The sequence below is a fragment of the Halomonas sp. MCCC 1A13316 genome, assembly GCF_014931605.1.
Lineage (GTDB): Bacteria > Pseudomonadota > Gammaproteobacteria > Pseudomonadales > Halomonadaceae > Halomonas.
In genome coordinates this window covers 4,195,221-4,252,120 of record NZ_CP053382.1, presented here as the reverse complement: position 1 = coordinate 4,252,120, position 56,900 = coordinate 4,195,221, and the positions used below count along the sequence as shown (strand labels likewise).

General features: G+C 64.7%; 51 protein-coding genes, 2 tRNA genes and 1 other RNA gene (2 of these 54 cut by a window edge). 31 read left to right on the top strand and 23 right to left on the bottom strand.

The window, feature by feature from the left end; all coding sequences use genetic code 11:
* The 3 genes in view from pgi to pyk are tightly spaced (at most 50 nt apart) and all read right to left on the bottom strand, a layout consistent with a single transcriptional unit that may run on beyond the window.
* Positions 1-712: the 5' portion of a glucose-6-phosphate isomerase gene (pgi, locus tag HNO52_RS19795; protein WP_197566869.1), read on the bottom strand. It extends 941 nt beyond the left edge of the window; 712 of the gene's 1,653 nt are visible here — the first part of the coding sequence; its start codon is at positions 710-712; the stop codon falls past the left edge of the window.
* Between the two features lie 50 nt (positions 713-762).
* Positions 763-1,251, bottom strand: a complete 489-nt coding sequence (locus tag HNO52_RS19790; RefSeq protein WP_197566868.1) for a methylglyoxal synthase — start codon at positions 1,249-1,251, stop codon at positions 763-765.
* The gene (gene pyk, locus HNO52_RS19785) at positions 1,248-2,714 is read right to left on the bottom strand and encodes a pyruvate kinase (RefSeq protein ID WP_197566867.1); all 1,467 of its coding nucleotides are present in this window, start codon (positions 2,712-2,714) and stop codon (positions 1,248-1,250) included. Before pyk ends, HNO52_RS19790 begins: the two co-directional genes overlap by 4 nt.
* A gap of 361 nt (positions 2,715-3,075) precedes the next feature.
* Here pyk and gap point away from each other — a divergent pair, with 361 nt between their 5' ends.
* Both gap and HNO52_RS19775 read left to right on the top strand, forming a co-directional pair.
* Entirely contained in the window at positions 3,076-4,098 is a 1,023-nt protein-coding gene (gene gap, locus HNO52_RS19780; RefSeq protein ID WP_197566866.1) for a type I glyceraldehyde-3-phosphate dehydrogenase, read from the top strand.
* A gap of 97 nt (positions 4,099-4,195) precedes the next feature.
* Positions 4,196-4,441 carry a YMGG-like glycine zipper-containing protein gene (locus HNO52_RS19775; RefSeq protein WP_197566865.1) on the top strand — a complete coding sequence of 82 codons (246 nt, stop codon included), beginning with the start codon at positions 4,196-4,198 and terminating at the stop codon, positions 4,439-4,441.
* A 117-nt stretch (positions 4,442-4,558) separates the two neighbouring features.
* On the opposite strand, the gene HNO52_RS19770 is transcribed toward HNO52_RS19775, so the two are convergent.
* The 3 genes from HNO52_RS19770 to HNO52_RS19760 form a co-directional block, all read right to left on the bottom strand.
* A complete protein-coding gene (locus HNO52_RS19770; protein ID WP_197566864.1) occupies positions 4,559-5,857 on the bottom strand; it encodes an aspartate kinase in 1,299 nt (432 codons plus the stop codon).
* A 291-nt stretch (positions 5,858-6,148) separates the two neighbouring features.
* Positions 6,149-7,300, bottom strand: a complete 1,152-nt coding sequence (gene nspC / locus HNO52_RS19765) for a carboxynorspermidine decarboxylase (protein ID WP_197566863.1) — start codon at positions 7,298-7,300, stop codon at positions 6,149-6,151.
* Complete coding sequence (locus HNO52_RS19760; protein ID WP_197566862.1) at positions 7,297-8,496, bottom strand: saccharopine dehydrogenase family protein; 1,200 nt, start codon at positions 8,494-8,496, stop codon at positions 7,297-7,299. Before HNO52_RS19760 ends, nspC begins: the two co-directional genes overlap by 4 nt.
* Before the next feature lie 355 nt (positions 8,497-8,851).
* Here HNO52_RS19760 and HNO52_RS19755 point away from each other — a divergent pair, with 355 nt between their 5' ends.
* Entirely contained in the window at positions 8,852-9,595 is a 744-nt protein-coding gene (locus tag HNO52_RS19755) for a Crp/Fnr family transcriptional regulator (protein WP_232090407.1), read from the top strand.
* Positions 9,596-9,691: 96 nt separating this feature from the next.
* Here the strand turns inward: HNO52_RS19755 and ssrA are convergent.
* Positions 9,692-10,071: a transfer-messenger RNA gene (ssrA, locus tag HNO52_RS19750) on the bottom strand.
* Between the two features lie 123 nt (positions 10,072-10,194).
* Positions 10,195-10,686 carry an SsrA-binding protein SmpB gene (gene smpB, locus HNO52_RS19745; protein ID WP_197566861.1) on the bottom strand — a complete coding sequence of 164 codons (492 nt, stop codon included), beginning with the start codon at positions 10,684-10,686 and terminating at the stop codon, positions 10,195-10,197.
* Positions 10,687-10,814: 128 nt separating this feature from the next.
* Here smpB and HNO52_RS19740 point away from each other — a divergent pair, with 128 nt between their 5' ends.
* Positions 10,815-11,249 (top strand): type II toxin-antitoxin system RatA family toxin, encoded by a 435-nt coding sequence (locus HNO52_RS19740; protein ID WP_197566860.1) that lies wholly within the window; start codon positions 10,815-10,817, stop codon positions 11,247-11,249.
* Position 11,250: 1 nt separating this feature from the next.
* Positions 11,251-11,547, top strand: coding sequence for an RnfH family protein (locus HNO52_RS19735; protein ID WP_232090406.1), 297 nt, complete (start codon positions 11,251-11,253; stop codon positions 11,545-11,547).
* Positions 11,548-11,563: 16 nt separating this feature from the next.
* Here the strand turns inward: HNO52_RS19735 and HNO52_RS19730 are convergent, their stop codons facing one another.
* The gene (locus HNO52_RS19730) at positions 11,564-12,088 is read right to left on the bottom strand and encodes an outer membrane protein assembly factor BamE (RefSeq protein ID WP_332107652.1); all 525 of its coding nucleotides are present in this window, start codon (positions 12,086-12,088) and stop codon (positions 11,564-11,566) included.
* 33 nt (positions 12,089-12,121) lie between these two features.
* On the opposite strand from HNO52_RS19730, the gene fur reads away from it, so the two are divergent.
* Positions 12,122-12,568, top strand: coding sequence for a ferric iron uptake transcriptional regulator (gene fur, locus HNO52_RS19725; protein WP_197566858.1), 447 nt, complete (start codon positions 12,122-12,124; stop codon positions 12,566-12,568).
* Positions 12,569-12,656: 88 nt separating this feature from the next.
* Here the strand turns inward: fur and recN are convergent, their stop codons facing one another.
* On the bottom strand, positions 12,657-14,333 hold the full coding sequence (gene recN / locus HNO52_RS19720; protein WP_197566857.1) for a DNA repair protein RecN: 1,677 nt from the start codon (positions 14,331-14,333) through the stop codon (positions 12,657-12,659).
* Positions 14,334-14,552: 219 nt separating this feature from the next.
* On the opposite strand from recN, the gene grpE reads away from it, so the two are divergent.
* From grpE to HNO52_RS19695, 5 genes are all read left to right on the top strand, one after another.
* A complete protein-coding gene (grpE, locus tag HNO52_RS19715; RefSeq protein ID WP_197566856.1) occupies positions 14,553-15,182 on the top strand; it encodes a nucleotide exchange factor GrpE in 630 nt (209 codons plus the stop codon).
* Positions 15,183-15,316: 134 nt separating this feature from the next.
* The gene (dnaK, locus tag HNO52_RS19710) at positions 15,317-17,248 is read left to right on the top strand and encodes a molecular chaperone DnaK (protein WP_197566855.1); all 1,932 of its coding nucleotides are present in this window, start codon (positions 15,317-15,319) and stop codon (positions 17,246-17,248) included.
* A gap of 105 nt (positions 17,249-17,353) precedes the next feature.
* Positions 17,354-18,505 carry a molecular chaperone DnaJ gene (gene dnaJ, locus HNO52_RS19705; RefSeq protein ID WP_197566854.1) on the top strand — a complete coding sequence of 384 codons (1,152 nt, stop codon included), beginning with the start codon at positions 17,354-17,356 and terminating at the stop codon, positions 18,503-18,505.
* A gap of 182 nt (positions 18,506-18,687) precedes the next feature.
* Positions 18,688-18,969, top strand: a complete 282-nt coding sequence (locus HNO52_RS19700) for a DUF2218 domain-containing protein (RefSeq protein WP_197566853.1) — start codon at positions 18,688-18,690, stop codon at positions 18,967-18,969.
* Positions 18,966-19,880 carry a DMT family transporter gene (locus tag HNO52_RS19695; protein WP_232090405.1) on the top strand — a complete coding sequence of 305 codons (915 nt, stop codon included), beginning with the start codon at positions 18,966-18,968 and terminating at the stop codon, positions 19,878-19,880. The genes HNO52_RS19700 and HNO52_RS19695 overlap by 4 nt, the downstream gene beginning before the upstream one ends.
* Here HNO52_RS19695 and HNO52_RS19690 read toward each other — a convergent pair.
* Positions 19,877-21,841: an MBL fold metallo-hydrolase gene (locus HNO52_RS19690; RefSeq protein WP_197566852.1), complete on the bottom strand. Its 1,965-nt coding sequence runs from the start codon at positions 21,839-21,841 to the stop codon at positions 19,877-19,879. The genes HNO52_RS19695 and HNO52_RS19690 overlap by 4 nt on opposite strands.
* 134 nt (positions 21,842-21,975) lie before the next feature.
* Between HNO52_RS19690 and dapB the strand changes: the two genes are divergently transcribed.
* From dapB to greA, 4 genes are all read left to right on the top strand, one after another.
* Positions 21,976-22,779, top strand: coding sequence for a 4-hydroxy-tetrahydrodipicolinate reductase (dapB, locus tag HNO52_RS19685; RefSeq protein ID WP_197566851.1), 804 nt, complete (start codon positions 21,976-21,978; stop codon positions 22,777-22,779).
* A 491-nt stretch (positions 22,780-23,270) separates the two neighbouring features.
* The gene (carA, locus tag HNO52_RS19680) at positions 23,271-24,416 is read left to right on the top strand and encodes a glutamine-hydrolyzing carbamoyl-phosphate synthase small subunit (protein ID WP_197569314.1); all 1,146 of its coding nucleotides are present in this window, start codon (positions 23,271-23,273) and stop codon (positions 24,414-24,416) included.
* Between the two features lie 58 nt (positions 24,417-24,474).
* Entirely contained in the window at positions 24,475-27,720 is a 3,246-nt protein-coding gene (gene carB, locus HNO52_RS19675; RefSeq protein WP_197566850.1) for a carbamoyl-phosphate synthase large subunit, read from the top strand.
* Positions 27,717-28,193, top strand: a complete 477-nt coding sequence (gene greA, locus HNO52_RS19670) for a transcription elongation factor GreA (protein WP_197566849.1) — start codon at positions 27,717-27,719, stop codon at positions 28,191-28,193. The genes carB and greA overlap by 4 nt, the downstream gene beginning before the upstream one ends.
* 98 nt (positions 28,194-28,291) lie before the next feature.
* Here the strand turns inward: greA and yhbY are convergent, their stop codons facing one another.
* Complete coding sequence (gene yhbY, locus HNO52_RS19665) at positions 28,292-28,618, bottom strand: ribosome assembly RNA-binding protein YhbY (RefSeq protein ID WP_197566848.1); 327 nt, start codon at positions 28,616-28,618, stop codon at positions 28,292-28,294.
* Positions 28,619-28,781: 163 nt separating this feature from the next.
* Between yhbY and rlmE the strand changes: the two genes are divergently transcribed.
* The 15 genes from rlmE to pnp all read left to right on the top strand — a co-directional run bounded on the left by rlmE (position 28,782) and on the right by pnp (position 44,301).
* Positions 28,782-29,438, top strand: a complete 657-nt coding sequence (rlmE, locus tag HNO52_RS19660; RefSeq protein ID WP_197566847.1) for a 23S rRNA (uridine(2552)-2'-O)-methyltransferase RlmE — start codon at positions 28,782-28,784, stop codon at positions 29,436-29,438.
* 227 nt (positions 29,439-29,665) lie between these two features.
* Positions 29,666-31,675: an ATP-dependent zinc metalloprotease FtsH gene (ftsH, locus tag HNO52_RS19655; protein ID WP_197566846.1), complete on the top strand. Its 2,010-nt coding sequence runs from the start codon at positions 29,666-29,668 to the stop codon at positions 31,673-31,675.
* Positions 31,676-31,762: 87 nt separating this feature from the next.
* On the top strand, positions 31,763-32,629 hold the full coding sequence (gene folP / locus HNO52_RS19650; protein ID WP_442907079.1) for a dihydropteroate synthase: 867 nt from the start codon (positions 31,763-31,765) through the stop codon (positions 32,627-32,629).
* The gene (glmM, locus tag HNO52_RS19645; RefSeq protein WP_197566845.1) at positions 32,622-33,971 is read left to right on the top strand and encodes a phosphoglucosamine mutase; all 1,350 of its coding nucleotides are present in this window, start codon (positions 32,622-32,624) and stop codon (positions 33,969-33,971) included. Before folP ends, glmM begins: the two co-directional genes overlap by 8 nt.
* 71 nt (positions 33,972-34,042) lie before the next feature.
* Positions 34,043-34,792: a triose-phosphate isomerase gene (gene tpiA / locus HNO52_RS19640; protein WP_197566844.1), complete on the top strand. Its 750-nt coding sequence runs from the start codon at positions 34,043-34,045 to the stop codon at positions 34,790-34,792.
* Positions 34,793-34,796: 4 nt separating this feature from the next.
* Positions 34,797-35,156, top strand: a complete 360-nt coding sequence (gene secG / locus HNO52_RS19635; protein ID WP_197566843.1) for a preprotein translocase subunit SecG — start codon at positions 34,797-34,799, stop codon at positions 35,154-35,156.
* A gap of 24 nt (positions 35,157-35,180) precedes the next feature.
* Positions 35,181-35,267, top strand: a tRNA-Leu gene (locus HNO52_RS19630).
* Positions 35,268-35,388: 121 nt separating this feature from the next.
* Positions 35,389-35,465 (top strand) — tRNA-Met (locus HNO52_RS19625).
* A gap of 212 nt (positions 35,466-35,677) precedes the next feature.
* Complete coding sequence (gene rimP / locus HNO52_RS19620) at positions 35,678-36,139, top strand: ribosome maturation factor RimP (RefSeq protein WP_197566842.1); 462 nt, start codon at positions 35,678-35,680, stop codon at positions 36,137-36,139.
* Between the two features lie 53 nt (positions 36,140-36,192).
* Entirely contained in the window at positions 36,193-37,686 is a 1,494-nt protein-coding gene (gene nusA / locus HNO52_RS19615; protein ID WP_197566841.1) for a transcription termination factor NusA, read from the top strand.
* Positions 37,687-37,713: 27 nt separating this feature from the next.
* Positions 37,714-40,248, top strand: coding sequence for a translation initiation factor IF-2 (gene infB / locus HNO52_RS19610; protein ID WP_197566840.1), 2,535 nt, complete (start codon positions 37,714-37,716; stop codon positions 40,246-40,248).
* 18 nt (positions 40,249-40,266) lie between these two features.
* Complete coding sequence (gene rbfA / locus HNO52_RS19605; RefSeq protein WP_197566839.1) at positions 40,267-40,683, top strand: 30S ribosome-binding factor RbfA; 417 nt, start codon at positions 40,267-40,269, stop codon at positions 40,681-40,683.
* Positions 40,683-41,600, top strand: coding sequence for a tRNA pseudouridine(55) synthase TruB (gene truB, locus HNO52_RS19600; protein WP_197566838.1), 918 nt, complete (start codon positions 40,683-40,685; stop codon positions 41,598-41,600). The genes rbfA and truB overlap by 1 nt, the downstream gene beginning before the upstream one ends.
* Before the next feature lie 106 nt (positions 41,601-41,706).
* The gene (gene rpsO / locus HNO52_RS19595) at positions 41,707-41,976 is read left to right on the top strand and encodes a 30S ribosomal protein S15 (RefSeq protein WP_167119336.1); all 270 of its coding nucleotides are present in this window, start codon (positions 41,707-41,709) and stop codon (positions 41,974-41,976) included.
* 192 nt (positions 41,977-42,168) lie between these two features.
* The gene (pnp, locus tag HNO52_RS19590; RefSeq protein WP_197569312.1) at positions 42,169-44,301 is read left to right on the top strand and encodes a polyribonucleotide nucleotidyltransferase; all 2,133 of its coding nucleotides are present in this window, start codon (positions 42,169-42,171) and stop codon (positions 44,299-44,301) included.
* A 197-nt stretch (positions 44,302-44,498) separates the two neighbouring features.
* Here pnp and HNO52_RS19585 read toward each other — a convergent pair whose 3' ends face one another.
* The 11 genes from HNO52_RS19585 to dksA form a co-directional block, all read right to left on the bottom strand.
* Positions 44,499-45,674, bottom strand: coding sequence for an acetyl-CoA C-acetyltransferase (locus HNO52_RS19585; protein WP_197566837.1), 1,176 nt, complete (start codon positions 45,672-45,674; stop codon positions 44,499-44,501).
* 120 nt (positions 45,675-45,794) lie between these two features.
* A complete protein-coding gene (gene panD, locus HNO52_RS19580; protein WP_197566836.1) occupies positions 45,795-46,175 on the bottom strand; it encodes an aspartate 1-decarboxylase in 381 nt (126 codons plus the stop codon).
* Between the two features lie 33 nt (positions 46,176-46,208).
* Positions 46,209-47,057 (bottom strand): pantoate--beta-alanine ligase, encoded by an 849-nt coding sequence (panC, locus tag HNO52_RS19575; RefSeq protein WP_197566835.1) that lies wholly within the window; start codon positions 47,055-47,057, stop codon positions 46,209-46,211.
* 30 nt (positions 47,058-47,087) lie between these two features.
* Positions 47,088-47,879 (bottom strand): 3-methyl-2-oxobutanoate hydroxymethyltransferase, encoded by a 792-nt coding sequence (gene panB / locus HNO52_RS19570; RefSeq protein ID WP_197566834.1) that lies wholly within the window; start codon positions 47,877-47,879, stop codon positions 47,088-47,090.
* A 111-nt stretch (positions 47,880-47,990) separates the two neighbouring features.
* Complete coding sequence (gene folK / locus HNO52_RS19565) at positions 47,991-48,494, bottom strand: 2-amino-4-hydroxy-6-hydroxymethyldihydropteridine diphosphokinase (protein WP_197566833.1); 504 nt, start codon at positions 48,492-48,494, stop codon at positions 47,991-47,993.
* Positions 48,491-49,891, bottom strand: coding sequence for a polynucleotide adenylyltransferase PcnB (gene pcnB, locus HNO52_RS19560; RefSeq protein ID WP_197566832.1), 1,401 nt, complete (start codon positions 49,889-49,891; stop codon positions 48,491-48,493). Before pcnB ends, folK begins: the two co-directional genes overlap by 4 nt.
* Positions 49,892-50,749: 858 nt before the next feature.
* The gene (locus tag HNO52_RS19555; protein ID WP_197566831.1) at positions 50,750-52,144 is read right to left on the bottom strand and encodes a sigma-54-dependent transcriptional regulator; all 1,395 of its coding nucleotides are present in this window, start codon (positions 52,142-52,144) and stop codon (positions 50,750-50,752) included.
* Positions 52,122-55,079 carry an ATP-binding protein gene (locus tag HNO52_RS19550; protein ID WP_197566830.1) on the bottom strand — a complete coding sequence of 986 codons (2,958 nt, stop codon included), beginning with the start codon at positions 55,077-55,079 and terminating at the stop codon, positions 52,122-52,124. Before HNO52_RS19550 ends, HNO52_RS19555 begins: the two co-directional genes overlap by 23 nt.
* Entirely contained in the window at positions 55,069-55,245 is a 177-nt protein-coding gene (locus HNO52_RS19545; protein WP_167119311.1) for a hypothetical protein, read from the bottom strand. Before HNO52_RS19545 ends, HNO52_RS19550 begins: the two co-directional genes overlap by 11 nt.
* A gap of 9 nt (positions 55,246-55,254) precedes the next feature.
* On the bottom strand, positions 55,255-56,133 hold the full coding sequence (gluQRS, locus tag HNO52_RS19540; protein ID WP_197566829.1) for a tRNA glutamyl-Q(34) synthetase GluQRS: 879 nt from the start codon (positions 56,131-56,133) through the stop codon (positions 55,255-55,257).
* Between the two features lie 87 nt (positions 56,134-56,220).
* Positions 56,221-56,658, bottom strand: a complete 438-nt coding sequence (gene dksA, locus HNO52_RS19535) for an RNA polymerase-binding protein DksA (RefSeq protein ID WP_167119305.1) — start codon at positions 56,656-56,658, stop codon at positions 56,221-56,223.
* Between the two features lie 228 nt (positions 56,659-56,886).
* Here dksA and HNO52_RS19530 point away from each other — a divergent pair, with 228 nt between their 5' ends.
* Positions 56,887-56,900 carry the start of a pyridoxal phosphate-dependent aminotransferase gene (locus HNO52_RS19530; protein WP_197566828.1) on the top strand. 1,147 nt of this gene lie beyond the right edge of the window, so 14 of the gene's 1,161 nt are visible here — the first part of the coding sequence; its start codon is at positions 56,887-56,889; its stop codon lies beyond the right edge, outside the window.

The window sequence follows — 56,900 nt, the reverse complement described above, 5'->3', positions numbered from 1 at the left end:
AATGGGCGCCGATGTCGGCATCCTCGCCGGCATTGTCGAGGAACCAGCGACGCGCGGTCTTGGCGTTGAGCAGCGTCTCCTGGGTGGAGAAGGTCTTGGTCGAGACGATGAACAGAGTGGTGGCCGGGTCGAGTCGCTTGAGCACCTTCTGGATATGGGCGCCATCGACGTTGGAGACGAAGTGGAAGTTGAGCTCGGGGTGGCGATACTTGAGCAGCGCCCGGCTGGCCATGTTGGGGCCGAGGTCCGAGCCGCCGATACCGATATTGACCACGTCCTTGATGCGCTCGCCGCTGTAACCCTTCCACTCACCGCTGCGCACGGCCTCGGAAAACGCCCTGATCTGCTCGCGGGTGCGCTGGATCTCGGGCATCACGTCCTGGCCGTCGACCATCAGCGGCCCCTCGCCCTGGTTGCGCAGAGCGGTATGCAGCACCGGACGGTCCTCGGTGACGTTGATGATATCGCCGGAGAACATCTGGGCGCGGCGCTGCACCAGCGCCGAGTGGTCGGCCAGCTCGATCAGCTTGTCGAGCACGGCGCCCGAGATGGCGTGCTTGGAGTAGTCGAGGAACAAGCCGCCGACGCGCAGGCTCATCTTCTCGAAGCGCTGCGGGTCGGCGGTGAAATAGCTGCGGATCTGGTCGTCGGCGGTCTGCTCGTGCAGGCGCTTCAGGGCCTGCCAGGTAACGCTGCGGGTAAGCTGGAACATGGTTTCCTCACAAGTTCGCGGGCCTGGCCCGCCGGTCTCTTTGTTCTGGTTTACGGGGCTTGTTCGGAGCTGCGAGAGGCCATCCAGGCATCGACGTCGGGAATCGACATCTCGTAAGGCTGGTCGAGCCACGGCGAGCTGACCAGGAAGTCGGCGCTGGCGGCATTGCACGCCACCGGGACGTTCCACAGCGCGGCCAGGCGCAGCAACGCCTTGACGTCGGGGTCGTGGGGCTGGGGGGCGAAGGGGTCCCAGAAGAAGATCAGCAGGTCGAGGCGCTGTTCGGTGAGCCGCGCGCCGATCTGCTGGTCGCCGCCCAGCGGCCCGCTCATCAATCCCTCCACTTCGAGCCCGAGACTGGCCGAGAGACGCCCGGCGGTGGTGCCGGTACCCACCAGTTCGTGCTCGACCAATGTGTCACGCCAGCGTTCGGCCCACTCGAGCAATTCGTTCTTCTTGCCATCGTGGGCGATCAACGCGATGCGCTTGCGTGCCGGCAAGGTGCGGCGCACGCTGCGCCGGGGGCGACTATCGGTCATGGCTGGCCTACCTCGAGTATCTTCAGGGTATTGGTTCCGCCGTGGGCGTTCATGTGATCGCCCCGGGTCAGGATGACATGATCCCCGGGCTCGGCAATCCCCTTTTCCACCAGCAGGGCCAGGGCGCGGTCGTTGAGCTCGCCGGCGGCCATCGTGGTGGTATCGAACGGCAGCGAGACCACGCCGCGGTAGAGCGCCATGCGGCGCTGGGCGATGGGGCTGTGGGCGAGCCCGACGATGGGCAGGCCCGAGCGGATGCGCGAGGCGATCAGCGGGGTGTAGCCGGTCGAGGTCATGCAGGCGATGGCGGCCACCCCGGTGAGGTGGTTGGCGGCGTACATGGCCGACAGCGCGATGGTCTCGTCGACCCGCGAGAAGCCCTCGTGGATGCGGTGGCCCGACTCCTGGGCGATTCGCTCGCGCTCGGCGCCGAGGCACACCCGGCGCATGGCCTCGAGGGTCTCCACCGGGTAGTCGCCGGCGGCGGTCTCGGCCGAGAGCATCACCGCGTCGGTGCCGTCGAGCACGGCGTTGGCGACGTCGAACACCTCGGCGCGGGTGGGCAGCGGCGAGTCGATCATCGACTCCATCATCTGGGTGGCGGTGATCACCGCGCGGTTGAGCGTGCGGGCGCGCTTGATGATGCGCTTCTGCATGCCGATCAGCTTCTCGTCGCCGATCTCCACGCCGAGATCGCCGCGCGCCACCATCACCGCCTCGCTGGCCTCGATGATGCCGTCCAGCGTGGCCTCGTCGGCCACCGCCTCGGCGCGCTCGAGCTTGGCGACCAGGCCGATCTCGCGGCCGGCGTCGCCGAGCAGGCGCCGCGCCTCGTGCATGTCCTCGGCATGACGCGGGAAGGAGACGGCCAGGTAGTCGACGCCGATCTCGATGGCGGTCTCGAGGTCGGCCTTGTCCTTGTCGGTGAGCGCCGGGGCCGAGAGCCCGCCGCCCTGCTTGTTGATGCCCTTGTTGTTGGAGAGCTTGCCGCCGGTGACCACGGTGGTGTGCACCTGGGCGCCCTCGACCCGCTCCACCGTCAGCACCAGGCGGCCGTCGTCGAGCAGCAGCCTATCGCCGGCGGTGACGTCGTCGGCCAACTGGGTGTACTCGCAGCCGACGCGGGTGGCGTCGCCGGCCTCGGTGTCCATGTCCATGTCGAGGACGAAGGGCTGGCCCTCGTCGAGCACCACCGCGCCGTCGCGAAAGCGCGCGATGCGGATCTTGGGCCCCTGCAGGTCGCCCAGCGCGGCCACGCTGCGGCCCAGGCGCTCGGCGATCTGGCGCACGGCGATGAGCCGGCGGCGATGGTCGGCGGCGCTGCCGTGGGAGAAGTTGAGCCGCACCACGTCGACGCCGGTACGCAGCATGGCCTCCAGCACGCCCTCGCGGTCGCTGGCCGGGCCCAGGGTGGCGACGATCTTGGTGCGGCGGATGGGGATGTGCGGTGGTGGCTTCGGCATGTCGGGCGCCTCCAGAAGAATAGGGGATGTCGTCAAACTACAACGATATCGGTTTTGCGGTAAGTTTACTACATCATGTCATGCCTGAGGTATACCCTCTTCCGCTCGCCTGGCTTGGTGGTTTCTTAAAGTTGCGAAGAGCTGCGGGGCGCAAGGGTAACATTAGGTGTATCGAGTCACTCGACTCCTTATGTCGTAAAGTTACTAAAAAAATCTTGAGTCCCTGATCAGTTTGCGTCACATTGAGGGCGTTACTGACAGGAGCCGCAGGCTATCCAGCCGGCATCGTCGATGCCCGATCTCTGCCACCGGCTCTATTCCTTACCTGAAAGCTACAGAGACGCTCTGGAGGAGAGAGGACATGACACTCAAGATCGCCATCAACGGTTTCGGCCGCATCGGTCGTAACGTGCTGCGTGCTCTGTACGAGAACGGCTACCGCAACCGGGTGGAAGTGGTGGCCATCAACGACCTGGGTGACCCTGCCCTCAACGCCCACCTGTTGCGCCACGACACCGTGCATGGCCACTTTCCGTTCAAGGTGGAGCATGACGAGGAGAGCCTCAGCGTGGATGGCGATCGCATCGCTATCCTTTCGCAGCGCGATCCTGCTGTGCTGCCGTGGCAAACGCTGGGTGTCGACCTGGTGATGGAGTGCACGGGGCTTTTCACCAAGCGTGATGCCGCCGCCAAGCACCTCGAGGCGGGAGCGAAGCGTGTGCTGATATCCGCGCCGAGCCCGGATGCCGACGCCACCGTGGTTTATGGTGTCAATGAGGACGTGCTCAAGCCCGAGCACAAGGTGGTCTCCAATGCCTCCTGTACCACCAACTGCCTGGCCCCCGTAGCCAAGGCGCTCAACGACACGGTGGGCATCGAGAACGGCCTGATGACTACTGTGCACGCCTATACCAACGATCAGAACCTGTCGGACGTCTACCACTCGGACCCCTACCGGGCGCGTAGCGCCACGCACTCCATGATCCCGACCAAGACCGGCGCTGCCGCCGCGGTGGGCCTGGTGCTGCCGGAACTGGCCGGCAAGGTCGACGGCCTGGCGGTGCGCGTGCCGGTCATCAACGTCTCGCTGGTGGATCTGGTCTTCACCGCCGGCCGCGACACCAGCAAGGAAGAGATCAACGCCATCCTGGCCAAGGCCGCCGACGCCTCACCGGTACTGGCGGTGAACGCACAGCCACTGGTATCGATCGATTTCAATCACGACGCCAACTCCTCGACCTTCGACGCCAACCATACCCGCGTGAACGGTCGCCTGGTGAAGGTGATGGCCTGGTACGACAACGAGTGGGGCTTCTCCAACCGCATGCTCGATACCGCCCTGGCCATGCAGGCCGCCTGCGACGCCAAGCGCGAAGCGGCCTGATGGTCTGGCTCGAGACGGCTAGAGGGGCGGCCTTTTGCCTCTCGCCGCTTACCTTGGCTACGCTGTAAACGCACATCCATGGATCGGGAGGTAGGTCATGAAACGTTATGGATTGCGTGGCGTATCGATGGTCTTTGCCACCTCGATGATGCTGGCGCTAGCCGGCTGTGGTACCAGCACCGGTGAGCGTGCCGCCAGTGGCGCCGGCGTCGGGGCGGCCGTAGGGGGCGCTGCGGGGGCCGTCACCGGGGCAGGCGTGGTAGAAGGTGCGGCGGTCGGCGCCGGGGTGGGCGCTGTGACCGGAGCAGCTACCGACGAGGATGATATCGACCTCGACGATTGAAGCGTCTCACGATAGTCGTTCCGCGATATTCGGCCATGGTCCCATACGAAGCCGCCCGAGCCATCGCATGGCCCGGGCGGCTTTCTTCGAGTAGCGCGATTGTGGAAAAGCTGTCGCTCAGTCGGGTATATGCCAGGTCTCAGGGCAGTCCCGGCTGTGGAACAGGCGCTGAGCGGTGGTGTCGTTGCGCCGTTCTACCAGCGTTTCGCGGTCCGCAACGAGAGCGTCCATCATTCCTTGGTGGGGGTGACGCACCGTGAGCAGCGTCAGGGCGTCTTCGCGTCTGACGCTGTAATCCCGCTCGAGCGCCTCGATCATCGGTGCCAGCCGCTCGGGCTTGTCGTCGAGGCAGAACGCCAGACGCATGGCGCCGCTGTCGACCAGGTTGGCGTGCAGGCCGGCCTCGACCAGATGCCCCAGAATATCGTGCTGGCGCGGTTCGTCCATGAACGAGAAGTCGCGCGGTCGCACCTCGAGCCAGACCTGGTTCTCACGCAAGATGCAGCTGGCCACGTCGGCGTCATAGCGCCGCTCGGCGTCGATTACGCTGGGCGCAGCCTCGGGTGTCTCGAAGGAGCGCACCATAAGCGGAATCGACTTCTCCTGAAGCGGCCCCAGCGTCTTGGGATGGATGACCTTGGCGCCGTGCCAGGCCAGCTCGGTGGCTTCACCGTAGGAGATTCGCTCGAGCTGCACGGCGTTGTCGAAGCGCCGGGGGTCGGCGTTGAACAGCCCCGGGACGTCCTTCCAGATCACCACCTGCTGCGCGTCGAGGCAATGGGCGAAGATCGCCGCGCTGAAGTCCGAGCCCTCACGCCCGAGTGTCGTCGAAGCACCTTCCGCCGTGCCGCCGATGAACCCCTGGGTCAGGATCACTCGCTCACTGTCTGCCAGGCGTTCGCGGACGGTCTCGGCGGTGGCCGCCCAGTCGAGGTTGGCGGCCTGATGGCAGGCGTCGGTGCGTACCAGCTCGCGGGCATCGTGCCAGTTGGTGGCGATACCGCTGTGGTTGAGCCAGGCCGCGACGATGGTGGTAGAGATCAGCTCGCCGTAGCAGACGGTCTGATCGTAGTGCTTGGCGTAGGCGTCGCGACGGTGCTTGCTATGCTGGGCATCGAGTTCGTCGAACAAGGCGTCGACGCGCTCGACCGGGGAATCCTGCGAATCGTCGAACAGGGACTCGATCGCCTGGTGATGCTCGGCCTGCAGCGCCTCGAGGCATTCACGGTAATCGTCTCTGCGGCCCTCGTCGCGGGCGGCGGCGAGCAGCGCCTCAAGTTTGTTGGTGGTCTTGCCCATCGCCGAGACCACCACGACCAGCGGTCGCTCCTCGTGGGCTTCGATCAGCGGGGTCAGGTGGCGAATGGCATCGGCATCCTTGATCGAGGCGCCGCCGAACTTGAACACGGTCGTCATTCCGACTCTCCCTGTCTGGTGTCATCTTGCCTTAACCATGGTGCATATCGGCGGATAGCGAAAGGGGCACCCGGCATGCCATGCAAGTAACGGTGCACAAACGAAAAAAGCCCCCGCAGGGGCTTTTTTCGCTTTAATTGCCTATATTGGGAAACGCTGTACTAATCGACGAGCGAGATGAAGCGCAAGGCGCACGGAGCGAAGGAGCCGGAGCATATGGGTTATATGTGAGGATTCCGAGCACCGCGCAACGCAGCGATTCGTTCGCGCAGTCATTAGGTCAGTGATTTCCTAGCTCAGGCGCTCCTTGTAGGCCTCATAGCCGAACCGTTTCACCGTGCGCACTTCGCGGCTGATCTCGTCCACGCGACAGATCGACGGCAGGCGAATGCCGTTGAAGGTGGTGGTCTTGACCATGGTGTAGTGAGCCATGTCGGTGAACACCAGGCGGTCGCCGATGGCGAGCGGCCTGTCGAACGAGTAGCTGCCGATCACGTCGCCGGCGAGACACGTGGTGCCTCCCAGGCGATAGGTGTGGGCCTTCTCATCCGGTTCGCCAGCGCCGATGATGTGCGGCCGGTAGGGCATCTCCAGTACGTCGGGCATGTGCGCGGTGGCGGAAGTGTCGAGGATGGCGTTGGGGCCGTCGTTCTCGACGATATCCAGCACCGTGCACACCAGGTAGCCGGTATTCAGAGCGATCGCCTCTCCCGGCTCCAGGTAGACGGTGAGATGCGGATGACGCTCGCGAAAACCGCGAATCACCCGCACCAGCCGTTGGATGTCATAGTCGGGGCGGGTGATGTGATGTCCGCCGCCGAAGTTGACCCACTGCTTGTCGGCGAGGTATTGCCCGAACTTGGCCTCGAACGCCTCCAGCGTATGCTCCAGGGCGTCGCTGTTCTGCTCGCACAGGGTGTGGAAGTGCAGCCCCTCGAGCCCGGCGAGGTCGGCCTCCTCGAAATCCACCGCGCGCGTGCCCAGCCGTGAGCCGGGCGCACAGGGATCGTAGATCGCCACCTTGCCTTCGGAGTACTCCGGGTTGACCCGCAGCCCGCAGGAGACCTCGCGCGGCGCTGCCGCGACGGTGTCGCGGAAGCGCTGCCACTGCCCCGGGGAATTGAAGCTGACGTGGTCGGCGTACTGCAGCACCACGCCCATCTCCTCCTCGGTGAAGGCCGGCGAGTAGACGTGCACCTCGCCGCCGAAGGTCTCCGCGCCCAGCCGTGCCTCGTCCTGGCCGCTGGCGGTGGTGCCGACCAGATACTGGCTTACCAGCGGGAAGGTGTCCCACATGGCGAAGCCCTTCAGCGCCAGCAGGATCCGTGCGCCACTCTGCTCCTGGACCTGCCGCAGCAGCTCGAGGTTGCGTCGCAGCAGCGCGTCGTCGACCACGTAGGCCGGCGACGGGCAGGCGTGGAAGTCGAAGTCGAGTGGTGTCATGCCAGCGGGTCGTGCTCTGGCTCAAGCTCGACCACCTGCCACGGCAGGCCCATGTCGCCGATGCGCTCCATGAAGGGGTCGGGATCGAGCTGCTCGACGTTGAACACGCCCGCGCCCTTCCAGATGCCTTCCAGCATCAGCATGGCCCCGGTCACCGCCGGCACGCCGGTGGTATAGGAGATCGCCTGGGACTGTACCTCGCGATAGCAGGCCTCGTGATCGCAGATGTTGTAGATGTACACCTTGCGCCGCTTGCCGTCCTTGATGCCGTCGGCAATGATGCCGATGTTGGTCTTGCCCTTGGTGCGCGGGCCGAGCGAGGCCGGGTCGGGCAGTACCGCCTTGAGGAACTGCAGCGGCGAGATCTCGCAGCCGTTCACCTCGATCGGGTCGATGCGGGTCATGCCGACGTTCTCGAGCACCTTCAGGTGGGTGATGTACTTCTCGGAGAAGGTCATCCAGAAGCGGATGCGCTCCAGGCCCTTGATGTTCCGGCTGAGGGATTCGAGCTCCTCGTGGTAGAGCAGGTAGATGTCCTTCTCGCCGATGCCGTCGAAGTCGAACTTGCGCTTCTCGGCCAGCGGCGGGGTTTCCACCCACTCGCCGTTTTCCCAGTAGCGACCATTCGCGGTGATCTCGCGAATGTTGATCTCCGGGTTGAAGTTAGTGGCGAAGGGGTAGCCGTGGTCGCCGCCGTTGGCATCGAGGATGTCGATGCGGTGGATCTCGTCGAACAGATTCTTCTGGGCGTAGGCGCAGTAGATGTTGGTCATGCCCGGGTCGAAGCCGCAGCCCAGGGTGGCCATGTTGCCTGCTTCGGCGTAGCGGTCGTGGAACGCCCACTGCTCCTTGTACTCGAACTTGGCCTCGTCCGGGTGCTCGTAGTTGGCAGTGTCGAGGTAGGGCACGCCGGTCCTCAGGCACGCCTCCATGATGGTCAGGTCTTGATAGGGCAGGGCCACGTGGATCAGCACGTCCGGCTTGAACGATTCGATCAGTTGAACGAGGTCGTCGACGTTGTCGGCGTCAACCTGGGTCGTCTGGATGGGACGTTCCAACTGGGCCGCGATGGCCTTGCACTTCTCTTCGTTGCGACTGGCCAGGCAGATCTCGCTGAAGACTTCGGGGTGCTGTGCACACTTGTGGGTGACTACGCCTCCGACGCCACCGGCGCCGATAATCAGGACTTTGCTCATGGGCCTCTCGAATCCAGATCGGGGAATGTCTATGAAAGGGTAGGGTCTTATCGGATTTTCGGCCATCTCGTCATGCCCGTGCCCGATGCCACCCCGGTCTTGCATCGCTTGCGCGCAGATGATGGCTTCCCATGAAGCCGGGGGCAAGAGATTTTGTCATGACCAGCTAGACCAAAGCAGGGGGCGGCGACATTGCGGCGGTGCCCCATGGCCAAGCGGCGCCAATGCCGGCACGGCGGGCCTCGTGAGGGAATCGTTCGGTCATTATTGAGCGTCGATAACCTGCGTTATGAATCTCTATATAAGCTTGTGTTTTAGTATGTCGCGATCTAACCACAAGCCGGAGAGGCAGAGTGTGACCCTACTCGACAGTGTAGTGATGCAGGGACTTGGCCGTCACGGGGCGTTGACGGCAGACGACAAGGCCCTGTTGCTGAGCCTAGAGCTCAATTCAAGGCGCGTGTCGGCCGGGGAAGTGCTATGGCAGGAGAGTGCGGATGTAGATATCTTCTGCGTGATCAAGGAGGGCTGGGCCTTCTCCTATCGCAATCTTGGCAACGGTTCGATGCAGATCCTCAAGGTCTACCTGCCGGGCGACATCATCGGCATTCGCGATTTCGGCTTCTCCCGTCGTCTGGCAGGGGTGGCGATGATCAACGAGGGCGCGGTCTGCCCGTTCACGTATCAGCAGCTCTTCGAACTCTTCGGGCGCTCGCCGGCCCTGGTCGCGGGTATCATCGCCGTGGCGGTGCGCCAGCAGGCGATTCTTACAGAACGGCTGGTCTACCTGGGACGCTACTCCGCACATGAGCGGCTGGCGCACTTCCTCTACGAACTCTACATGCGCCTCAAGCGGATCGGCGCCGTGGAGGACAACGGCTTCTTCATGCCGCTGTCTCAGGAGCAGATCGGCGATGCGCTAGGGCTGAGTGCCGTGCATGTGAGCCGAACCTTCTCCATGCTGCGCGACGAAGGCCTGATCGTGCGCGACCGTCAGCACGTGACGCTGCCCGACCCGCAAGCCCTGGCTCGGCTGGTCGAGTTCAACGATACCTATATCGACGAATCCTTGCCGCCTGCTTTCCATGGCTTCGCCTAGCGGTACGGCGCTCACTTCCGGTCGAGTCTATCCGCGAAGTCACAGCAGAGCCCGGAAACGAAAAAAGCACCCTCAGGGGTGCTTTTTTCGCTTGATTGGTGGAGGCGGCGGGGATCGAACCCGCGTCCGCCGGCACTCGCTCTTCGGCTCTACATGCTTAGGTCCGTTTTTTGGTTTAACGCATCTGGCTCCAACGGGCAGGATCCAGCTACGCGATTCCTCTAAGGTTTAGCGATTGGCGAGAGGACACCACCAACCGCGATCCCATCATTCTTGGCTCATATCCCCTCCGCGATGAATGGGCACATCGCTTTGGGGCCGGACTAGAAGCTAACAGCTATTAAGCTGCCAGCGCGCCCTGAGCGTAGTTGTCGTCGTTTGCGACTATTTAGTCGTGATGTTGGATTTACGAGATACATCACGCTCTCGGCATGCACCTAGGAGGTTGTCACCGGCGTCGAAGCCATGTCGCCCCCGTAGCAGACCCATCTTATCAGCTGGATAACGCTATGACACCTGTTGGATGGGTTGGTTCCATCGCTTCCCCGATTCTTGCCAATTTCGGGGAGCCACTTGCCGTGTCACCCCATTGTGACACCTCAAGCCTTGGTGTGTTCCCGCATGATGCGCCCTTTCTGCCGCTGCCAGTCGCGGTCCTTCTCGGTGGCGCGCTTGTCGTGCAGCTTCTTGCCCGTCACCAGCGCTAGTTCGCACTTCACCTTGTTGCCCTTCCAGTAGAGCTTGAGCGGCACGCAGGTATGCCCCTTCTCCTGGGAACGCGAGAAAATCTTGGCGATTTCCTTGCGATGCAACAACAACTTGCGCGTGCGCGAAGGATCGGCGATCTCGTGGGTGCTGGCGGTATTCAGCGGCGTGATATGGCTGCCCAGCAGCCAGGCCTCGCCGTCCTTGATCAGGATGTAGGTATCGGTGAGCTGGGCCTTGCCGGCGCGCAGGCTCTTCACCTCCCAGCCGGCCAGCACCAGGCCGGCCTCGAAGGTCTCGTCGATGTGGTACTCGAAGCGAGCCTTCTTGTTCTGGGCGATCATGCTGCTGCCGGGGCCCTTGCCCTTGCCTTTCTTATTGGCCATGGAACCTCGTGTCATGTTCTGCCGATGGTGACGTCCCCTTCGATGTGGGGGGAAGCGTGGTACCATTCAAGGCGTGAAATAACCGCTCATGATACGCCCTGGGCACTGTGAAGTCAGCGGAGAGCTCAATGCCAATGGTCAATCGGTCCGCCCTGGTGCGGCACACCCCTCGGGACATGTTCGAACTGGTCAATGACTTCGAGCGCTATCCGGAGTTCCTGCCGGGCTGTCGGCGGGCGCGGCTGCTCGAGCGCGACGAGTCGCACCTGATCGGTGAGATGACCCTGGGCCGGGCGGGTCTGGAGCAGAGCTTCACCACCCGCAACGACTTGATCGAGCCCGAGCGCATCGAGATGTCGCTGGTCAGCGGCCCTTTCAAACGCCTGCGCGGTCGCTGGTTGTTCCTGCCAATGGGCGAGGGCGCCTGCAAGGTATGTCTGGAGCTGGAATTCGAATTTGCCAACCGTCTGATGGGCATGGCTTTCGGCAAGCTGTTCCAGCAGGTGGCCGGGCAGTTGGTCGACTCCTTCACTCGGCGCGCCGACGAGCTGTATGGGCGCTGACATGGGGCTCGCAGTGGAAGTGGTCTTTGCCCTGCCCGACAGGCAGCGCATCGTCGCGCTCGAGGTGCCGGAGGGCACCACGGCGCGACAGGCCGTCGCCCTGGCCGGGCTGGACAGGCTCTTCCCCGAAGTGCCGGCCGCGACTTTTGCCGAGGCGGATCTTGGCATCTTCGGCAAATTGCTACGCGACCCCGACGTCCAGCGCCTGCGTGCTGGCGATCGGGTCGAGGTCTACCGCCCACTCGAGATCGACCCCAAGGCGGCACGCGCCCGGCGCGCGGAACGCGCCGGGAGGTAGCCGAAGAGCGGCAGAATTAGCGAACGAGCGGCTCGGTCGATGCCGGCTCGCCGCCTTGCGGCAACGTGCCACCGGCGCCAGGCGCGCGCTCCGGTACCGCTTCGGGCTGTGTGGAGGGCAACATGCCGGCAGGGTCGGACCCCTCGGCCGCCGGGCCGATGTCGTCCTGCGCGCGCAGTTCGATGTCCTCGGAAAAATCGCCTGCCTGCTGGACGTTGACCAGCCGCTCGCCGTCGAAGGTCAGCGTCACCCGGCGCTGCTGCACGTCGCCGTAGGCTTCGTCGAGGCGGAACACGTAATCCCACTGATTGGCATCGAAAGGCGCTTCCAGCAGGGGCCTGCCCAGCAGGTCGACGACCTGCGTGCGGCTCAGGCCGGGCTGAAGCTGCTGGACCATGCCCTCGGTAATGTAGTTGCCCTGGGGAAGGTCACGCTTGTAGACACAGCCGCTGACCACGGTCAGGGCGATGACGAGGGGGAGGGTTTTGATCAGCTTTTGCATTTGTGTCCGTTCTTCACTATCGTGGATTCGGTCGATCATACCCGACCCTACCTGATACTGCGAAGAGCGAACATGGCCGACCAGAACCATGAATTGCGCAAGGCGGGCCTCAAGGTCACCTTGCCCCGAGTGAAGATCCTGCAGATCCTCGAGAATGCCACGGGTCAGCACCACCTGAGCGCCGAGGATGTCTACAAGACCCTGCTGGAAGCCGGGGAGGACGTCGGCCTGGCCACCGTCTATCGCGTGCTGACCCAGTTCGAGTCGGCCGGCCTGGTGATCCGTCACAATTTCGATGGCGGGCATGCCGTGTTCGAGATTTCCCAGGAGGAACACCACGACCATATGGTGTGTCTCGACAGCGGCGAGATCATCGAATTCTTCGACGAAACCATCGAACGTCGCCAGCAGGAGCTCGCCGAGGAGCACGGCTTCGAACTCGTCGACCATGCCCTGGTGCTCTATGTACGCCCGCGCGGCTCCAGTACTACGCGACAGGACGGCACACCGCGCAAATGACACGCAAGTAAAAAGCCGAGTTAGCGCCATAGCGGCCCCGATCGATGATCGGGGCCGCTTGCGTTAGCGCTCGCGAACATGGAGCGGCTCAGTGGGCGGCGCCTTGCTGACTGGCATCCAGCATCTCCCGGGCATGGGCCAGGGTGCGGTCGGAAAGGTTGACGCCACCGAGCATGCGCGCCAGTTCACTGACGCGGCCGGCTTCGTCGAGCAGGGCCATGCGCGTCAGGGTGGTGTTGCGCTTGGCCTGCTTCTCGATATGCAGATGATGGTGGGCCTGGGCCGCTACCTGGGGCAGGTGTGTCACGGTCATTACCTGACCGTTCTCGCCGAGCCTGCGCAGCAATTGGCCGACGATCTCGGCGGTTGCACCAGAGATGCCCACGTCCACCTCGTCGAAGACCAGGCTGGGGATGGTCGAGTGGCGTGCAGCGACCACCTGAATCGCCAGGCTGATGCGCGAAAGCTCGCCACCGGAAGCGACCTTGGCCAACGGCCGCGGCGGTTGGCCGGGGTTGGCACTGATCAAGAAGCGCACCGCTTCCATGCCGTCCGGCTGCGGCGTCTGGCGTGTCGCCACCTCCACTTCGAAGTGCGCCTTGCCCATGGCCAGGAAGGCGAGCTGCTCCTGTACCGCCTTGCCGAACTTTCCGGCCGCCAGGCGGCGGGACTCACCCACGCGACGTGCCTGCTCGCGCCAGGTGTCGCGTAGCCCCTCGACCTCGCTGCGGAGCGCCTCGAGGTCGTGCTCGCCGCCTTCGAGGCTCTCCAGCTCGGTCTGCAGGCGGCGATGGAGGGAAGGCAGCTCCTCGGGCATCACATGATGCTTGCGTGCGATGCGGTGCACCTCGCTCAGGCGAGACTCGACCCATGCCAGCCGCTCCGGATCCAGTTCGGTGGTGTCGGCAAAGCGGTTGAGTTCGCGCACGGCCTCCTCGACCTGGATGCGCGCTTCGCCGAGCATGGCGAGCACTTCGGCCAGGGTGCCGCGGTCGCTGCCCGGCAAGGGGTCGAGCCGGTGGGCCGCCTGGTTGAGCAGCGCCAGCACGCCGCCCTCGTCGCCATCGCAGCATTCGGCGGCGACCTGTGCTTCGCGCAGCGTCTCCTCGGCGTGGGCGAGCTGCTCCTGTTCGAACTCCAGGGTGGCGAGCTCTTCGTCGCCCAGGGCCAGTGCGTCGAGCTCCTCGACCTGATAGCGCAGCAACTGGCGGCGCGCCTGAACCTCGTCACCGCTCTCGGTCAGCTGTTTCAGGCGTCGCCGGGCCGCTTGCCAGCGGCGAAAGGTCTCGCTCAGCTCGCCGACGGCGCTGCGGTTACCGGCAAAGTCGTCGAGCAGGCGCAGGTGGGTCTCTTCGCGCAGCAGCATCTGGTGGGCGTGCTGGCCGTGGATCTCGACCAGATGTTCGCCCAGCGCCTTGAGATCGGTCACGGTAGCCGGCTGCCCGTTGATCCATGCCTTGGAGCGGCCGTTGGCCGTTACCACGCGGCGTAACAGGCAGTCGTCGAGGGGCAGCTCGCGCTCCTCGAGCCAGTGCCGGGCGGCCGGCAGGCTTGCGATATCGAAGCGCGCCGAGAGATCGGCACGCTCGCAGCCGTGGCGCACGCTGCCGGCGTCGGCGCGCTCACCCAGGCATAGCCCCAGGGCACCGAGCAGGATCGACTTGCCGGCACCGGTCTCGCCGGTGATGGCGGTCATGCCGCCGGCAAGCTCCAGATCGAGCGTATCGACGATGGCGAAATCGCGAATGGCGAGCTGAGTCAGCATGGGGCCTCCCGGGAAGCGACGCACAAGGCTGGATATCCATACACTTTATTGAGTTTTTATACAGTAGTCGAGGCGGCCGCTCAACGCCCGCATTGCACATGAACGCCCAGCCTCTCTTGAGATTGCGGTCAGGACCCCCATATAGGCGGCAGACTCGCGGCTTTTGCCCAATCGAAACCGTTGCGGCCGCATGGCCGAACCACGCTTCAGGAGATGCGCATGGCTAAAGAACCCCAGACCCCGCTCGACGACGAGCTGGAGCGGCGCGAGGAAGAGGCTCGGCCGGAACCGGTGGCAGGCGAACTGGACGATGCGATTGGCATCGGGGACGACGAGTCCGTCGCGTCCGAGGAGCCGACGACGGTGAGCGACAACCCCGAAGCCGACATGCTGGCCGCCCAGGTCGAGGAGCTGGAGCAGAGCCTGGCCGAGGCCAAGGACCAGGCGCTGCGTGCCGCCGCCGAGGCGCAGAACGTGCGCCGCCGGGCCGAACAGGAAGCCGAGAAGGCGCGCAAGTTCGCCCTCGAGCGCTTCGTCAAGGAGCTGCTGCCGGTAGTCGACAGCCTGGAAAAGGCGCTCGAGGCCATGGGCGACGACGCCACCGAGGCCCATAAAGAGGGCGTGGCCATGACGCTGAAAATGCAGCATGACGTGCTGGCCAAGTTCGGCGTCGAATCGCTCGACCCGGCCGGCGAACCGTTCGACCCGCAGTACCACGAGGCCATGGCCATGGTGCCCAACCCCGAGCTCGAGCCCAACAGCATCATGGAAGTGATGCAGAAGGGCTACACGCTCAATGGTCGCCTGGTACGTCCGGCCATGGTAGTGGTCAGTCAGGCTACCGGCTGAGCCGATCGGCACGACCAATCCAGCGTAATGCAGGGGGAGGGCTTGAAAACGTACAAAGCACCCCCAGATAGACGTCAACCGCGGCAGATGCCGCTGAGATGGATTCAAGGCAAACGAATTTTCGAGGATTTCCTATGGGACGCATCATCGGTATTGACCTGGGGACCACCAACTCCTGTGTGGCCGTGCTCGACGGCGACAGCGCCAAGGTGATCGAGAACGCCGAAGGCGCCCGCACCACGCCCTCCATCATCGCCTACACCGATGATGGCGAGATCCTGGTGGGGCAGTCGGCCAAGCGGCAGGCGGTCACCAACCCGCAGAACACCCTGTACGCCATCAAGCGCCTGATCGGCCGTCGCTTCAAGGACGACGTGGTGCAGAAGGACATCAAAATGGTGCCCTACGGCATCGTCGAGGCCGACAACGGCGACGCCTGGGTGGAAGTGAAGGGCAAGAAGCTGGCACCGCCGCAGGTCAGCGCCGAAGTGCTGAAGAAGATGAAGAAGACCGCCGAGGACTACCTGGGCGAGACCGTCACCGAGGCGGTAATCACCGTGCCGGCCTACTTCAACGACTCCCAGCGTCAGGCCACCAAGGACGCCGGGCGCATCGCCGGTCTCGAGGTCAAGCGCATCATCAACGAGCCCACCGCGGCGGCGCTGGCCTACGGCATGGACAAGTCGCGCGGCGACAAGACCATCGCCGTATATGACCTGGGTGGCGGTACCTTCGACATTTCGATCATCGAAGTGGCCGATGTCGACGGCGAGACCCAGTTCGAGGTGCTGGCCACCAATGGCGACACCTTCCTGGGCGGCGAAGACTTCGACATGGCCCTGATCAACTATCTGGTCGAACAGTTCAAGGCCGACAGCGGCATCGACCTCTCGGGCGACAACCTGGCCATGCAGCGCCTCAAGGAAGCTGCCGAGAAGGCCAAGATCGAGCTGTCCAGCGCCCAGCAGACCGACGTCAACCTGCCCTACATCACGGCCGACAACACCGGTCCCAAGCACCTCAACGTGAAGGTGACCCGGGCCAAGCTGGAGTCGCTGGTAGAGGATCTGGTCCAGCGTTCCATGGGGCCGTGCAAGACCGCGCTGGCCGACGCCGGCCTGTCCGCCTCCGAGATCGACGACGTGATTCTGGTCGGCGGCCAGACCCGCATGCCGCTGGTGCAGAAGAAGGTTGCCGACTTCTTCGGTAAGGAAGCGCGCAAGGACGTCAACCCGGACGAGGCTGTGGCCGTGGGTGCGGCGATCCAGGGCGGCGTGCTGGGCGGCGACGTCAAGGACGTGCTGCTGCTCGACGTTACCCCGCTGACCCTGGGTATCGAGACCCTGGGTGGCGTGATGACGCCGCTGATCGAGAAGAACACCACCATCCCGACCAAAAAGACCCAGACCTTCTCGACCGCGGATGACAACCAGACCGCCGTGACCATCCACGTGCTGCAGGGCGAGCGCAAGCAGGCCGGTGGCAACAAGTCGCTGGGGCGCTTCGACTTGGCCGACATTCCGCCGGCGCCGCGCGGCGTGCCGCAGATCGAGGTCGCATTCGACCTGGATGCCAACGGCATTCTCAACGTGTCGGCCAAGGACAAGGCCACCGGCAAGGAGCAGTCGATTGTCATCAAGGCCTCCAGCGGCCTCTCCGACGACGAGATCGAGCAGATGGTCCGCGACGCCGAGGCGCATGCCGACGAGGACAAGAAGTTCGAGGAGCTGGTGGCCCTGCGCAACCAGGCCGACGGCATGGTCCATGCGGCCCGCAAGACCGTCCAGGAAGCCGGTGAGCACGCCACCGACGAGGAGAAGCAGGCCATCGAGACGGCCGCCTCCGAGCTGGAGGAAGCGCTCAAGGGTGACGACAAGGACGACATCCAGGCCAAGCTGGATACGCTGACCGAGGCCTCCGGCAACCTGGCGCAGAAGATGTATGCCGCTCAGGCCGAGGCCGCCCAGCAGGATGGTGGCGAAAGCCAGGAGGCCGGTGGCAAGCCGGAAGAGGACGTGGTCGACGCTGAGTACGAAGAAGTCAACGACGACCAGAAAAAGCAGTAATCGCCAAGGCGATGCCACGGACGACGGTAGCGCGGGGGGATGACTCCCGCGTTGCCGTTTCCGCGGATCGGGCAGAACTGCCTAGACCAGGAGGCGCATGGACCCATGTCCAAACGCGATTATTATGAGGTGCTCGGCGTCGAGCGCGAGGCCGACACCAAAGACATCAAGAAGGCCTACCGACGGCTGGCGCAGAAGTACCACCCGGACCGCAACCCGGATGACGACACCGCCGCCGAGAAGTTTCGCGAGGTCTCCGAGGCCTATGAGATTCTTGCCGACAGCGAGAAGCGTGCCGCCTACGACCAGTTCGGCCATGCCGGTGTAGACGGCCAGGCCGGCGGCTTCGGTGGTGGTGGCTTCGGCGGCGCCGGGGCCGGCGGCTTCAGCGATATCTTCGGCGACGTGTTCGGCGACATCTTCGGTGGCGGAGGCGGACGGCGCAGCCCCCATGCGCCGCAGCGCGGCAGCGATCTTCGCTACAACCTCGAACTCGATCTCGAGAGTGCCGTCGCCGGCACCACGGTGGACATCCGTGTGCCGCGTCACGTGGAGTGCGACCGCTGCGACGGCCAGGGTGCCGAGCCGGGCTCCACCAAGGAGACCTGCCCAACCTGTAACGGGCACGGCCAGGTGCGCATGCAGCAGGGCTTCTTCGCTGTGCAGCAGACCTGTCCCACCTGTCACGGCAGCGGCGTGCACATCAAGGTGCCGTGCCACAAGTGTCACGGCGAGGGCCGCATGCGCGAGACCCGCACCCTGTCGGTGAAGATTCCCGCCGGGGTGGATACCGGCGATCGCATTCGCCTCAACGGCGAGGGCGAGTCCGGCATCAACGGCGGCCCGCCCGGCGATCTCTACGTGCAGGTGGCGATCAAGCCGCACCATATCTTCCAGCGCGACGGCAAGCACCTGCAGTGCGAGGTGCCGATCAACTTCGTCGACGCCGCGCTGGGTGGCGAACTCGAAGTGCCGACGCTGGATGGCCGGGTCAAGCTCAAGATCCCGCCCGAGACCCAGACCGGCAAGCTCTTCCGCCTGCGCAGCAAGGGCGTCAAGCCGGTGCGCGGCGGCCCGCCAGGCGACCTGCTGTGCAAGGTGGTGGTGGAGACCCCGGTCAACCTCAACGAGGAGCAGAAGGCGCTGCTGCGCGAGCTTCAGGAGAGCCTGGGGGGCAGCAACAGCGCCCACCACTCACCCAAGAAGAGCGGCTTCTTCGACGGCGTGAAGAAGTTCTTCGAGGACATGAAGCCGTAAGGCCCGGCCTCGTTACTGCTAGCCCTCGATGCTCTAGGCATCGGGGGCTTTTCTTTATCCATCTCCTCCTTGGGAGGCGCGGTATCGAACGTGCTGTTTTGCTCAGCGGATCGACGAGGACTGGCGCCGATCCCGCCGCGCGTCTTAGTCTGTTAGCTCCCGTACGAATGGAGATCGTTGTTATGCCGATGTCGCGTGCCGAAGTCGTCACCGAATCCGGGGCGAGGCTGATGAGCCGGCTGTGCAAGCACTGGGCGCACAAGCTGGAGGTGGAGCAGGGCGAGGAGGAGAGCCGCGTGGTCTTCGATGAGGGCTCCTGCGTGATGCGCGTCGAGCCGGGCAAGCTGGTGGTGGCCGTCGAGGCGCTGGAGGAGGAGAGCCTCGACCGCCTGGAGGGTGTCATCGATTCCCACCTGCAGCGCATGGCGGGCGACGAGGAGCTGGCCATCGTCTGGGAAAATTGAGCGCGCCGATAACGCCCCGGCTTGCCCATCTAGGCATGCTGCTGTGGTCGCTGCTGGTAGGGCTGTCGTTTCCCGCCGTGGAACTGATGAGCAAGCTGCCGCCGCTGTCGCTCACCGCCCTGCGCTTCGCTATCGCCTGCGCCGGGCTGTGGTGGCTGGCGCGGCGCTCGGTGGATTTCCTGCCGCCCTGGCGGGTGCTGCCGCTCTATGCGCTGATGGGGCTGTGCCTGGCAGGGTTCTTCGGCGCCATGTTCTGGGCCGCCCATCATGCCACCGCGCTCTCCATGGCCACGCTCTACGTCACCGTACCGCTGCTGGCCTATCTGCTGGGGCTCGGGTTTCGCGTCGAGCGGCTGAGCTGGCAGCTGCCGGCGATCCTGGCGCTGGGCGCCTGCGGAGCGCTGGGGCTCGCCTTCGCCGAGTCGCTCAGCCACGGCGAAGGCATGAAGTTCGGCGTGGGCGAGGCGGTATTCTTCCTCGGCTGCGTGTCCTCGGCGCTCTACCCAGTGCTGAGCAAGTGGGGGTTGGCCCGCGAGTGGCTGCCCGAGTCGGCGGCGGTGCGCACCTTCTGGAGCCTGGGTCTGGGCGGCCTGCTGATCGGCGGGTTGGGGCTCGCCATCGAGCCCGCCGGCGAGCTTGCCACCATGCGCTGGCAGGATCAGGTCCTGGTGATCTACCTCGGGCTCTTCTCCAGCGCGCTCACCTTCTGGCTGATGCAGCGCGCCACCGCTGTGCTCACGCCCGGCGCCGTCACCGCCTACGGCTACATGGTGCCCTTCGTCTCCATGCTGCTGCTGTTCGTCACCGCACCCGAGCAGATCGGCTGGCAGTGGCTGCCTGGCAGTGCGCTGGTGCTCGCCGCCATCGGCCTGCTGCTGCGCCAGAACGGCAAGAACGCCCAGAAGCGTTAATCCGGCTCTTCGAAACCGGGTTCGCTGCCGGGGGTGGCAGCCAGGCGCGGGAAGTGGCGGCGTATCTCGGCGTAGAGCTCCCCCACGTCCTCCACATGGCGCCGCGAGAAGTGGAACGGCACCAGTTGGCCGACCTCGGCTGCGGCGGCGATCTCGCCACAGGCACGGGCCGTCAGATGCCCGGTGCGCCGGGCCTGTTCGATCTGGTCCTCGCGAAACGAGGCCTCGCAGAACAGCACCTCGGCACCGCGCGCAAGCGTGAGCAGGCGTTCTCGGTTTGCGGACGTGTCGCCGAAATCGGTGGCATAGACCAGGCGCTTCCCTGGCTGCGACATCAGCAGGCGCTGCGCCAGCCCGGCGGTCGACTGCCGTCTGCCGTCGGGCAGGGTGATTTCGGCATCAACGTTTCCGGCCAGCACGTTCTGTTTGAGTTCACCCAGCCATGGGCCGGGGGGCCAGCCGTGAGCTTCCAGGCGCTCCTTGCGTACCTTGATCTGAACGTCCGGGTCAAAGGCGAAGGCCAGCACCGGCGTGCCGTGGTCCAGCGTAACGGCGCGCACGCGAAAGCCGGGTTCGCGATGCAGTACGCCGCCTTCGACGTCCCGCGGGGAAAGCGCCTTCATCGGCTGGCCGGCCACCAGGCGATAGTGGGCCAGGCGCTCGCCGTGCAGCTCGAAGACCTCGAAGCGGGGCGCTTTCTCCTCGACACGATCCCACAGGATTCCGCGCATCAGTCCGTCCAGGTGCCCGGCAAGGCCGGGCGGCCCATAGACCCGGCACGGCGGATAGTCGCCGATGCGCGAGCGCAACAGCCACAGGAAGCCGCCAATATGGTCGAAGTGGGCATGGCTGATGTACACGTCGCTGACTTGGTGGGCCAGCCGGGCCGGCAGCCGGCCCGGGTCGCCCAGGTCGAACAGCAGGCTGCGCTTCGTGTGACGCAAACGCAGGTGCAGCAGAGGGTCGCCGAACACGCCGTTGACCAAGGTGGCGCGCACCCCATCGAGGCGCAGCGTGGGCCGTGGGCCGTCGTGCGTCTCCTGTGGCGCCAGCATGAGCGACGCGTCCTCGTCGGGTGTGACAGGGGGCAGGCGATAGGGGCGCGCAGTGCCTAGCCGACCCTCGGGATGGCGCATGGCGTCGCGAACCACCAGGGCGCGGGGCGTCGTTGCCGACACGGGAGCCCGCAGCCGTAGCCGACCGTCTTCCAGTGTCAGCACTTCGCCCATGGCCAGGGTGCCGCCAGCGGCATCGAGCAGGCCGACTTGTCGACCCTGCCAGGCGCTATTGGCGCGGTGCGGCGGAGGGGTGCCGACAATGGCCAGGTCGGCGAGATCGAGCTCCAAGGGGACAGCAGCGGACAGATAGGCGTCCCATGCTTCGGTACGTCGTTGGGTGCGAAGCTGGCGCCCTGGGTGGCGTGCTTCGCTGGCGGCTGGGAGGCTCAGCGACTCGAGGCCCAGCAGCATGCGCTCATCGAGGTAGGGGTCGGGCTCGCTTGTCGGGGCCAGACGCACCACGGCGTCGATCCGGCCGGCGCTGGCGAGAGCCAGCAGCAGCTCGGCGCCGCCGATGCCGCGCTCCACGCCCGGCGCATCGATGAGTAGCGGGCCGCCCACGGCCCACTCGGCAAGGCGGCGTACCGCCTCGACCAGCGGCAGACGAAAGCGCGAGCCGTCCAGGGTGGCCAGCGCCTCGATAGTCTCCAGTCTCCATTCGCCGTGGTCCCCCAGGGTTGGCTCCCAGCGACCCAGGCATACCGCGCCGGGCGGGCCGAAGCCGGGCAGGCCGGGGTCTGCCGCCAGGCAATGACATACCTCGCCGCGTTCGGCCAGCGCGATGGCGGCAGACCAGGCAAGAATCGACTTGCCGCTGCCGGGCGGGCCGGTCAGCAGGACTCGCGGACGGCGCTCCAGCAGTTCGAGCAGGGCGGAAACATGGGGCGGGGTCGTCGTCGTCATCGCGTTCCTTGCTCCGTAGGTCGCTATGCCCAGTGTGGGCGACAGTGCCCGTTCTGCCCAAGCGCTCGGCCCGGCGGGTCCGTGCTCTGGTATACTGCCCCTCGATTCCACTCTTCAGATTTTCAGGAGCCCGCATGACCCGTATCGCCATCGTCGGTGTCGCCGGCCGCATGGGCCGCACTTTGGTCAACGCCGTGCAGCAGGACGCCGGGGCCAGCCTGGCCGGCGGCATCGTCGAGCCGGGCAGTTCGCTAGCCGGAGCCGACATCGGCGAGCTGGCGGGTCTGGGCAAGCTGGGCGTGACCGCGGTGGATACGCTCGATGCCATCGTCGACGACTTCGACGTGCTGATCGATTTCACCGCGCCGCAGGTCACGCTGGCCAACCTGGCCTTTTGCGCCGACCACGGCAAGCGCATGGTGATTGGCACCACCGGCCTCTCCGACGACGAGCTGGCCGAGCTTGATAGTTACCGCGACCGGCTGCCCTTCGTCTTCGCCCCCAACATGAGCGTGGGGGTGAACCTGACCCTCAAGCTGCTGGAGACCGCGGCCAGGGCGCTGGGCGACGAGGGCTACGACATTGAAGTGATCGAGGCCCACCATCGCCACAAGGTCGACTCGCCCTCCGGCACTGCGCTGAGAATGGGCGAGGTGGTGGCCGAGAGCCTCGGACGAACGCTCAAGGAGCACGGCGTGTTCGAGCGCGTCGGTCAGTGCGGGCCGCGGGACCCCAAGGAGATCGGCTTCGCCACGGTGCGCGCCGGCGACATCGTCGGCGAACACACGGTGATGTTCGCCACCGAGGGCGAGCGCATCGAGATTACACACAAGGCCTCGAGCCGCATGACCTTCGCCAAGGGCGCGGTGCGTGCGGCGCGTTGGGTAGCTGATCAGGGTATTGGTCGGTATGGCATGCAGGACGTGCTGGGTCTCTGAGTTGCCCCGGGGCTTTCCCGAGGGCAGGCCTGCGAGGAGGCGCTGTGAACCCATCCCTGGGCGCTACCGATGCCCTGCAGCGCTCTCGCATCCTGCTTCGCTTGCAGGGCCGGTGCTGGCCATCCATGGCCAGCCCGTTCGGAGCAGTGCTCCTCACCCATGGCATCGGACCTCCTCTCCGGCCTGCCCTCGGCGCCCCTGAGGTGCGGCGGCAGACAACACTTCTGGCTCAGTAGGGGGTGGTCGAGCAGGGGAGAATCCTGTAACATCTCCAAAATTTTGGCCGGGCGCCTGAAATACAGCAGTCCAACTGCGCGCTTGTTGCGTGGCCAGCCCCGAGCAAAGACAACAAGCGGGATGAAACCGGTTCCTCAAATCGGCTTCGTCCCGCTTTTTTACGAGCCGAATCTGTCGCAATGACGATAGCCGCCGAGCCTGCGCCCCTCAGGCTCGCCTCAGCATGGGAGGACCTTGTCTTGAACAGCCCCGCATTGAACAGACCCGCGATATTGGCCCTGGAAGATGGCAGCATCTTCCACGGCACGGCCATCGGCGCCGATGGGCGAACCAGCGGTGAGGTGGTGTTCAATACGGCCATGACCGGCTATCAGGAGATCCTCACCGACCTCTCCTATACCCGGCAGATCGTGACCCTGACCTACCCGCACATCGGTAACACCGGCGTCAACGCCGAGGACGTCGAGTCCGACGGCATCGCCGCCGCCGGCCTGGTGATCCGCGACCTGCCGCTCATCGCCAGCAACTTCCGCTCCGAGCAGTCGCTCTCCGGCTATCTCAAGAGCCGCAACGTGCTCGGCATCGCCGACATCGACACCCGCCGCCTGACACGCATCCTGCGCGACAAGGGCGCCCAGAACGGGGCGATCCTGGCCGGCAGTGAAGCGGAAGGCGACGATGCCGTCGAGCGCGCGCTGGCTGCGGCGCGAGACTTCCCCGGGCTCAAGGGCATGGATCTGGCCAAGGAGGTCTCGTGCAAGCAGGCCTACGAGTGGAGCGAGGCCGAGTGGGTGCTGGGTCAGGGCAACGTCGATGCTGCAGGCAGCGAGCGCCCCTTCCACGTGGTGGTCTACGACTACGGCGTGAAGTACAACATCCTGCGTATGCTCGCCTCGCGCGGCTGCCGCCTCAGCGTGGTACCGGCGCAGACCCCGGCTGCGGAAGTGCTGGCCAAGAACCCCGATGGCATCCTGCTGGCCAACGGCCCCGGCGACCCCGAGCCCTGCGACTACGCCATCCAGGCGATCCGCGAAATTCTCGACACCGAGGTGCCCGTGTTCGGCATCTGTCTAGGCCACCAGCTGCTGGCGCTGGCCGCCGGTGCCAAGACGGTGAAGATGAACCATGGCCACCATGGCGCCAACCACCCGGTACAGGACCTCGCCAGCGGCCGCGTGATGATCACTAGCCAGAACCACGGCTTCGCCGTGGACGAGGCGAGCCTGCCGAACAACGTGCGCGCCATTCACCGTTCGCTATTCGACGGCACGCTGCAGGGCATCGAGCTGACCGACCGCGCGGCGTTCAGCTTCCAGGGACATCCGGAGGCGAGCCCCGGCCCGCGCGACGTGTCGCCGCTATTCGATCGCTTCGTGACGATGATGCGCGAGCGCCGCTGAGCCGCGCCGCCCATCGTTTCATAGCCAGTAACTACCGATTTCAGCTGCGGGAACCGACATGCCCAAGCGTACCGACATCAATAGCATCCTGATCATAGGCGCCGGACCCATCGTCATCGGCCAGGCGTGCGAGTTCGACTATTCCGGCGCCCAGGCCTGCAAGGCGCTGCGCGAGGAGGGCTTCCGGGTCATCCTGGTCAACTCCAATCCGGCCACCATCATGACCGACCCGTCGATGGCCGACGCCACCTACATCGAGCCGATCACCTGGCAGGCGGTGGAGAAGATCATCGAGGCCGAACGCCCCGACGCCATCCTGCCCACCATGGGCGGCCAGACCGCGCTCAACTGTGCGCTCGAACTCGACAAGCACGGCGTACTCGAGAAGTACGGCGTGGAGATGATCGGTGCCAACGCCGACGCCATCAACATGGCCGAGGACCGCGACCTCTTCGACCAGGCCATGAAGCGCATCGGCCTGGAGTGCCCCAAGGCCGAGGTGGCCCACACCATGGAGGAGGCGTGGCGCATCCAGGAGTCGCTGGGCTTCCCGGTGATCATTCGCCCCTCCTACACCATGGGCGGCTCCGGCGGCGGCGTGGCCTACAACAAGGAAGAATTCGAGGAGATCTGTACCCGCGGCTTCGAGCTCTCCAACAATCACGAGCTGCTGATCGACGAGTCGCTGCTGGGTTGGAAGGAGTACGAGATGGAGGTCGTTCGCGACAAGAACGACAACTGCATCATCGTCTGTGCGATCGAGAACTTCGATCCCATGGGCGTGCACACCGGCGATTCCATCACCGTGGCCCCAGCGCAGACGCTGACCGACAAGGAGTACCAGATCATGCGCGACGCATCGCTTGCGGTGCTGCGCGAGATCGGCGTCGAGACCGGCGGCTCCAACGTGCAGTTCGGCGTCGACCCCGACACCGGGCGCATGGTGGTGATCGAGATGAACCCCCGGGTGTCGCGTTCCTCGGCGTTGGCCTCCAAGGCCACCGGCTTCCCGATCGCCAAGATCGCCGCCAAGCTGGCGGTGGGCTATACCCTCGACGAACTCTCCAACGACATCACCGGCGGTCGCACCCCGGCGTCGTTCGAGCCGTCGATCGACTACGTGGTCACCAAGATCCCGCGCTTCACCTTCGAGAAGTTCCCTCAGGCCAACGATCGCCTGACCACCCAGATGAAGTCGGTGGGCGAGGTGATGGCCATCGGCCGTACCTTCCAGGAGTCGCTGCAGAAGGCGCTGCGTGGGCTCGAGACGGGCAACGACGGCCTCGACCCCAAGTTCCCCGAGCTCAAGGGCGGGGATTTCAGCGACGACGCCATGGCCCACATCAAGGGTGAGCTGCAGGCGGCCGGCGCCGAGCGCATCTTCTTCATCGCCGACGCCATGCGTGCCGGCATGAGCGTGGAGCAAATCTTCGCCCTGACCAGGATCGACCCCTGGTTCCTGGTCCAGCTCGAGGACCTGGTGCGCATCGAGCAGGACGTGGCCAAGCGCTCGCTCTCCGAATTTACCCCGCGGGAGCTGTTCGGCCTCAAGCGCAAGGGCTTCAGCGATGCGCGCCTGGCCGGGCTGCTCGGCGTCTCCGAGAAGGAGTTCCGCCGCACGCGCCAGAAGGCCGGCATTCGCCCGGTCTACAAGCGCGTCGATACCTGTGCCGCCGAATTCGCCTCGGACACCGCCTACATGTACTCCACCTACGAGGAGGAGTGCGAGGCCGAGGTTTCCGAGCGTAAGAAGATCATGGTGCTGGGCGGCGGGCCCAACCGCATCGGCCAAGGCATCGAGTTCGACTACTGCTGCGTCCATGCCGCCTTCGCCATGCGCGACGACGGCTATGAGACCATCATGGTCAACTGCAATCCGGAGACTGTCTCCACCGACTACGATACCTCCGATCGTCTCTACTTCGAGCCGGTGACCCTGGAGGACGTGCTGGAGATCGCCGACAAGGAAAAGCCGGTCGGTGTGATCGTGCAGTTCGGCGGCCAGACCCCGCTCAAACTGGCCCGTGAACTCGAGGCCGCCGGCGTGCCGATCATCGGCACCACGCCGGATGCCATCGACCGCGCCGAGGACCGCGAGCGCTTCCAGCAGATGATCGACAAGCTGGGCCTCAAGCAGCCGCCCAACGCCACCGCACGCAGCTTCGACGAGGCCTTCATCAAGGCCGAGGCGATCGGCTATCCGCTGGTGGTGCGCCCGAGCTACGTGCTCGGCGGCCGTGCCATGGAGATCGTCTACGACGCCTCGGAGCTCGAGAACTACATGACCCACGCGGTCAAGGTCTCCAACGACTCGCCGGTGCTGCTCGACCACTTCCTCAATGCCGCCATCGAGATCGACATCGACGCCGTCTCCGACGGGCAGCAGGTGGTGATCGGCGGCATCATGCAGCACATCGAGCAGGCCGGTGTGCACTCCGGCGACTCGGCCTGCGCGCTGCCGCCCTACTCGCTGCCCGCCGACGTGCAGGACGAGATGCGCGACCAGGTCAAGCGCATGGCCGTCGAGCTCGGCGTGGTGGGCCTGATGAATGTGCAGCTGGCCTGGCAGGACGATGAGATCTACGTCATCGAGGTCAACCCGCGCGCCTCGCGCACCGCGCCCTTCGTCTCCAAGTGCATCGGCACCTCGCTGGCCCAGGTTGCTGCCCGCTGCATGGCCGGCAAGTCGCTGGCCGAGCAGGGGTTCACTCGGGAAATCGTGCCGCACTTCTATAGCGTCAAGGAGGCGGTGTTCCCGTTCAACAAGTTCCCCGGCGTCGACCCGATCCTGTCGCCGGAGATGAAATCTACCGGCGAGGTGATGGGCTCCGGCGATACCTTTGCCGAGGCCTTCTACAAGGCGCAGCTGGGGGCCGGCGAGGCGATTCCCAAGCTCGAAGGCGAGCGCAAGGCGTTCCTCTCCGTGCGTGAGCCGGACAAGGCGGGAGTTATCGGAATCGCGCGTTCTTTGCTAGGATTGGGGTTCACACTGTGTGCGACCCGAGGCACTGCCACTGCCCTCGAAGCCGCTGGCCTCGAGGTGGAGGTTGTCAACAAGGTTTACGAAGGTCGTCCGCATATCGTCGATCTGCTCAAGAACGACGACATCGCCTACATCGTCAATACCACCGAGGGTCGCCAGGCGATCAACGACTCCTCGGTGATCCGTCGTACCGCGCTGGCCCGCAAGGTGCCCTATGCCACCACCCTGGCAGGGGCGAGTGCCGTTTGCATGGCGCTGGAATATGGCAATGAAATCACGGTACGGCGGTTACAGGAACTGCATGCAGGAGCAACGCAATGAACAAGGTCCCGATGACCGTTGCCGGCGAGGCACGCCTGCGCAAGGAGCTCGAGGAACTCAAGGGTGAGGCGCGTCCCAAGGTGATCGCGGCGATCGCCGAGGCTCGTGAGCACGGCGACCTCAAGGAGAACGCCGAGTATCATGCGGCGCGCGAGCAGCAGGGCTTCATCGAGGGGCGTATCCAGGAGATCGAAAGCAAGCTCTCCAACGCCCAGGTGATCGATGTGCACAAGTTGCCGCAGACCGGTAAGGTAATCTTCGGCGTCACCGTCGAACTGATCAATCTCGGCAACGACGACGAGGTCAGCTACCAGATCGTCGGCGAGGACGAGGCCGATATCAAGAGCGGCAAGATCTCCGTCACCTCGCCCATCGCCCGTGCCTTGATCGGCAAGGAAGAGGGCGATGTGGTGGTGGTCACCACGCCCGGTGGCGAGGTCGAGTACGAGATCTCAAGCGTCGAGCACCGCTGAGCTACGAGCTACGAGCCAGCAAAAAGCCCGCGACAGTTTGTCGCGGGCTTTTTGCGAAGTGGCTCGCGGCCCGAAGACCGCCGCTGGCGCGTCAGCACCTAATGGCGGCCGTGGTGATTCTCGAAGCGCTTGACGTTGGATAGCTTGGGGTTGGCCTGGGGGCTCTTGCGATAGAGCAGCGCCATCTTGCCGATGGTCTGCACGCGCTCGGCTCCACTGGCGGCCAGCAGCTCCTCAAGCATTGCGGCGCGATCGTCGCGCTCGGCCAAGGCCAGCTTCACCTTGATCAGCTCGTGATCGGCGAGCGCCCGGTCGAGTTCGGCCAGCACGCCCTCGGAAACGCCGTTCTCAGAGACCGTCACCACCGGGTTGAGATGGTGACCGATGCTGCGGAATGCTTTCTTTTGTGCCTGTGACAAGCTCATGGTATCTTGCGTCTTCCCGGTTGCGCGTAACCTGCCATGGTACGGTGAAACGCGCGCCGGCGAAAGCATGGCGAGGCCTGAGTTCGGTCTCGCACAGCTCCGCGTCATACCGAATCGGGCCGGCGTGCCTGCGCAGTTCGGAATCTTCAGTCAAGGTGATCGTGTGGCTCGATCCACTTCCCCGCCCCGCGGTGGCAAGCAGGCTGCCAGCAAGAGCTCGGCTTCCTGGCTTAAAGAACACTTCGACGACCGCTTCGTGCAGCAGAGCTGGCAGGACGGCTATCGTAGCCGCGCCAGCTACAAGTTGCTGGCGCTCGACGACAAGGACCGCCTGCTCAAGCCTGGCATGAGCGTGATCGACCTGGGCGCGGCCCCGGGTGGCTGGAGCCAGGTGGCGGCGGACAGGGTCGGCCCGGAGGGGGTGGTGATCGCTTCCGATCTCCTTGAGATGGATGCCCTGGCCGGCGTCGAGTTCATTCAGGGTGATTTCACCGAGGAAGCCGTGCTCGAGGCAATCCTCGCTGCCCTGGACGGGCGGCCGGTGGACCTTGTGATGTCCGACATGGCCCCCAATATGAGTGGTATGAGCGCCATCGACCAGCCCCAGGCGATGTATCTGGTGGAGCTGGCCCTCGATCTGGCGCGCCAGACCCTGAGGCCCGGTGGCCGGTTCCTGGCGAAGGTGTTCCAGGGCGAGGGTTTCGATGCCTACCTGAAGGAGCTGCGTGACAGCTTTTCCAAGGTGATGACCCGCAAGCCGGAGGCCTCTCGCGCTCGTTCGCGCGAGGTTTACCTGCTGGCGGATGGATTCCGCGGCTGAGCCGGTATTGCCGGCTCGGCACTTCCCGACCGGCCAGGCCGGTCCCGATAGCGACAGACTAACGGCGCAATGGCCGGACAGGGCGGCCCAACTGTGTCACAGTGTGGGTCAGGAAGGCCGGGCGGTCGGCGGAACATGCCATGCCCGCCTGTGGTCATACTGTGGTCCGTTGTGGACTAGAGTGCCAGGTGTTACGGCCGAGAGATGCTTGCAATGAGGGTATACCCTTGAACGATATGGCGAAGAACTTGATTCTGTGGTTGGTCATCGCGGCGGTGCTGCTGACGGTGTTCAACAATTTTACCGTCGATAGCACGCCGCAGACGATGAACTACTCGCAGTTCGTCGAGCAGGTGCAGAACCAGCAGATCCGCAGCGTGACCATCGATGGTTACACCATCAACGGCGAGCGCGCCGACGGATCGCAGTTCCAGACCATTCGGCCGTCGGCGGAAGACCCCAAGTTGATGGATGACCTGCTCTCCAACAACGTCACGGTGGTGGGCAAGGAGCCGCAGCAGCAGAGCCTGTGGACGCGACTGCTGATTGCCAGCTTCCCGATCCTGCTGATCCTGGCCATCTTCATGTTCTTCATGCGTCAGATGCAGGGGGGCGCCGGCGGCAAGGGCGGGCCGATGAGCTTCGGCAAGTCCAAGGCCAAGCTGCTCTCCCAGGACCAGATCAAGACCACCTTCGCCGATGTCGCCGGCTGCGACGAGGCCAAGGAGGAGGTCGAGGAGCTGGTCGACTTCCTGCGTGACCCTTCCAAGTTCCAGCGCCTGGGCGGCACCATCCCGCGCGGCGTGCTGATGGTGGGTCCGCCGGGTACGGGCAAGACGCTGCTGGCGAAATCCATCGCCGGTGAGGCCAAGGTACCGTTCTTCTCGATTTCCGGTTCCGACTTCGTCGAGATGTTCGTCGGTGTGGGCGCCTCCCGCGTGCGCGACATGTTCGAGCAGGCCAAGAAGCAGGCGCCCTGCATCATCTTCATCGACGAGATCGATGCCGTGGGTCGTTCACGCGGCGCCGGCATGGGTGGCGGCAACGACGAGCGCGAGCAGACCCTCAACCAGCTGCTGGTGGAGATGGACGGCTTCGAGGCCAACGAAGGCATCATCGTCATCGCCGCTACCAACCGCCCCGATGTGCTCGACCCCGCGCTGCTGCGCCCCGGTCGCTTCGATCGTCAGGTGGTGGTACCGCTGCCCGACATTCGCGGCCGCGAGCACATCCTCAACGTTCACCTGCGCAAGGTGCCGCTGGCCGATGACGTCAAGCCGTCGCTGATCGCCCGCGGCACTCCGGGCTTCTCCGGTGCCGACCTGGCCAACCTGGTCAACGAGGCTGCCCTGTTCGCCGCGCGCCGCAACAAGCGCCTGGTGGGCATGGAGGAACTCGACCTGGCCAAGGACAAGATCATGATGGGCGCCGAGCGCCGCTCCATGGTCATGACCGACAAAGAGAAGCTCAATACCGCCTACCACGAGTCGGGGCACGCCATCATCGGCCTGGTGATGCCGGAGCACGACCCGGTCTACAAGGTCACCATCATTCCGCGCGGCCGGGCGCTGGGCGTGACCATGTTCCTGCCCGAGCAGGACCGCTACAGCCTGTCGCGCCAACAGATCATCAGTCAGATCTGTTCGCTGTTCGGCGGTCGTATCGCCGAGGAGATGACGCTGGGGCCGAATGGCGTCACTACCGGGGCTTCCAACGACATCAAGCGTGCCACCGAGCTGGCCCACAACATGGTCGCCAAGTGGGGCCTGTCCGAGGAGATGGGGCCGATCATGTACGACGAGGACGAGTCGCACCAGTTCCTCGGCGGCCCGGGCCAGAGCGGCGGCAAGCTGAAATCCGGTGAGACCACCTCGCGGCTCGACAAGGAAGTGCGCAAGATCATCGACGAGTGCTACGCCAAGGCGCAGCAGATCCTCGAGGAGAACCGCGACAAGCTCGATGCCATGGCAGAAGCGTTGATGCAGTACGAAACCATCGATGCCGACCAGCTCCGCGACATCATGGAGGGCCGCAAGCCGCGTCCGCCCAAGGATTGGGAAGACGGCGACTCCGGTAGCGGTGCCCCCATCACCGGCGAGGCCGAGCCCAAGCGCGATGAGGAGCCCGCCCAGGAGCCGACCGACAGCGGCGGCGATGGCGATCACGGTGACGAGGACGAAGACGAGGAGCCTCGCCGCCGCCCCTCCGACCCGCTGGGTGGTCCAGCCGGGTCGTGACGCCCCAATGTGAAGCCAGGCGCCCCTACCGGGGCGCCTTTGCCATGGGGGCGCCCGAGCCCAGGCCTGCGTCACAGGATCGATGACATGACAGACAATCCCGCACCGACTTGGCTGCCGTGTGGACGGCACCGCCTCGACCTTTCCTACCCCAGGGTCATGGGCATACTCAACGTGACTCCCGACTCCTTTTCCGACGGCGGCCGCCATGTGGCCATCGACGATGCGCTGCGCCATGCCGAAGGCATGCTGGCCGAGGGGGCGGCGATCATCGACGTGGGCGGCGAATCGACGCGTCCGGGAGCTCAGGCGATCACGGCGCAGCAGGAGCTGGACCGAGTGGCGCCGGTGGTCGAGCGGCTGGTCTGCGAACTCGATGCGCTGGTGTCGGTGGATACCAGCTCCCCCGAAGTGATGCGCCAGACCGCGGCGCTGGGCGCCGGCATGATCAACGACGTACGCTCCCTGCAGCGTGAGGGGGCGATGGAGGCGGCGCTGGGCAGTGGCCTGCCGGTATGCCTGATGCATATGCAGGGCGAGCCGCAGGACATGCAGCAGGCGCCCCGTTATGATGCTCCCATTGAAGACGCGGTGCTGAGCTTCCTCGAGGCGCGCGTGGCGGCCTGCGAGACAGCGGGGCTGCGTCGCGAGCGCCTGCTGATCGATCCCGGCTTTGGCTTCGGCAAGACGGTCGAGCACAACCTGCGCCTGCTCAATCGCATGGATCGCATGACCCGCTTTGATCTGCCGCTGCTGGTGGGCCTGTCGCGCAAGAGCTTGATCGGCAAGGTGTTGGGTCGGCCGGTGGAGGAGCGCCTGCCCGGCGGCCTGGCACTGGCGTCGCTGGCGGTCGAGCGGGGCGCCCGTATCCTTCGTGTCCATGATGTTGGCCCGACCATGGACGCCGTGAACATGACCTGGGCCGTGCTAAGGGAAGGCTGCGAGAATGACTAGAAAATACTTCGGTACGGATGGCATACGCGGAACGGTCGGCGAGTACCCCATCACGCCGGACTTCATGCTCAAGCTGGGCTGGGCCATGGGGCGGGTGCTGGCGCGCGATTCCGGCCGCGCCAGGGTACTGATCGGCAAGGACACGCGCATCTCGGGCTACATGTTCGAGTCGGCGCTCGAGGCGGGGCTGTCGGCGGCCGGCGTCGACGTGGCGCTGCTCGGCCCGATGCCGACGCCCGGCATTGCCTACCTGACGCGGACCTTCCGTGCCGATGCCGGCATCGTCATCTCGGCTTCGCACAATCCCTTTGCCGACAACGGCATCAAATTCTTCTCCAGCGAGGGGACCAAGCTCGCCGATGCGATCGAAGAGCGCATCGAAGCGATGCTCGACGAGCCGTTGACCACGGTGGCGGCGGGCAGGCTGGGCAAGGCGATGCGTATCGACGATGCCGCCGGTCGCTACATCGAATTCTGCAAGTCGACCATTCCCAATCGCGTCAGCCTGCACGGGCTGCGCATGGTGCTCGACTGCGCCCACGGCGCCACTTACCACATCGCCCCCAGCGTGTTTCGCGAGCTCGGCGCCGAAGTCAGCCTGGTCGGGGCCACCCCCGACGGCCTCAACATCAATCGCGACGTGGGCTCCACCTCGCCGGCTACCCTGCGCGCCGCGGTGATTCAGCAGAGCGCCGACCTGGGCATCGCCTTCGACGGTGACGGCGACCGGGTACTGATGGTCGATGCCGACGGGCGCGAAATCGATGGCGACGACATCCTCTACCTGATCGCCCGCGATCGACATGAGCGCGGTCAGCTGGTCGGTGGCGTGGTCGGTACCCTGATGACCAACTTCGGTCTGGCCATGGCGCTCGAGGGCATGGGCATACCCTTCGAGCGCGTCAAGGTGGGTGACCGCTATGTGGTGGAGCGCCTGCTGGATAAGGGCTGGCAGCTCGGTGGCGAATCCTCCGGCCACATCGTATGCGCCGATGTGCAGAGCACCGGTGACGGCATCGTCTCGGCGCTGCAGGTACTGGCGCTCATGGTCAGCGAAGGCAAGCCGCTACAGACGTTGCTTGCCGGGCTGGAAAAGGTACCTCAGGTGCTGGTCAATGTGCGCCTGACGCCGGGCAGCGATGCCAAGGCGCTGATGGCGAGCCCGGCCGTTCAAGAGGCGGTGGCCGGCGTTGAGGCGGAGCTGGGCGACGAGGGGCGCGTGCTGTTGCGTCCTTCCGGTACCGAGCCGCTGATCCGCGTGATGGTCGAAGGGCGGGCACACCTCGATGTCGAAGGGTTGGCGAGCCGCCTGGCCACCCAGGTCGAGGGCGAGTTGGGTTGACTTCGCTGTGACGGTTGTCTTGGCCTGGCGCCTCCTATACCATTTCGCTCCACTTTGAAAGAGGACGCAGCATGCGAACGCCGCTGATCGCCGGGAACTGGAAGATGAACGGTTCGGCCGAGCTGGTCGAAGAGTTCGGTCGCGCCTTCGCCGGAACGACGCTCCCGGCGCCGCTGGACATGGTCATTCTGCCGCCTTTTCCCTACCTGGACGCGGCGCGGCGCGCCTTCGACGGCACCTCGCTGCGGCTGGGGGCTCAGACGCTGAATCCGCTCCACTCCGGTGCCCGCACCGGCGAGGTGAGCGGGCGTATGCTCAAGGAGTTCGGCGTCGAGTTTGCCCTGGCGGGTCACTCCGAGCGGCGCCAGCTCTACCGCGAGGACGACGCGGCCGTGCATGATCGGCTGCTGGCGGCACTGAACGCCGACATTACGCCGATCCTCTGCGTAGGCGAGACCCTCGAGGAGCGTGATGCCGGCAGGACCATGGAGGTCGTGCTGCGTCAGGTGGGCTATGTGATGGCCCGTCTGGAGCCAGATCAGCGCAAACGCGTGATCATTGCCTATGAGCCGGTCTGGGCCATCGGTACCGGCCGCACCGCCACGCCCAAGCAGGCGCAGGAGGTCATGGCCGCCATCCGTGAGTACCAGGCCGGCTTCGATCGTGAACTCGCGGCAGGCCTGCGCCTGCTGTACGGCGGCAGCATGAACGCCGGCAACGCGGCTGAGCTGTTGGCCCAGCCCGACATCGACGGCGGCCTGGTGGGCGGCGCTTCGCTCAAGGCCGACGATTTCCTAGCCATTTGCCAGTCAGCAGGTTGAACCCATGCAAGTTGCCATTCTCATGATCCATGTGGCGATCGCCATCGCCCTGGTCGTACTCATCCTGCTACAGCAGGGCAAGGGTGCCGAAGCCGGCGCCGCCTTCGGTGGCGGTGCTTCCCAGACCGTGTTCGGTTCGCGCGGCAGCGGCAGCTTCCTTTCACGCACCACGGCGGTGCTGGCGGCAGCGTTCTTCGCCACCTCATTGACCCTGGCCTATTTCGGCAGCCAGAGCGGTAGGGCTCCCGAGGCGGGCATCCCCGACTCGCGATTGATCGAGCAGCAGCGCGGGCTGCCAACCCTTGACGACGAAGCCAGTGATGTGGATAATACCGCGCCAGTGCTGGAGGAAAGCGACGGCTGAGTCGCATCTCCGGCAGTCAAGCAAGCCGAAGTGGTGGAATTGGTAGACACGCTATCTTGAGGGGGTAGTGACCTTATGGTCGTGCGGGTTCAAGTCCCGCCTTCGGCACCATCTGAAACGCTGCGGTCCGAGTGGGTCGCGAGTCGTCAGAAGCAGGATTGGCACCAGGAAGAATGTAGGCACCGGCTTGACTTAGGCCAGTATCGCGCCTACAATCGCCGACCTGGAATGTTGCGGGGTGGAGCAGTCTGGTAGCTCGTCGGGCTCATAACCCGAAGGTCATCGGTTCAAATCCGGTCCCCGCTACCATCTTCCGGCAAGCGTCCGAACGGGATGCAGGATGCCGAAAGTGGTACTACAGGTTTCTTGTGAAAGGCCCCTTCCTGCGAAGGGGCTTTTTGTTAGCAGCATACTGTCGGTCCCGGCCGGCAGTGCTTGTTCGGGCAACGCCAATCAGCCACCTAGCTTTCCTGTTCACTCCCGGCCAGGTGCCTGATGCAACGGCTGTAGGAGCTTTCTCTGTGGCACTCAAGGACGCTGCGCTGTACGCGCTGATCGAGCCGGTGGTCACCGCCATGGGTTTCGAGCTCTGGGGCATCGATTATCGCCCCCAGGGCAAGCACTCCCGCCTTGTGATCTACATTGATCATGCCGACGGTGTGAGCGTGGATCACTGCGCCGATATCAGTCGCCAGGTCAGTGCCGTGCTCGATGTGGAGGATCCCATTCCGGGGGAGTATCGCCTGGAGGTGTCGTCGCCGGGCATGGACCGTCCGCTCTTCACTCTCGACCAGTTCGCGCGCTTCGCCGGACATCAGGTGGCGCTGAAGCTGCGCGCGCCGTTCGATGGGCGACGCAAGTTTCAGGGGCTGCTGACCGGCATCGAGGAGGACGAGGTGCTGCTGCAGCTGGATGAAGAAGAGTACTGCTTTCCGATCGAAAGCATCGATCAGGCGCGGGTGGTTCCCCGGTTCGAAGACTGAGGTCGCTGGCCAAGGCTGGTGCACAAGAACAGGTTTTCTGGCGAGGCATAGGCATGAGTAAAGAAATACTGACGGTCGTGGATGCGATCTCCAACGAGAAGGGCGTGCCACGTAATGTGATCTTCGAGGCCGTCGAAGCGGCGCTGGCCAGCGCGTCACGCAAGCGCTTCGAGGGCCGCGAAGTCAGCGTGCGGGTGCATATCGATCGTCAAACGGGCGACTACGAGACCTTCCGCCGCTGGCAAGTGGTGGAAGATGACGAATTCGAGAATCCTGACGCCGAGATCAAGCAGTCGTTCGCCGAGCGCCGCGACCCGCCTCTCACACTGGGCGACGTGGTCGAGGAACAGATCGAGAACGCTGCCTTCGGACGCATCGCGGCCCAGACCGCCAAACAGGTCATCGTGCAGAAGGTGCGCGAGGCCGAGCGCGCCGAGGTCGTGCGGCAATATGCCGAGCGCGAAGGCGAGCTGGTGGCCGGTATCGTCAAGAAGACCACCCGCGACGGCCTGATCATCGATCTGGGCGACAACGCCGAGGCGTTCCTGCCGCGCAGCGAGATGATCCCCGGCGAGCGCTACCGCATGAATGACCGGGTGCGTGCGCTGCTGGTCAAGGTCGACGCCGAGGCGCGCGGTGCGCAACTGATCCTCTCGCGCACCTGCCCCGAGCTGATCATCGAGCTATTCAAGATCGAAGTGCCGGAAATCGCCGAACAGCTCATCGAGATCAAAGGGGCGGCGCGCGATCCCGGCTCCCGGGCCAAGATCGCGGTGAAGACCAACGATCGGCGTATCGATCCAGTCGGTGCCTGCGTGGGCATGCGCGGTTCCCGTGTGCAGGCGGTATCGAGCGAGCTGCAGAACGAGCGGGTCGACATCATCCTGTGGGACGACAATCCCGCGCAGCTGGTGATCAATGCCATGGCGCCGGCGGATGTCGGCTCGATCCTGGTCGACGAGGATGCGCATGCCATGGACGTGGCGGTGGCCGAGGACAATCTTGCCCAGGCTATCGGCCGCAGCGGTCAGAACGTGCGTCTGGCCTCCGAGCTCACCGGCTGGCGCATCAACGTCATGACCGAGGGCGAGGCGGAAGACAAGCGCGAGCAGGAGATCGACAGCCTGGTCGAGCACTTCATTCAGCACCTGGAGATCGAGGACGACCTCGCCCGGCTGCTGGTGGAAGAGGGCTTCACTACGCTGGAGGAGATCGCCTACGTGCCCCTCGAGGAGATTCTCGAGATCGAGGAGCTCGACGAAGAACTGGTGGAAGAGTTGCGCGCTCGGGCCAAGGATGAACTGCTGACGCTTGCCATTGCCTCTGAGGAGGAATTGGACGGCGCACAGCCGGCCGATGACCTGCTGGAGATGGACGGTATGGAGCGTCACCTGGCCTTCATTCTGGCGAGCCGGGGCATCGTTACCATGGAGGACCTCGCCGAGCAGTCCGTCGACGATCTGATGGACATCGAAGGCATGGACGAGGAGCGCGCTGCAGCACTGATCATGACTGCCCGTGCGCCCTGGTTCGCGAACGAACAGTAAACGGGTCACGGGCTGAGGAGGGTCGAGATGTCGGAAATGACCGTTAAGGATTTTGCAGCGAAGGTGGGCCGCGATGTGCCCCGCCTGCTGGAACAGATGAAAGAAGCCGGGCTCGAACACCAGTCCGAAAGCGATGCCGTATCCGAGGAGGATAAGCGCAAGCTGCTCGACTACCTGACCAAGAGTCATGGCGGCAGCAGTACTGGTGCCGGCGCGCGCAACCGCATCACGTTGACGCGCAAGACCCGCAGCCGGATCAAGACCGGCGAGCGCGGCAAGACCATCGAGGTGCAGGTGCGCAAGAAGCGTACCTACGTCAAGCGCGCCGAAGAGGAAGAAGCGCCGACGCCGGAGCCGGTGGAAGAGAGTGGGCCGCGTCAGTTGGTAGGCGACATGGCCGATTCACAGGCCAAGCGTGAGGCCGAGGAGGCCCAGGAAGCCGAGCAGGCCAAGACGCGCGCCGCCGATCAGGCCGCTCGCGAGGAAGCCGCCAAGGCCGAGGCGCCGAAAGCCGCCGCCGAGCCCCAGATGCCGGTTCCCGAGCTGGAAGCGACCACAGAGCCGACCGGCGAACCCGAGCCGCCCGCTCCGCCCAAGGAGGGTCGTACCGACCGTCGCACCGCGCCGCCCAAGAAGGCTTCGGCCAAGAAGGGACGTCACGACCGCGACGAGGACGATCGTGGCGATCGCGAGGAGCGTCGTCGTGGCGGTGGCAAGAAGGTCAAGCGCGCCGAGCGTCGCGGTGGACGCCGCGGGAGCAGCCAGGGTGGTGGCGGCAAGCACGGCTTCCAGAAGCCGACGCAGCCGATCGTGCGCGAAGTCTCGATTCCCGAATCGATCAGCATCGCCGAGCTGGCCGACAAGATGTCGATCAAGGCGAACGAGGTCATCAAGACCATGTTCACCATGGGCGCGGCGGTGACCATCAACCAGACCATCGATCAGGACACCGCGGCGATCGTCGTCGAGGAGATGGGCCACAAGCCCAAGCTGATCAAGGATGATGCCCTCGAGACCGAAATGCTCGAAGGCATCTCCTACGAAGGCGAGGAAATCACCCGCTCGCCGGTGGTCACGGTGATGGGTCACGTCGACCACGGCAAGACCTCGCTGCTCGACTATATTCGCAAGGCCAAGGTGGCCACCGGCGAGGCTGGCGGCATCACCCAGCACATCGGTGCCTACCACGTCGAGGACGAGCACGGCGGCGTGACCTTCCTCGACACCCCCGGCCACGCGGCGTTTACCGCCATGCGTGCCCGCGGTGCCAAGGCCACCGACGTGGTCATCCTGGTGGTGGCGGCCGATGACGGGGTCATGCCGCAGACCATCGAGGCGATCGAGCACTCCAAGGCGGCCGACGTGCCCATGGTGGTGGCGGTCAACAAGATCGACAAGTCGGGAGCCGACCCGGACCGGGTCAAGAACGAGCTGTCGCAGCATGGTGTCATCTCCGAGGAGTGGGGTGGCGACACTCAGTTCGTCCACGTCTCGGCCAAGAGCGGTGAAGGCATCGAGGAGTTGCTGGAAGCGATCCAGCTGGTTTCCGAGGTGCTCGAACTCAAGGCGGTACCGGAAGCGCCCGGCAAGGGCGTGGTGGTCGAGTCGCGCCTCGACAAGGGCCGCGGCCCGGTGGCCACCGTACTGGTGCAGAACGGCACCCTGAGGCGGGGCGACATCGTGCTGGCCGGTTTGCATTACGGCCGCGTACGTGCGCTGACCAACGAACTCGGCCAGCAGGTCGAAGAGGTGGGTCCCGCCATGCCGGTCGAGATCCAGGGTCTCGACGGCACGCCGGACGCCGGTGACGACTTCATGGTCGTGGCCGACGAGAAGAAGGCTCGCGAGGTCGCCAACTTCCGTCAGGGCAAGTACCGCGAGGTGCGCCTGGCACGCCAGCAGAAGGCCAAGCTGGAGAACATGTTCAGCCAGATGGGCCAGGACGAGGTGGCCAAGGTCAACATCGTGCTCAAGGCCGACGTGCAGGGTTCGCTGGAAGCGATCAAGGGCGCCCTGGAAGAGCTCTCCACCGAAGAAGTGCAGGTGGCCGTAGTCTCCTCCGGCGTGGGTGGCATCACCGGTACCGACGCCAACCTGGCGCTGGCCTCCGAAGCCATCGTGGTCGGCTTCAACGTGCGTGCCGACGCCGCTGCCCGCGAGATCATCGAGCGCGAGGGGCTGGACCTGCGCTACTACAGCGTCATCTACCAGCTGATCGACGAGGTCAAGCAGGCGATGAGCGGCATGCTGGCACCGGAGTGGAAGGAGGAGATCGTCGGCGTGGCCGAGGTCCGCGACGTCTTCCGCGCACCCAAGATCGGCGCCGTGGCCGGCTGCATGGTGGTCGAGGGAACCGTCTTCCGTAACAAGAAGATCCGCGTGCTGCGCGACAACGTGGTCATCTACGAAGGCGAGCTCGAGTCGCTGCGTCGCTTCAAGGACGATGTTCAGGAAGTGCGCAACGGCATGGAGTGCGGCATCGGCGTCAAGAACTACAACGACGTCCAGGTCGGCGACAAGATCGAAGTCTTCGACCAGGTCAAGGTCGAGCGGACGCTGTAATCGCAGCGGGAGTAGAGCATGCGCGAGTTCAAGCGTACCGACCGGGTCGGCGACCAGCTGCAGAAGGAGCTGGCCGTGCTGATCCAGCGCGAGGTCAAGGACCCGCGCCTGGGCATGGTCACCGTCAGCGGGGTCACGGTCAGCCGTGACCTCGGCTATGCCGACGTCTACGTGACCCTGCTGGGCGAGGACAGCCCCGAGCGCATCAAGGAGAACCTCAAGGTTCTCAAGCAGGCGGCGGGGTTCCTGCGCAGTCAGATCGCCCGGCGCATCAAGCTGCGTCACGTGCCGGAGCTGCGCTTTCACTACGACGAGAGCGTGGTGCGCGGTCAACGGCTCTCCTCGCTGATCGACGAGGCGGTCGAAAGTGACCGTACTCGGCATCCTGGCGAGGCAGGCGAGCCGGATGGCAGCGACGAGGGAGAGCGCGGCTGATGGCGCGTCGCCGCCGTGGGCTGCCGGTCAACGGCGTGCTGCTGCTCGACAAGCCCAAGGGCGCCTCGAGCAATCATGCCCTGCAGCGCGCCCGGCGCCTGCTGCAGGCGCAGAAGGCAGGCCATACCGGCACGCTGGATCCCATGGCGACCGGGCTGTTGCCGGTCTGTCTGGGCGAGGCTACCAAGTTCTCGGCCCACCTGCTCGAAGCTGACAAGGTTTACCGTACCCGAGTACAGCTCGGTGCGGTGACCGACACCGGCGACGCCGAGGGCGAAGTGGTCGAGTGCTGCGAGGTGCCGCCACTGTCGGTCGAGGACATCGAGCGGGTGCTGGAGCGTTTTCGCGGCGAGATCGATCAGACGCCGCCAATGTATTCGGCGCTCAAGCATCAGGGGCGCAAGCTCTACGAACTGGCCCGTGAGGGCAAGAGCGTCGAGCGTGCAGTACGTCGTGTGACAGTGTATGATGCCCGGCTGCTTGCCTTCGAAGGTGAGGTTTTCGAGCTTGAGGTTCGAGTCAGCAAGGGTACCTATATTCGTACCCTGGCCGAGGATATCGGCCGTGCACTCGGCTGCGGGGCGCACATCACCGCCCTGCGTCGGCTCGCCACCGGGCCCTTCGGCAGCGAAGGCATGCTGGCGCTGGAAACTCTCGAGTCGTTGCCGGGTCAGAGCGAACGCGAGGCGACGCTGCTGCCGGTCGACGTGCTGGTGGCTCACCTGCCGCGGCTCGATGTGGATGAAGCGGCAAGACAGCGGCTCATGCACGGGCAGTCGGCCAACGTCGACGGCGCGGGTGCGAGGGTGGGTGAAACGGCAAGACTCTACTGCGACGAGGCCTTCCTGGGACTCGGCGTGGTAACCGGGCCACAGGAAGTGGCGCCGAGACGGCTGCTCAACACGGCGGCCGGTTGAGGAAGCGCGACGACTCGCCGCTTCCTGAGGGAGAGACGCCCGAGACTGCAAATATGCGTGGTCTCACACATTCACGTTTCAGGCATATTGCTTACTGGAGAAACAGATGGCACTTACCGCTGAACAGAAGGCCGAGATCGTCAAGGAATACAGCCGTGGCGATAACGACACCGGTTCCCCCGAAGTTCAGGTGGCCTTGCTGAGCGCCAATATCGACGGCCTGCAGGATCACTTCAAGACCAACAAGCAGGATCACCACTCGCGTCGTGGCTTGATCCGCATGGTCAACCAGCGCCGCAAGCTGCTCGACTACCTGAAGCGCAAGGATCTGGCGCGCTATCAGTCACTGATTCAGCGCCTCGGCCTGCGTCGCTAAGAGAAAGGCATTTCGCGACGCGAATGCCACCTTTTCTTGGTCATTGAACGGGTAGCCCCTCGGGCTACCCGTTTTGCGTTTGTCAGGGCGAAAACGGCCGTATAGGTGGCTCTCACGCGCGTCAACACCTAAAATGGTCGCCGAGTCAAAAACGACCCATACATGAGTAGAGACAAGTTGAAGGAAGTCGCCGTGAATCCGGTCAAGAAAACGTTTCAGTACGGTCGCAGCACCGTCACCCTGGAAACCGGGCGCATCGCCCGCCAGGCCACCGCTGCCGTCTTGGTTACCATGGACGACACCGTAGTGCTGTGCACCGTGGTGGCCAAGAAAGATATCAAGCCAGGCCAGGACTTCTTCCCCCTGGCGGTGTTCTATCAGGAGAAGACCTACGCCGTGGGCAAGATCCCCGGTGGCTTCTTCAAGCGCGAGGGGCGTCCCACCGAGAAGGAGACCCTCACCTCGCGGCTGATCGACCGCCCGATTCGCCCGCTGTTTCCCAAGGGCTTCATGAACGAGGTGCAGGTCATTTGTACGGTGCTCTCCACCGATCGCAACCATGACCCCGACATCGCCGCCATGCTCGGCACCTCCGCGGCACTGTCGATTTCAGGCGTGCCGTTCAAGGGCCCCATCGCTGCCGCCCGTGTCGGCTTCAACGAAGACAAGGGCTACTTCCTCAATCCCACCGTGGAAGAGCTCACCGGCTCCGAGCTGGACATGGTCGTTGCCGGCACCGAGAAGGCCGTGCTTATGGTCGAGTCCGAGGCGGATGAGCTGCTCGAGGACGAAATGTTGGGTGCTGTGCTCTTCGGCCACCAGGAGATGCAGGTGGCCATCACGGCCATCAACGAACTCGTCGCCGAAGCCGGCAAGCCCAAGTGGGACTGGCAGCCCCCCGCCGAGAATACCGCGCTCAAGCAGGCCGTCGCCTCGGCCTTCGAGGCCAAGGTCGGCGAAGCCTACCGCATTACCGACAAGATGGCCCGTCAGGACGCCCTCGCCGCGCTCAAGGAACAGGCGGTGGAGCAACTGGCCGGTGAAGAAGAAGGCCAGTTCGACGCCGACGAGGTCAAGGGCGCCTTCGCTGGCCTCGAGAAGAAGGTGGTACGCTCGCGAGTGGTCAAGGGTGAACCGCGCATCGACGGTCGCGACCAGAAGACCGTACGGCCTCTGGCCATCGAGGTGGGCAGCCTGCCCAAGACACACGGTTCGGCGATCTTCACCCGTGGCGAGACCCAGGCGATCGTCATCGCCACCCTGGGTACCCTGCGCGACGCTCAGCTGATCGAATCGCTGGAGGGCGAGCGCAAGGACCGCTTCCTGCTGCATTACAACTTCCCGCCCTACAGCGTAGGCGAGGCCGGCTTCATGGGCGGCCCCAAGCGTCGTGAGATCGGCCACGGGCGCTTGGCGCGTCGCGGTGTGCAGGCCATGCTGCCCGACGAGGCGGATTTCCCCTACACCATCCGCGTAGTCTCCGAAATCACCGAGTCCAATGGTTCCAGCTCCATGGCTTCGGTGTGCGGTGCTTCACTGGCGTTGATGGACGCTGGCGTGCCGATGAAGGCGCCGGTGGCGGGCATCGCCATGGGCTTGGTGAAGGACGAGGACGGTTTCGCCGTACTCACCGATATTCTCGGTGACGAAGACCATCTGGGCGACATGGACTTCAAGGTGGCCGGTTCGGCCGCCGGCGTCACCGCTCTGCAGATGGACATCAAGATCGAGGGTATCAATGAGGAGATCATGGAGATCGCCTTGCAGCAGGCTCATGATGCTCGTCTGCACATTCTCGAGCAGATGAACACGGTGATCGGTCAGAGCCGCTCCGAGGTCTCCGAGAACGCGCCCTCCATGGCTACCATCAAGATCGATCCGGAGAAGATTCGCGACGTCATCGGCAAGGGCGGCGCCACCATTCGCAAGATCTGCGAGGATACCGGCGCTTCCATCGACCTGGACGACGATGGCACGGTGCGTATCTACGCCGAGGACAAGGCGGCGGCCAAGAAGGCTATCGACATCGTGCTGTCGATCACCGCCGAGGCCGAGATCGGCAAGCTCTACCGCGGCAAGGTAGTGCGAATCGCCGACTTCGGTGCCTTCGTCAACATCATGCCGGGCACCGACGGCTTGGTGCACATCTCGCAGATCGTGCCCGAGCGGGTCAACGACGTGCGCGATTTCCTCAACGAGGGTGACGAGGTGGTGGTCAAGGTGCTCGACATCGACAACCGCAACCGCGTGAAGCTCACCATCAAGGAGATCACGCCGGAAGAGAAGGCCGCCTTCGAATCCGAGCAGGCCGAGACCGCGCTGTAAGCGCCACTCGACGCCAAAAAACGAACCGCCCCCATGGCCTGGCCATGAGGGCGGTTTTTTTACGCGCCGCGGCTGATCCGGGAACAGGCCCGAAGTGTCGGACCATCGAGGGGGCGCTGTAAAGCCTTCCCTGGGCGCTACCGACGCCATCCCTGGCGTAGGACCCCCTCTACGGTCTGTTCCCGGCGCCGCTCTGCTTATCGCTCGATGGCTAGGGCAACGCCTTGCCCACCGCCGATACACAGTGTGGCCAGGCCCTTCTTGGCGTCGCGGGCGATCATCTCGTGCAGCAGCGAGACCAGCACGCGGCAGCCGGAGGCACCGATGGGGTGGCCAAGGGCAATGGCGCCGCCGTTGACGTTGACCTTGGAGACATCCCAGCCGAGTTCCTTGTTGACCGACAACGCCTGGGCGGCGAAAGCTTCGTTCGCTTCGACCAGATCGAGGTCGTCGAGGCTCCATCCGGCCTTCTCCAGGCAACGGCGTGTAGCCGGTGCCGGGCCGATGCCCATGATGGCGGGATCGACGCCGGCATTCGAATAGGCGGCAATACGTGCCAGCGGCTCGAGGCCGAGCTCGCGGGCCTTGTCGGCGGAACAGATCATCACCACGGCGGCGCCGTCGTTGAGCGAGGAGGCGTTGCCGGCGGTGACGGTACCATCCTTCTTGAAGGCGGGCTTCATGGTGCCGAGTTTGTCGGCGGTCACTTCCCGCGGGTTCTCATCGGTATCGAAGACCACCGGATCGCCCTTGCGCTGGGGGATCTCCACGGGGACGATCTGGCCCTTGAAGCGTCCTTCGCGGATGGCCGCGGAGGCCTTTTGCTGAGAGGCGGCGGCGAACTCGTCCATCGCCTCTCTAGAGATGCCATACTTCTCGGCGAGGTTCTCCGCGGTGATGCCCATGTGGTAATCGTTGAAAGCATCCCACAGGCCGTCGTGAACCATGGTGTCGATGGCTTTCCAGTCACCCATGCGCTGTCCGTTGCGCGAGTTGGGCAGTACGTGGGGTGAAGCGGACATATTCTCCTGGCCGCCGGCGAGGATCAGCTCGGCGTCGCCGCAGCGGATCGCCTGGGTCGCCAGGTGCAGTGCCTTGAGGCCGGAGCCGCACACCTTGTTGATGGTCATGGCGGGGACCGCCGCGGGCAGGCCAGCCTTGATGGCGGCCTGACGCGCCGGGTTCTGGCCCACGCCGGCAGTGAGCACCTGACCGAGCAACACCTCATCGACCTGGTCGGGGGCCACGCCGGTGGAGGCCAGGATGTCCTTGATCACCAGCGCACCGAGGTCGCTGGCGGGGATGCCGGCGAGCGACCCCCCGAAAGCGCCGATGGCGGTACGACGAGCGGCTACGATCACCACATCTTGCATTTGGAATTCTCCTGAGTCGTTCAGACGCTGAGGGGACCAGCATAGGCGACTATTGTGCGCTGCGGCAATGCCTCATGCGGAGATGGCCCCAGACGCGCCGCCAGCCGCTTTGCCGGGCCGTCAGGCGAGCTGGACGGGAATGGCATTGCTGGTATGGCTGACGACGTTGCCTTCCTGCAGGTAGACGAGACTCGGCTGGTGCTTCTCCAACTCGGCCTCGCTGTAGTGAGCATAGCTGCAAATGATCACACGGTCGCCGGGGCCGGCCAGGTGCGCGGCGGCGCCGTTGATCGAGATGACCTGCGAACCCTCTTCGGCGCGAATGGCATAGGTGGTGAAACGCTGGCCGTTCTCGACATTGTATATCTGGATCTGCTCGTTCTCGCGGATGCCGGACATGTCCAGCAGTTCGCCGTCGATGGCGCAGGAGCCTTCGTAGTTGAGCACGGCATGAGTGACACGGGCCATGTGCAGCTTGGCCTTGAGCATGACGGTGAACATGCGGGCTTTTTCCTCCGAGGTACGGACGCCGCTTCAGCGCGGCAGGGTCAGGGTCAGGTTGTCGATCAGGCGAGTCGTGCCCAGGCGGGCGGCGGTGAGCAGCACGGCCTCGCGAGTGTCGGACGCTATCGGCCCCAGGTCGGCGGCGCGCAGTTCCAGATAATCGGTCTCGAAACCGGCCTCGCGCAGCCGAGCCAGGCCGGCCTCGAGGGTCGTTTCGACGGGCTTGCCGGCCTCGAGAGCCTCGCGCAGTGCGGCCAGGGTGCGCTGCAGTTCGGGGGCAGCGGCTCGCGCGGTGGCGTCGAGATAGCCGTTGCGCGACGAAAGCGCCAAGCCATCCTCGGCCCTCACGATGGGCACGCCGACGATCTCGATGGGAAAATGCAGGTCCTCGACCAGCTTGCGGATCACGGCCAGCTGCTGATAGTCCTTTTCGCCGAAGCAGGCGACATCGGGCTGCACCAGATTGAACAAAATGCTGACCACGGTGGAGACGCCATCGAAATGCCCGGGCCGCGAGCCGCCACAGAGCCCCTCGCTGACGGCAGGGACGCAGACACGGGTCTGGTCGCCGAGGCCGCGCGGGTAGAGGATGGCGACGCCAGGCGTGAACAGCAGGTCGCAACCGGAGGCTTCCAGCTTCGCCTGGTCGTCGGCCAGGGTGCGCGGATAAGCGTCGAGATCCTCACCCGCCCCGAACTGCAGCGGGTTGACGAATATGGTGGCCACGACCACATCGGCATGCTGGCGGGCGGCTTCCACCAGTGCCAGATGGCCCGCATGGAGATTGCCCATAGTCGGCACCAGCCCGATGCGCTGTCCACGGCGACGATATTCGCCGAGGGTTTCACGCAGCGCAGGAATGTCTCGCAGGGTACGCATCAGCGGGCCTCCTGAAGGGGATGAAAGGAACTAGAAACTGTGTTCCTCGGCCGGGAAGCGACGCGCCTTGACGTCCTCGTGGTAGCGGCGAAACGCACCGGCGATGTCGTCGGCCTCGGTCATGAAGTTCTTGACGAAGCGTGGCGTGCGGCCGTGAGTGACGCCGAGTACGTCGTGCATGACGAGGATCTGGCCATCCGTGTCAGGGCCGGCACCGATGCCGATCACGGGCACGTCGAGGGCCTCGGTGATGATCTTGCCCAGGCTTGCCGGCACACACTCGAGCAGGATGACCGAAGCGCCCGCCTCGACCAGCGTACGGGCATCGGCGAGGATCTGGTCGGCGCGCTCGGCGTCGCGGCCCTGTACCTTGTAGCCGCCGAGCTGGTAGACGGTCTGGGGCGTGAGGCCGAGATGGGCGCAGACGGGCACGCCGCGGCGCGTCATTTCGCGGATGCCGTCGGCCATCCAGGCTTCGCCCTCGACCTTGACGATCTCGGCGCCGGCGCGCATCAGTGCGGCGGCGTCATTCAGCATGCGTTCGCTGGTGGCGTTGCTCATGAAGGGAAGGTCGGCCATCAGCAGGCTCGCCCCCTTGGCAGCTGCCACGCAGCGGGTGTGATAACAGATGTCCTCGAGGGTCACCGGCAGCGTACTGGCGTGGCCCTGCAGTACCATGCCCAGCGAATCGCCAACCAGCATGACCTCGATGCCCGCTTCGGCGACGGTGCGCGCGAAGGAGGCATCGTAGGCGGTCAGGCAGCTGAAGGTTTCACCTGCGCGCTTGTAGCCCTGCAGTGTGCTTAGCGTGACGGATTTCATGGCGTGCTCCCATTGTGTCTCGGGCGACCGGCTGAAGCTTCTGGCGCCAATGCTGCGCGTGATTGTTACCAGAATACGACAGTCGTGTCGACTGGTAACACCCCCGCCCGCTCAGTTCGCGTCGTCAGGTAACACTTCGACCTCGCCAGCGGTGGCGAGCGTTCCCGTCAGTTCCGCAATGTGCCGCCCGTCGGGGAGTTGCAATCGCGGCGCCAGCTCGGCGAGGGGCAACAGCACGAAGGCGCGCGACGTCATCTCGCGGTGCGGCACCTGCAGGCGTACCAGCTTCAAGGTCTCGTTTCCGTACAGTAGCAGGTCGAGGTCGAGGGTGCGGGGCCCCCAGTGGCGCTGGCGAATCCGGTGATGACGCTGTTCCAGGGCCTGCAATTGATCGAGCAGGGCCAGCGGAGAGAGGCGAGTACGCAGATGAGCGACGGCATTGATGAAGTTCGGCTGGTCCTGGGGGCCGACCGGGCGGCTGGCATACAGCCGCGATGTGGCAATACGCTCGGACAAAGGCAGGGTGCCGAGTTCATCGAGCGCTCGGCGGACCTGAGCGACCGGGTCGTCGAGGTTGCTGCCGAGCCCGACATACACGTCGACGGGCGGTGTCATGAGGGGCCGGAGGAACTCCGCCGCCGACGTTTGCGCGGACGCCGGCGGCGTGAATTATTGCCCCCGGGGCCGGCATCGGCACCGGCCTTTTCCAGCAGGCGCCGTTGCTCGTGCTCGTCACCCTCCTGATAGGCCGTCCACCAATCGCCGAGACCGGGTTCGATCTCCCCGGCGGCCTCGCGCAGCAGCAAGAAGTCATAGGCAGCACGAAAGCGCGGATGCTCCCGGGTCTGCAGGGCGCGCTTGCCGCGTCGCTGGGGCAGGCGCTGCTGCAGATCCCAGATATCGCGCATCGGCATGCTGAAACGCTTGGGAATCGAGATATGCTTCAGCTGGCGCGACAGGACTTGCTGCGAGGCCAGCTGCAGTGCCGGTATGGGTGGCATGTCCTCGGCTTCCAGCGCGGCCTGGCGGAGCTGTACGGGACCCCACAGCAGGGCGGCGAAGAGAAACGCCGGTGTCACCGGTTTCTCTTCGCGTATACGCCGGTCGGTGCTGGCCAAGGCGTGTTCGATCAGCGGCTCGGCCCAGGGCAGCTCGGCCATGGCCTCGTCGGTCTCGGGAAAGAGCATGGCGAACAGGCTGTAATGGCGCAGCAGGTGGAAGGTCTCCACGCCATGGCCGGCCATGAACAGCTTGAGCATTTCGTCGAACAGCCGGGCGGGCGGGATCTGCAGCAGCAGCGGCGCCAGCTCAGTGATCGGTGCTTCCGAGTCCGGTGCGATATGGAAATCGAGCTTGGCCGCGAAGCGCACCGCACGCAGCATGCGTACCGGATCCTCGCGGTAGCGAACGGCAGGGTCGCCGATAAGACGCAGGGTGCGCGATTCAATGTCGCGCATGCCGTCGGCGAAATCGTGAATGGAGAAATCCGCAATGCTGTAGTAGATCGCATTGACGGTGAAGTCGCGGCGAATGGCATCTTCCTGGATGTTTCCCCAGACATTGTCGCGTAGCAGCAGGCCATGCTCGGATTGCTGGGCGATATGATCGCCATGATCGTCACCGTGAGTCCCGCGGAAGGTCGTGACCTCGATCACTTCTCGGCCGAAGCGCACATGCACGATGCGAAAGCGCCGGCCGATGATGCGGGAGTTGCGAAACAGTTCCCGTACCTGTTCGGGCGTGGCATTGGTCGCGACGTCGAAGTCCTTGGGCATCTTGCCGAGCAGGGAGTCGCGAATGCAGCCGCCCACCAGGTAAGCCTCGAAGCCGGCATTGTGCAGGCGATAGAGTACCTTCAGTGCCGCCTCACTGAAATGCTGGCGCGAAATGGGATGTTGATCGCGGGGAACGATTCGAGGGCCTGCCTGCCCCCCGGAAGCGTCTTGGGGGCCAAAGAGTGTCCTGAGATGCGTGCCAGGGCTCTGCAGAAAGCGGGTAAATCCTTTGAACATGCGGCGATTTCGACTCGCAGTGTGCGAAAGTTGTAGAGTGTAGCCGACCGCCGACACCTTGCAAAGCGGCGGAGGGATTCACCGTAAGGACGTGGCAGGAGAATACAAAGCAAAAGAGGAGGCCGCTGGGCCTCCTCTGACAAGCAAAACGGTGCTGCGTCCTTGCGGCTGTTTCTTCTTCGTGATGGCGCATCGCCTTGAATACGCACCACAGTCACCAAGAATCACAGGCAAACAATGTTGTTGTGATTGTTGACGTTCCTGGTTGCGACCGCCTCGTATTCAAAACAATAATCCAACCACGACGGCACAGGAGATATGCCTGCCTTCGGCTTGTTGATGTTGTTGCCGAAGGTGCGCTTTTGCGGCCGTTGTTCTTGTTGTAGGCCGGGGTTGGCGCGTCGCGTCCTGATGGATCCGGTGCTTCGCTCAAATCTTGTTGTTGTTGGGCGAATAAAGCGAAGGGCGGCTCTCTCCGGGGCGTCTTGTCGTTGTTGCCCCTGGCCGCATCCTCTTCACAGCCTGCCATTGTTGTTATTGGCGCAGGCCCTGCCTTCCCTGATGCCTTGTTATTGTTGTTGGCTCGGGGGCAGCCGGATGTTGTTTTTCTTGCCCTGAATGTTGCACGGCACATGCCAAGGTGGTTTTTAGTCTATTAATAACAGTGGCTTGTGCCACTAGCCCTAGAGTGCTCTCAACCAGCATGCCTGGTGTGTTACCCCTGCTGCGCCATGTCGGGGCAAATTCTGGGTGGGAAGGTAACACCTGGTGCAAATAGGCCCGGCCGGGCACAAAAAAGCGCCTTCGACGAACCGGTCGAGGCGCTTGGACGTTAGTCGTAGAAGAGCATTTTTCTCGTCAGGCGTTACTGCGCCGGGCTTGCTTCTTGCGCGGTATGCCCAGGCGCTGGCGGCGCTCCCATAGGCATTTTCGGCTGATTCCCAGTTTCTGGGCGAGCTCCGTTTCGCTCATGTGATCCTGATGTTCCAGTACGAAGTGCTGGAAGTAGTCCTCCAGGGAAAGATCCTCTTCGACGTTGCCTTCCTCATCCAACGCTTGGTCGGTGGCTATCGGCCTGGGCTCGACGATGCTGCGTGAATGAGGTGTCGAATTCGGGTGCAGCCCCAGATCGTCGGGATGGATCAAGTGGCCTTCGGCCAGGATCACGCCGCGCTCAAGGGCATTCTCGAGTTCGCGTACGTTGCCGGGCCAGGGATAGTCGCGAATCTCGCGACGTGCCGCCCGAGACAGGCGCAGCCCTTCACGCTGGTGCCGCCCACAGGCCTTCTCCAGCAGCACATCGGTGATCAGCAGGATGTCATCCTCGCGCTCGCGCAGTGGCGGCAAATCGATCTGCATCACGTTGAGCCGGTAGTAGAGATCGAGGCGGAATTCGCCGGTCTTGGACAAGGCCCGCAGGTCGCGGTGGGTCGCGGCGATCAGGCGCACGTCGACATGGCGTGTCTCCACCGAGCCGATGCGGCGGATCTCTCCCTCCTGCAGCACGCGCAGCAGGCGCGCCTGGGCGTCGAGTGGCAATTCGCCTATCTCGTCGAGGAACAGCGTGCCGCCGTCGGCAGCTTCGACCAGGCCGGTGCGGGCGGCACTGGCCCCGGTGAAGGCGCCCTTCTCGTGGCCGAACAGCTCCGACTCGATCAGGGTCTCGGGGATGGCGGCACAGTTGACGCAGATCAGCGGCGCGTGGGTGCGCTGGCTCTGCTGGTGGATGGCCCGTGCCACCAGCTCCTTGCCGGTGCCCGATTCACCCTGGATCAGCACGGTGACGTCGGCCGGAGCGGTCTTGCGGATGCGCGTGTAGACCGACTGCATGGCCGGACACTCGCCGATCATGGGCTGGCGCGAGCCGCCGGCATCGGTGACGTCGGGCGGCTGGGCGCGATGCGACGATTGCTGGTGGAGCACACGGGCCACGGTCTCCAGCAGTTCGTCGTGGTCGAAGGGTTTGGCCACATAGTCCACCGCACCCTGCTTCAGCGACTCCACCGCAGAGCGCATGCTGGCGTAGCTGGTCATGATCAACACGGGCACTGGCGCGGCCTGCTCGATCAGATCGGTGCCGGGCTCTCCGGGCAGGCGCAGGTCACTGATCACCAGATCGAAGCCGCGCGGCTCCAGGGCCAGCGCTTCATCCACGCTGCCGGCCTCGCTGACCTGATAGTCGTGGCGCTCCAGCAGCCTGCGTAGCGCAGTGCGGATGATGGCTTCGTCTTCAACGATCAGAATCCGGCTCATCGGTATGTTCACCATCCTCTCGTTCGGTGGGCAGCCACAGGCAGATGCGAGTGCCCCGCTCCCGCCCAGGGGGCGGTGATTCGATCTCGATCCTGCCGTGGTGCTCGGCAATGATACTGTAGACCAGCGGCAGGCCGAGCCCCGTGCCTTCTCCCGGCGGCTTGGTGGTGGTAAAGGGTTCGAACAAATGCTCGCGAACCCGATCGTCCAGCCCATGCCCCTCGTCGGTAACGGTGACCTTCAGCATGCCGCCCTCCGGTTCGGCGTCGATCACCACTTCGCCTTCCGGTTCGCTGGCGTCACGCGCATTGCTCAGCAGATTGATCATGACTTGCTGCAACCGCTGGGTGTCGCCGAGTACCACGAATTCGGCGGGGCAGAGATTACGGTAACGGACATCCTCTCCTGAGCGCGCCAGGCGGATCAAGTGCAGCGCCTCGTCGGCGATGGCGGCAATGGAGACCGGGGCCAGGGTGGTGTCCTTGACGTGGCGGCCGCCATGGGCGAAACCGACCAGCGAACTGACGATGCGCGAGATTCGGTCGGTCAGCTGCTGTATCTGCTGGGCAGTCTCCAGGACTTCGGGATCGTCGGTGTCATAGCGCAGGTTCTGTGCCAGCGACGAGATACCGGTCACCGGGTTGCCGATCTCGTGGGCCACGCCAGCGGCAAGCTGGCCGATCGAGGCCAGCCGGGCGGCATGCACCAGTTCGTCCTCGAGCCACTTCATCTCGCTGTGATCCTCGATCAGGATCACGGTGCCGCCGCGCACGTCTTCGTCGGCCTGCAGCTCGGCACGGTGAAAGGTCAGGTAGCGCACGCTGCCATTGAGCTCGACCGGCTGCTTGTAAAGATAGTCGTTGGGCTCGACCAGGGCACGGCCCATCAGTTCGGCCCAGGGGGCGGGCAGCCCGTCGCGGCGAGCGCCCACGACGCCGGCTCCGTCGATGCCGGAGAGCGCTGCCAGGGCATCGTTCCACATCAGCAGTTCGTCGTCGACGCCGAAAGCGCACAGCCCCACCGGCAGCCGGGCAAGTATGCGGCGATGGTAGCGGCGCAGGCCGTCGAGTTCACGCGCCAGTCCTGTGAGCCGCGAACGATAGGCTTCCAGCCGGCTCTCGACGAAGTGGATGTCATCGGTGGGCTCCTGACCGCTGCGCCGGTAGGGCAGGTAGCGGTCGACGATATCCTGGGCCACCGAGGGTCCCATCAGACCGGAGAGGTTGGCCTGGATACGGTCGCGTAGCCGCCGCAAGGCGTAGGGGCGACCGTCCAATGGCGACATGCCGAGATCGGTGAGCGCACGTTCCACTTCGCGCTGGGCAACATCTTCGCCCAGCGCCTGTGCCAGTGGTTGCTTGAACTCTTCGCCGGAGGTGGCGAGCAGTGGCAGCCGCTTGGGGCGGATCACGGCGTCCACCGAGCATGCCTCGGCGGCGGCACGTTCGCCCTCGGAGGTGGGCGTGGCCAGCGAAACGACAATGAAGACGAGGATGTTGAGCGCCAGCGAGACCAGGGTGACCACGTACCAGTTGGGCTCGCCGACGAGCAGTTCCATTCCCGGCGGGATCAGTAGCAAGCTGGGCAGGCCGGTGAGCAGCGGCAACCACAGTCCGGCGAGCCAGACCAGTACGCCCACGACCAGCCCCGAAACCATGCCCTTGCGGTTGGCGCCCGGCCAGTAGAGCAGCGCCAGCAGCCCCGGCAGGCACTGGGCCATGCCGACGAAAGCCGCCAGCCCCAGGGTGGTCAGGTCGTGGTGGACACCCACCGTGCGATAGAACAGCCAGCCGCCGAGAATTACCGTGGCCATCAGCGCCCGTCGCAGCCAGCGCAGCCAGCGGTAGAGGTTGGGCTGGGCCTCGGGTGGGTGGGCGACCAACAGCAGATGGTTGAGAATCATGCCCGACAGCGCCATGGCGATGATCACCAGGGTGCCGCTGGTGGCTGCCAGGCCGGCAAGGAAAGCCAGTGCCTGGACCCAGAACGAATCGGACAGGCCGAAGGCCAGGTAGGCGGCGCTTAGCACCTCATGGCTACCCAGCCGTTGGCCTGCCCACAGCAACAGCGGCACCGGGATCGCCATCAGCAGCAGGAACAGCGGCAGCGACCAACTCGCCTGCAGCAGGGTGTGGCGCGACAGGGTCTCGGCAAAGGTGATATGGAAAATGTGCGGCATCAACAGGGCCGTCGCGAAGAACAGCAACAGCAGCGTGCGCCAGTGGGTGGCGTCCGGCTGCACCACGCTGGCTTGATAGGCCTGTCCGGGACCATCCAGCCAGGTCTGCAGGTCGGCAGGACCATCGAAAACGACGAACAGGGCGAAGGCGCCCAGTGCCAGCATGGCAACGAGCTTAACCACCGATGTCAGCGCAATCACGGCCAGCAGGGTGTCGTGCCGAGCCGGGCCATTGCCATGCCGCGTACCGAAGATCATGGCGAACAGCGCAATCAAGGTGCACAAGGCCAAGGCCAGAAGGGCAGGCGAGGCGGCACCGGTCATCAGATGGATGGCGTCGCCCAGGGTCTGGACCTGCAATGCCAGCAACGGTAACACCGCCAGCAGGCTGATCACGGTGATCAGCGTGCCGACCCAGCGCGAGCGGAAGCGAAAGGCGAACAGGTCGGCCAGCGAGGCGAGCTGGTGGGTTCGAGCCATGCGCTGGATCGGTACCAGCAGCACCGGGGCCAGCAGGAAGGCCCCCGCCGCGCCCAGGTAGTAGGCGAGGTAGCCATAGCCTGAGCTGGCCGCCAGCTCAAGGCTGCCGTAGACCGCCCAGGCGCTGGCATAGACGCCGAGCGCAAGGGTGTATACGGCGGGATGTCGTGTCACCCGGCGGCTGAGCCAACCCCGTTCCACCGCCAGGGCACAGAGGAACATCAGCAGCAGGTAGCCGCTGCCCAGGGCGAAGACGCTGGCGAGGCTAGCGTTCATCAAGTTTCCTCTTCTGCTCCAGCCACAGCGTCAGGGCAATCAGCACCCCCCAGATGACGAAGGGGCGATACCAGGCCACGCCGGGGCTCGACCAGCCGCTCATCAGCAGCGGCGACAGCAAGTAACCGCCGAAGACCAGGAACAGCATGATGCGATAGACGTACATGGTCGCTCCTTACTCCCAGCGTTGGGCTTCGGCACGGATACGGCTCGACTCCCAGCGGGCAGTGGCCCAGGCAAGCTGTTCGGCCACCGGCGCCGTACGCAGCTCGATGGGCGGTGCCTGATCGAGTGCCGCCAGGGCGCGATGAAGTAATGGCCGCACGGCATGGTCTTCCAGCGGCAGCGCCGGCGCCAGGTTCTGCTTGGACAGCTTCTGGCCTTCGCGATTGACGATCAAGGGCAGGTGCAGGTAGCGCGGCTCGGGCAGCCCCAGGGCGTGCTGCAACTGGCGCTGCCAGGGCGTGTTGTCGAGCAGGTCGTAGCCGCGGACCACGTCGCTGATGCCCTGGTCGGCGTCGTCCACCACCACGGCAAGCTGGTAGGCCCACAGCCCATCCTTGCGCTTGAGCACCACGTCGCCGAGCTCGGCGGGATCGAAGCGCTGCTCGCCGAACAGGCGATCCTGCCACACTACCGGACGCAGGCCGAGGTCGCTGCGCAGACGCCAGGCTACCGGCTTGCCCGGTTCGCGTACGCCCTCACGGCACCAGCCGGGATAGACCGGGTACGCGCGCCACTGCTTGCGTGAACAACTGCAAGGATAGGCCAGGCCCAGCGTCTCGAGTCGTTCCAGGGCCGCTGCGTAGGCCGCATCGAGGTCATGCTGCCAACGTACCGGACCGTCCCAGTGCAGGCCGAAAGCCTCGAGCTGGCGCAGAATGGTGTCGGCGGCACCTGCCGGGCAGCGGGGCGGGTCGATGTCCTCGATGCGCATGAGCCATTCGCCGCTGGCCCGTCGGGCATCGAGAAAGCTGGCCAAGGCGGCGATCAGCGAGCCGAAGTGCAGGGCGCCCGAGGGGGTGGGAGCGAAGCGGCCGCGGTAGCCGGTCATGTCTGGTTCCTGGCTGCGGTGGCCGACATGCAAACGGGCACCCAGCGGTGCCCGTTGCGAAGGAGAGCGAGGCGCATCACACCGGCATCAACCGCCGAGCTGCTTTTCCTTGAGCTCGGCCAGGGTCTTGCAGTCGACGCACAGTGTGGCCGTGGGGCGAGCCTCCAGGCGACGAATGCCGATCTCGACGCCGCAGGCCTCGCAGAAGCCGTAGTCGTCCTCATCGATCTTCTCGAGCGTCTCGTTGATCTTCTTGAGCAGTTTGCGTTCGCGGTCGCGGGTGCGCAGCTCCAGGCTGAAGCCTTCTTCCTGTGTGGCGCGGTCCGCGGGATCGGCGTAGTTGTTGGCCTCTTCCTGCAGGTGGCGCACCGTCCGATCGACCTCTTCCATGAGCTCCTGTTTCCAGCCCAGCAGGATCTGTCGGAAGTGCTCAAGCTGCTGCTCGTTCATGTACTCTTCACCCGGTGCGGCCTCGTACGGGGTGAATTTTTTGGGCGCTTCCGTCTTCTTGTCTGCTACTGGCATGGGACTGCCTCATTACTTGAGTGACTGCTGATCAATACCCGCCGCAACATGGTGCAAGGTATCTCACGCCAAAGGCATGCTTGTTTATCGGAATTCGTAGAGTTTTGCAATACCCAGCGAGAATGGCCGAGGCCTTTCCGCGGGCCAAATCAATGGTATGGTTTTTTGACCGCCGTATCCGGAAAAGTGCCGACCTCCGGCCATCTATCTTGCGTTCAGGAGTTTGCCATGCCGTGGAATCC

Bases quoted from the DNA above. Each gene is read 5' to 3' on its own strand.
- glmM (WP_197566845.1), top strand. From the start codon at position 32,622: ATGACTAGAAAATACTTCGGTACGGATGGCATACGCGGAACGGTCGGC.
- folP (WP_442907079.1), top strand. From the start codon at position 31,763: ATGACAGACAATCCCGCACCGACTTGGCTGCCGTGTGGACGGCACCGC.
- rbfA (WP_197566839.1), top strand. From the start codon at position 40,267: ATGCGCGAGTTCAAGCGTACCGACCGGGTCGGCGACCAGCTGCAGAAG.
- HNO52_RS19760 (WP_197566862.1), bottom strand. From the start codon at position 8,496: ATGAGCAAAGTCCTGATTATCGGCGCCGGTGGCGTCGGAGGCGTAGTC.
- greA (WP_197566849.1), top strand. From the start codon at position 27,717: ATGAACAAGGTCCCGATGACCGTTGCCGGCGAGGCACGCCTGCGCAAG.
- panC (WP_197566835.1), bottom strand. From the start codon at position 47,057: ATGCGTACCCTGCGAGACATTCCTGCGCTGCGTGAAACCCTCGGCGAA.
- HNO52_RS19555 (WP_197566831.1), bottom strand. From the start codon at position 52,144: ATGAGCCGGATTCTGATCGTTGAAGACGAAGCCATCATCCGCACTGCG.
- yhbY (WP_197566848.1), bottom strand. From the start codon at position 28,618: ATGAGCTTGTCACAGGCACAAAAGAAAGCATTCCGCAGCATCGGTCAC.
- gap (WP_197566866.1), top strand. From the start codon at position 3,076: ATGACACTCAAGATCGCCATCAACGGTTTCGGCCGCATCGGTCGTAAC.
- HNO52_RS19545 (WP_167119311.1), bottom strand. From the start codon at position 55,245: ATGTACGTCTATCGCATCATGCTGTTCCTGGTCTTCGGCGGTTACTTG.
- HNO52_RS19790 (WP_197566868.1), bottom strand. From the start codon at position 1,251: ATGACCGATAGTCGCCCCCGGCGCAGCGTGCGCCGCACCTTGCCGGCA.
- panB (WP_197566834.1), bottom strand. From the start codon at position 47,879: ATGAAATCCGTCACGCTAAGCACACTGCAGGGCTACAAGCGCGCAGGT.
- infB (WP_197566840.1), top strand. From the start codon at position 37,714: ATGTCGGAAATGACCGTTAAGGATTTTGCAGCGAAGGTGGGCCGCGAT.
- HNO52_RS19550 (WP_197566830.1), bottom strand. From the start codon at position 55,079: ATGAACGCTAGCCTCGCCAGCGTCTTCGCCCTGGGCAGCGGCTACCTG.
- folK (WP_197566833.1), bottom strand. From the start codon at position 48,494: ATGACACCGCCCGTCGACGTGTATGTCGGGCTCGGCAGCAACCTCGAC.
- nspC (WP_197566863.1), bottom strand. From the start codon at position 7,300: ATGACACCACTCGACTTCGACTTCCACGCCTGCCCGTCGCCGGCCTAC.
- recN (WP_197566857.1), bottom strand. From the start codon at position 14,333: ATGCTGACTCAGCTCGCCATTCGCGATTTCGCCATCGTCGATACGCTC.
- secG (WP_197566843.1), top strand. From the start codon at position 34,797: ATGCAAGTTGCCATTCTCATGATCCATGTGGCGATCGCCATCGCCCTG.
- carB (WP_197566850.1), top strand. From the start codon at position 24,475: ATGCCCAAGCGTACCGACATCAATAGCATCCTGATCATAGGCGCCGGA.
- gluQRS (WP_197566829.1), bottom strand. From the start codon at position 56,133: ATGACCGGCTACCGCGGCCGCTTCGCTCCCACCCCCTCGGGCGCCCTG.
- pyk (WP_197566867.1), bottom strand. From the start codon at position 2,714: ATGCCGAAGCCACCACCGCACATCCCCATCCGCCGCACCAAGATCGTC.
- HNO52_RS19735 (WP_232090406.1), top strand. From the start codon at position 11,251: ATGGGGCTCGCAGTGGAAGTGGTCTTTGCCCTGCCCGACAGGCAGCGC.
- HNO52_RS19700 (WP_197566853.1), top strand. From the start codon at position 18,688: ATGCCGATGTCGCGTGCCGAAGTCGTCACCGAATCCGGGGCGAGGCTG.
- fur (WP_197566858.1), top strand. From the start codon at position 12,122: ATGGCCGACCAGAACCATGAATTGCGCAAGGCGGGCCTCAAGGTCACC.
- dksA (WP_167119305.1), bottom strand. From the start codon at position 56,658: ATGCCAGTAGCAGACAAGAAGACGGAAGCGCCCAAAAAATTCACCCCG.
- HNO52_RS19585 (WP_197566837.1), bottom strand. From the start codon at position 45,674: ATGCAAGATGTGGTGATCGTAGCCGCTCGTCGTACCGCCATCGGCGCT.
- HNO52_RS19740 (WP_197566860.1), top strand. From the start codon at position 10,815: ATGCCAATGGTCAATCGGTCCGCCCTGGTGCGGCACACCCCTCGGGAC.
- dapB (WP_197566851.1), top strand. From the start codon at position 21,976: ATGACCCGTATCGCCATCGTCGGTGTCGCCGGCCGCATGGGCCGCACT.
- HNO52_RS19730 (WP_332107652.1), bottom strand. From the start codon at position 12,088: ATGATCGACCGAATCCACGATAGTGAAGAACGGACACAAATGCAAAAG.
- panD (WP_197566836.1), bottom strand. From the start codon at position 46,175: ATGTTCACCGTCATGCTCAAGGCCAAGCTGCACATGGCCCGTGTCACT.
- HNO52_RS19770 (WP_197566864.1), bottom strand. From the start codon at position 5,857: ATGACGACCGTGTTCAAGTTCGGCGGCGCCTCGATCAAGGATGCCGAT.
- truB (WP_197566838.1), top strand. From the start codon at position 40,683: ATGGCGCGTCGCCGCCGTGGGCTGCCGGTCAACGGCGTGCTGCTGCTC.
- grpE (WP_197566856.1), top strand. From the start codon at position 14,553: ATGGCTAAAGAACCCCAGACCCCGCTCGACGACGAGCTGGAGCGGCGC.
- dnaJ (WP_197566854.1), top strand. From the start codon at position 17,354: ATGTCCAAACGCGATTATTATGAGGTGCTCGGCGTCGAGCGCGAGGCC.
- dnaK (WP_197566855.1), top strand. From the start codon at position 15,317: ATGGGACGCATCATCGGTATTGACCTGGGGACCACCAACTCCTGTGTG.
- smpB (WP_197566861.1), bottom strand. From the start codon at position 10,686: ATGGCCAATAAGAAAGGCAAGGGCAAGGGCCCCGGCAGCAGCATGATC.
- rpsO (WP_167119336.1), top strand. From the start codon at position 41,707: ATGGCACTTACCGCTGAACAGAAGGCCGAGATCGTCAAGGAATACAGC.
- nusA (WP_197566841.1), top strand. From the start codon at position 36,193: ATGAGTAAAGAAATACTGACGGTCGTGGATGCGATCTCCAACGAGAAG.
- tpiA (WP_197566844.1), top strand. From the start codon at position 34,043: ATGCGAACGCCGCTGATCGCCGGGAACTGGAAGATGAACGGTTCGGCC.
- HNO52_RS19775 (WP_197566865.1), top strand. From the start codon at position 4,196: ATGAAACGTTATGGATTGCGTGGCGTATCGATGGTCTTTGCCACCTCG.
- HNO52_RS19690 (WP_197566852.1), bottom strand. From the start codon at position 21,841: ATGACGACGACGACCCCGCCCCATGTTTCCGCCCTGCTCGAACTGCTG.
- pcnB (WP_197566832.1), bottom strand. From the start codon at position 49,891: ATGTTCAAAGGATTTACCCGCTTTCTGCAGAGCCCTGGCACGCATCTC.